General features: G+C 60.6%; 32 protein-coding genes (2 of these 32 running past the window's edge). 15 read left to right on the top strand and 17 right to left on the bottom strand.

Going from position 1 to position 57671, the window contains the following annotated elements; genetic code table 11:
• The 12 genes in view from N434_RS20535 to N434_RS20590 are tightly spaced (at most 39 nt apart) and all read right to left on the bottom strand, a layout consistent with a single transcriptional unit that may run on beyond the window.
• Window positions 1-106: the 5' portion of a ferric iron reductase gene (locus N434_RS20535; RefSeq protein WP_286172360.1), read on the bottom strand. It extends 779 nt beyond the left edge of the window; only the first 106 of its 885 coding nucleotides appear in the window; its start codon is at window positions 104-106; the stop codon falls past the left edge of the window.
• A gap of 39 nt (window positions 107-145) precedes the next feature.
• Window positions 146-889, bottom strand: coding sequence for a thioesterase II family protein (locus tag N434_RS20540; protein WP_110760094.1), 744 nt, complete (start codon window positions 887-889; stop codon window positions 146-148).
• Between the two features lie 14 nt (window positions 890-903).
• The gene (locus N434_RS20545) at window positions 904-2568 is read right to left on the bottom strand and encodes a condensation domain-containing protein (RefSeq protein ID WP_110760095.1); all 1665 of its coding nucleotides are present in this window, start codon (window positions 2566-2568) and stop codon (window positions 904-906) included.
• A 4-nt stretch (window positions 2569-2572) separates the two neighbouring features.
• Window positions 2573-10276: a non-ribosomal peptide synthetase gene (locus tag N434_RS20550; RefSeq protein ID WP_110760096.1), complete on the bottom strand. Its 7704-nt coding sequence runs from the start codon at window positions 10274-10276 to the stop codon at window positions 2573-2575.
• Between the two features lie 11 nt (window positions 10277-10287).
• Window positions 10288-17502 (bottom strand): non-ribosomal peptide synthetase, encoded by a 7215-nt coding sequence (locus tag N434_RS20555; protein ID WP_110760097.1) that lies wholly within the window; start codon window positions 17500-17502, stop codon window positions 10288-10290.
• Window positions 17499-21932 (bottom strand): type I polyketide synthase, encoded by a 4434-nt coding sequence (locus tag N434_RS20560; protein WP_110760098.1) that lies wholly within the window; start codon window positions 21930-21932, stop codon window positions 17499-17501. The genes N434_RS20555 and N434_RS20560 overlap by 4 nt, the downstream gene beginning before the upstream one ends.
• Before the next feature lie 37 nt (window positions 21933-21969).
• Window positions 21970-22533 (bottom strand): 3-methyl-L-tyrosine peroxygenase-related protein, encoded by a 564-nt coding sequence (locus N434_RS20565; RefSeq protein WP_110760099.1) that lies wholly within the window; start codon window positions 22531-22533, stop codon window positions 21970-21972.
• Complete coding sequence (locus N434_RS20570; RefSeq protein ID WP_110760100.1) at window positions 22530-23048, bottom strand: siderophore biosynthesis protein; 519 nt, start codon at window positions 23046-23048, stop codon at window positions 22530-22532. The genes N434_RS20565 and N434_RS20570 overlap by 4 nt, the downstream gene beginning before the upstream one ends.
• A gap of 11 nt (window positions 23049-23059) precedes the next feature.
• Entirely contained in the window at window positions 23060-23299 is a 240-nt protein-coding gene (locus tag N434_RS20575) for an MbtH family protein (RefSeq protein WP_110760101.1), read from the bottom strand.
• A gap of 14 nt (window positions 23300-23313) precedes the next feature.
• Complete coding sequence (locus tag N434_RS20580; protein ID WP_110760102.1) at window positions 23314-24789, bottom strand: aminotransferase class III-fold pyridoxal phosphate-dependent enzyme; 1476 nt, start codon at window positions 24787-24789, stop codon at window positions 23314-23316.
• Window positions 24786-25682 carry a class I SAM-dependent DNA methyltransferase gene (locus tag N434_RS20585; protein WP_110760103.1) on the bottom strand — a complete coding sequence of 299 codons (897 nt, stop codon included), beginning with the start codon at window positions 25680-25682 and terminating at the stop codon, window positions 24786-24788. Before N434_RS20585 ends, N434_RS20580 begins: the two co-directional genes overlap by 4 nt.
• Window positions 25679-30247 carry a non-ribosomal peptide synthetase gene (locus N434_RS20590; protein ID WP_110760104.1) on the bottom strand — a complete coding sequence of 1523 codons (4569 nt, stop codon included), beginning with the start codon at window positions 30245-30247 and terminating at the stop codon, window positions 25679-25681. The genes N434_RS20585 and N434_RS20590 overlap by 4 nt, the downstream gene beginning before the upstream one ends.
• A 337-nt stretch (window positions 30248-30584) precedes the next feature.
• On the opposite strand from N434_RS20590, the gene N434_RS20600 reads away from it, so the two are divergent.
• The 6 genes from N434_RS20600 (at window position 30585) to N434_RS20625 (ending at window position 43961) form a co-directional block, all read left to right on the top strand.
• Window positions 30585-32822: an AMP-binding protein gene (locus tag N434_RS20600; protein ID WP_286172367.1), complete on the top strand. Its 2238-nt coding sequence runs from the start codon at window positions 30585-30587 to the stop codon at window positions 32820-32822.
• A 41-nt stretch (window positions 32823-32863) separates the two neighbouring features.
• A complete protein-coding gene (locus N434_RS20605; protein WP_110760105.1) occupies window positions 32864-37423 on the top strand; it encodes a type I polyketide synthase in 4560 nt (1519 codons plus the stop codon).
• Window positions 37424-37462: 39 nt separating this feature from the next.
• Entirely contained in the window at window positions 37463-38530 is a 1068-nt protein-coding gene (locus N434_RS20610) for an LLM class flavin-dependent oxidoreductase (RefSeq protein ID WP_110760106.1), read from the top strand.
• A 13-nt stretch (window positions 38531-38543) separates the two neighbouring features.
• The gene (locus N434_RS20615; protein ID WP_286172361.1) at window positions 38544-41924 is read left to right on the top strand and encodes a non-ribosomal peptide synthetase; all 3381 of its coding nucleotides are present in this window, start codon (window positions 38544-38546) and stop codon (window positions 41922-41924) included.
• A gap of 31 nt (window positions 41925-41955) precedes the next feature.
• On the top strand, window positions 41956-43308 hold the full coding sequence (locus tag N434_RS20620) for an MATE family efflux transporter (RefSeq protein ID WP_110760142.1): 1353 nt from the start codon (window positions 41956-41958) through the stop codon (window positions 43306-43308).
• Window positions 43309-43439: 131 nt separating this feature from the next.
• Window positions 43440-43961, top strand: a complete 522-nt coding sequence (locus N434_RS20625) for an Rrf2 family transcriptional regulator (RefSeq protein WP_110760108.1) — start codon at window positions 43440-43442, stop codon at window positions 43959-43961.
• Between the two features lie 31 nt (window positions 43962-43992).
• Here the strand turns inward: N434_RS20625 and panD are convergent, their stop codons facing one another.
• The 3 genes from panD to N434_RS20640 form a co-directional block, all read right to left on the bottom strand.
• Window positions 43993-44460: an aspartate 1-decarboxylase gene (panD, locus tag N434_RS20630; RefSeq protein ID WP_110760109.1), complete on the bottom strand. Its 468-nt coding sequence runs from the start codon at window positions 44458-44460 to the stop codon at window positions 43993-43995.
• Window positions 44461-44483: 23 nt separating this feature from the next.
• Complete coding sequence (locus tag N434_RS20635; protein WP_286172362.1) at window positions 44484-44972, bottom strand: RrF2 family transcriptional regulator; 489 nt, start codon at window positions 44970-44972, stop codon at window positions 44484-44486.
• Window positions 44973-45379: 407 nt separating this feature from the next.
• Window positions 45380-46291 (bottom strand): 2-dehydro-3-deoxygalactonokinase, encoded by a 912-nt coding sequence (locus tag N434_RS20640; RefSeq protein WP_110760143.1) that lies wholly within the window; start codon window positions 46289-46291, stop codon window positions 45380-45382.
• A 115-nt stretch (window positions 46292-46406) separates the two neighbouring features.
• Between N434_RS20640 and N434_RS20645 the strand changes: the two genes are divergently transcribed.
• From N434_RS20645 to N434_RS20685, 9 genes are all read left to right on the top strand, one after another.
• A complete protein-coding gene (locus tag N434_RS20645) occupies window positions 46407-47315 on the top strand; it encodes a dihydrodipicolinate synthase family protein (protein WP_110760110.1) in 909 nt (302 codons plus the stop codon).
• Window positions 47312-48478, top strand: a complete 1167-nt coding sequence (locus N434_RS20650; protein ID WP_110760111.1) for a mandelate racemase/muconate lactonizing enzyme family protein — start codon at window positions 47312-47314, stop codon at window positions 48476-48478. Before N434_RS20645 ends, N434_RS20650 begins: the two co-directional genes overlap by 4 nt.
• 24 nt (window positions 48479-48502) lie before the next feature.
• A complete protein-coding gene (locus N434_RS20655) occupies window positions 48503-49774 on the top strand; it encodes an ABC transporter substrate-binding protein (RefSeq protein WP_110760144.1) in 1272 nt (423 codons plus the stop codon).
• Window positions 49775-49856: 82 nt separating this feature from the next.
• The gene (locus N434_RS20660) at window positions 49857-50783 is read left to right on the top strand and encodes a carbohydrate ABC transporter permease (protein ID WP_046800464.1); all 927 of its coding nucleotides are present in this window, start codon (window positions 49857-49859) and stop codon (window positions 50781-50783) included.
• Window positions 50784-50793: 10 nt separating this feature from the next.
• A complete protein-coding gene (locus N434_RS20665; protein WP_046800465.1) occupies window positions 50794-51624 on the top strand; it encodes a carbohydrate ABC transporter permease in 831 nt (276 codons plus the stop codon).
• 2 nt (window positions 51625-51626) lie between these two features.
• Complete coding sequence (locus tag N434_RS20670; protein WP_110760112.1) at window positions 51627-52709, top strand: ABC transporter ATP-binding protein; 1083 nt, start codon at window positions 51627-51629, stop codon at window positions 52707-52709.
• A complete protein-coding gene (locus N434_RS20675) occupies window positions 52706-53689 on the top strand; it encodes an NAD-dependent epimerase/dehydratase family protein (protein ID WP_110760113.1) in 984 nt (327 codons plus the stop codon). The genes N434_RS20670 and N434_RS20675 overlap by 4 nt, the downstream gene beginning before the upstream one ends.
• Complete coding sequence (locus tag N434_RS20680) at window positions 53686-55368, top strand: SMP-30/gluconolactonase/LRE family protein (RefSeq protein ID WP_065116464.1); 1683 nt, start codon at window positions 53686-53688, stop codon at window positions 55366-55368. Before N434_RS20675 ends, N434_RS20680 begins: the two co-directional genes overlap by 4 nt.
• Before the next feature lie 3 nt (window positions 55369-55371).
• A complete protein-coding gene (locus N434_RS20685; RefSeq protein ID WP_065116463.1) occupies window positions 55372-56133 on the top strand; it encodes an SDR family NAD(P)-dependent oxidoreductase in 762 nt (253 codons plus the stop codon).
• A gap of 75 nt (window positions 56134-56208) precedes the next feature.
• On the opposite strand, the gene N434_RS20690 is transcribed toward N434_RS20685, so the two are convergent.
• Together N434_RS20690 and N434_RS20695 are read right to left on the bottom strand one after the other, a co-directional pair.
• Complete coding sequence (locus N434_RS20690; RefSeq protein ID WP_065116462.1) at window positions 56209-57015, bottom strand: inositol monophosphatase family protein; 807 nt, start codon at window positions 57013-57015, stop codon at window positions 56209-56211.
• Window positions 57012-57671: the 3' portion of a glycerophosphodiester phosphodiesterase gene (locus N434_RS20695; protein WP_110760114.1), read on the bottom strand. 177 nt of this gene lie beyond the right edge of the window; 660 of the gene's 837 nt are visible here — the last part of the coding sequence; its start codon lies off the right edge, out of view — the gene reads right to left on this strand; it ends in the stop codon at window positions 57012-57014. The genes N434_RS20690 and N434_RS20695 overlap by 4 nt, the downstream gene beginning before the upstream one ends.

Below are 57671 nucleotides of genomic sequence, written 5' to 3' on the forward strand. Positions count from 1 at the left end.
CGCCGGTGCTGCACGGCACTTCGGGCCACATGGACTGCTGGAGAACGGTCGCTTCCGTCAGAATATCGCTGGCTTCGGGGACGCCGGCAGTTTCATGATGTCTCATTGTCTGCCGCATCCGTCAGATTCGCATCTCAAATCAGGCTCATGCCTCTCTCGCTGAAACAGCCCCTGCCTGCATCGCATCGTTTTGCCACAGCTGGCCCAGTTTGCCGATGAGGTGCGCAAACGCTTGCGGAGCAAGCATATGCGCCCCTTCGATCCGATGCATGGTGACATCCTGACCGATACAGCTTTCCCACGCACGCGCCGCATTCCAGCTGACCAGATGGTCGGCATCGGCCACGAATACATGTACCCGAAGCGTAACAGGGACATGCGGGGGCGTAAATTCATAAGTCTCGCAAATACGAAAATCGTTGCGCAGAACGGGTTCGAACAGGGCCATCGCCTCGGTGTCGCGTAATATCTCGTCCGGCGTACCGCCGATTTCGACCAGCGACTGGTGAAAATCCTCGCGCGTCATGACGTGAATGGGCTCACGCCCTTCGAGAACACGGTCGGGCGCGTTCGAGCCCAGAATGTAGAGTGCTTCCGGGAGCGGCAGGCCCCGGATGGAGAGGTGCCGAAGCAGCTCATAGGCCACCACAGCGCCCATGGAGTAACCGAACAGGGCATAGGGAGCCTGAAGCAGCCCGGAGATTTCGTGTCCCACATGTTCCGCAAGGCTCTGGATATCGCGCGGCAGCGGCTTGGTGAAATGCGCTTCGCGACCCGGCAGGGCGACTGGGGTGACGTCAAAGACGCTCTCAGAATGAACCCATGACCGGAACAGGCTCGGGCCGGCGCCGGCTGGCGGAAGGCAGATCAACCTGGGACGAACTGTCATTGTGTGTCCTTGTATCATATTTCAATCGCATTGTGTTCGCCCACGGGCGCGGCGGTTGCTTTCAGCGCGTCGATGAATGCTGCAAATGCCGCAAGGACCGGACGGTCGAACAGGACTTTTACGGGAAAATTGATCGCAAATTCTCGCCGCACCCGGTTGACGACCCGGGCAGCCAGAAGCGAGTGGCCACCGAGGTCGAAGAAATTATCGCTATTGCGCTCGGCCTCGACTTTGAGAACCTCTGCCCATATCCGGGCAATCCTTTCTTCCGTGTCCGTCCAGGCGGTAGCGGAAGGGGGGTGATCATTGCGTGTTTCCGCCGAAGGCTGCGCAGGCCTGTCGATATGCACCGGCCTTGCATCCGTATCGGATACGTGCGGAACCGTTGGAGTGCCGCTGGCCATCTCGCCGATTGTCGCCCCCAGCTCATTCAGGAAAGCCCCTACCTCCTGCACGGCAATGCGGCGTCTGTCGTATCGGGCGGAAATCGCGATCTTCGTGGCGTCGGCAGCGGCAAACAGGGTAAGGGGATAGTGGGTCCATTCATCGACGTCGACGCCGGTCACGGCGAACGTCGCTTCCGCCGATATGTCTCGGGGCACGGGATAGTTTTCAAAGACCAGCAGGCAGTCGAAAAGATCGCCCCGCCCGGCCTGTATCTCGCGCAACGGCAGATAGTCATGCTCCGCACAGGCGGACTGGCGTTTCTGCAATGTCTGCAGCCATGGGGCAAGGTTGCCCTTTTCAACGTCGATGCACACCGGCAGCGTGTTGATGAACAGGCCGACCATGTGTTCCACACCCTGTAGCTCGGGCGGACGCCCGGCCGTTGTCGCACCGAAGACGACATGTCTGTTGCCGGTTTTTCGGGCCATGACGATGGCAAGTGCGGCCTGCAGCAGGGTATTGGGGGTAATCCCCATGTCCCTGCACAGTTTTGCCGCCTGCGTGGAAACTGCGGGATCGCAGGTGAGGTTATGACTGGAGAAATCCGCCTCGCCGCCGGTAGCGTCGCGGGTAATCCTGCACGGTCCGTCGATGCTGGCAGTGTAGTCCGTCCAGAACGCACGCGTCGCCTCACGTTTCCTGCTTTTCAACCAGGCAATATAATTCACATAGGGCCGTGGTGCGGGTAGCGGCGGACGTGATGAGCCGCACCGTCTCTGATAGGTCCTGAAAGCGTCTTCGACGATGCGGCCCGCCGACCATCCGTCGAGAATAATATGATGATACTGAAGTACCAGACGCGAATTTCCCCCGCCATAGTCGATCCATTGCAGGCGGACCAGCGGAGCATTTTTCAGATCGAAAGCCTGCCGCCGGTTGGTGGACAGAAGCGCGCCGAGGCGGCTTTGCTGCTCCTCTACATCAAGACCGGACCAATCCAGTTGCGACCAGGCAAGGCTGGCATCGCTGTGGACCACCTGAAAGGGTTCGTCTCTTTCTTCCCAGTGAAATGTCGTGCGCAAAACGGCATGGCGCGACACCATCTCGCTCCAGCAGTCATGCATGATTTGCGGATCGACGGCGCCTTTCAGTTGCAGGACGATCTGCGGCACGTAGACGCCTTCGTCAGGCGTGGCGATGGAGTGGAACAGCAATCCTTCCTGCATCGGTGACAGCGGATAGATGTTTTCGATAGCCGGGCGACGGCGGCTTTCAAGCGGGCGATTGTCCATTGTGTCACAAGCTCTTTAGCAGATTGTCGAGTTCGTCCTGGCCGAGATCCATCAGCGGGAAATCAGAAATGCTGTAACCAGCACCTGAACCATCAAGGCAATGCTGGATCAGCGTTTCAAGATTGTCCCGGAAATGGCCAGCCAGCATCTTGATGGTGTCCCCGGAATGCAGCCGCGCGCCATAGACCCATTGCAATTGCAATTCGCCGCGCACCACCATGGCATTGATCTCGAGGATCGTATCGCGCGGGTTGCCGGGGCCGTACATCGGACCGGAGGTGATGCCGGAGGGAGCAAACAGGCTGTCGGCCCCGAACATGGCATCCATCTGGCCGAGATAGTTGAAGCGGACCTGCGGTTGGCCGTAGTCCAAATGCTCACCCCTGTTGCGAAGATATTTCAGAACACCGAAACCCACGCCATTATTGGGAATTCGCCGCAGAGTGTCCTTGACGTCGAGAAGCAGGCGGTCTGGCGTAGCGTCATCGGGCGTATCGAACAATACGGGATAAAGCGCGGTCAGCCATCCCACCGTTTCGGAAACGTCGATATCCTCGAACAGATGCGGTCTGCCGTGGCTTTCCATTTCGAGGCGCAGGCGTGGCTTTCCACTCCATTGCCGCAGCGCCAGATAAAGGGCTGCGACCAGAACTTCGTTCGAGGCGATGCTGAAGCATTCCGGCACATCCCGGAGCAGTTGCCTTGTTGTTTCGGCATCGATCGTCTGCCGGTACGTCACCGCATCCGATTGAGTATTGCTGCCACTCTGGTTGTCGAGCGGCAGCGCCTGCACGTCTTCTTCGCAGATGCCGCGCCAATATGCCTCCTCTCCATCGAAAAGCACCGACCGCGAAAGCCGGCTGTTCCAGCCGCCCGCCGCGACCGCGCCGGAGCGGATGGTGCCAGTTTCCAGATAATGCCGCTCGATATCCGCGACGATCATTCGCCAGGACACGCCATCGACGATGAGGTGGTGGGCCGCGAGGATGAGGCGCCCGGAACCATCGGGCAATGTCGCGAAAATCGCGCCGAAAAGAGGCCCGGCACCAAGGTCGAAGCCGGCGTGGAGCTTTTTGGCAAAATCCGTGACGTCGTTCTCATCCGTGGCGGCCAGTCGCTGCATAAGGGGCATCGCCGAAATTGGGGTGAATTTCTGTTGCCATTGCCCGTTTTCACGCAAAAATCTGGCGCGAAGCGACTGATGTTCATCGAGAACTCTGGCGATCGCCTTTTCGAGCCGGTCGAGATCGAGAGATCGGGTGGGTTTCAGGATCAGTCCCTGGTTCCAGTGGGAGAGATCGGGCAGGTCCTGATCCAGCAGCCAGCGCTGAATCGCACCGAGCGTAGCTTCGCCATCGGCATTACCGTTTTCGGCCGTCGCAGTGCTTTCCGTGCATGTCGCTTCTGCGAGCGATGCGAGCGTGGGGTAGAGGAATACGTCGCGCGGGGTCATCCTCAACCCCTTCTGGCGGGCCTGTGAAACCAGCTGGATGGCAAGGATGGAATCGCCGCCGAGCGAGAAGAAATTGTCGTTTCGCCGGATGTCTCCGCAGCCGAGCAAGCCTTGCCATATCTGCGCCAGCACGTCTTCCTGGTCATTGAGCGGACTTGCAATTTCAGCGGAGCGGTCACCGTGGGCTGCCGGGTCCGGCAGCGCGGATCTATCCAGCTTGCCGTTCGGCAGGCGTGGAAGCGCGTCGAGCCTGGTCGCAAGCACGGGAATGAAATGCTCGGGCAGGCGTTGCCGGAGAATTGCGACAAGTTTGGCGATTTCGAGGGCAGGATCGCCGGCAATCCACATTGCCAGGCGCGGATGATTGGAGGCGTCGCGCCAGAGCCCGGCAACGGCCTCGTGCACCCCTTCCTGCTGAAGCAATACGGCCTCAATTTCACCCGGTTCGATACGAAAGCCGTTGAGCTTCAACTGCCGGTCGCCGCGCCCCATGTAATCGAGGCCACCATCATCACGTCTGCGCACGATATCGCCGGTCTGATACATGACGCGGTGTTCGCTGCAATCGGCAAAAGGATTGGGCAGAAAACGCTCGGCGGTCTGGCCGGGCCGGTTCCAGTAGCCACGCGCCAGCCCGCTGCCGGACAGGAACAATTCGCCGGGAACTCCAACCGGCACCTCGTTTAACTCGCCGTCGAGCACATAGGCGCGGGTATTGGCAATCGGCACGCCGATGCCGAACCATTCTCCCGATTTGGGCACCGGCGCCACCGTCGAATACGTCGTGTCTTCCGAGGGGCCGTACAGGTTATAGAGTCCTTCGACATGGTCGTTGGCGTAAATCCGCGCGACAAGTTCACGCGGTAGCGGCTCTCCCGCCAGGCAAACCGTTTTCACGCTCTCCGGCAGGGGCCCGAGTTTAAGCAATTCGGACATCGGCGTCGGAACGGTGTTCACCAGCGTTACTTCACCTGAAAACGGTAAGCTCGGGAACGCGAAGAGATCGTCCACCATGAAGATGCGTCCACCCGCTGCAAGTGTCGCAAATATTTCGAAGATCGAAAGATCAAAGCAGATCGAGGTGGAGGCGAGCACGCCGGACAGCTGGTCGCCGGTGAAGCTGTGCAGGCACCATTGCACGAAAGCAACGGCGTTGCGATGTTCGATGGCCACGCCCTTCGGCCTGCCGGTCGAGCCTGATGTGTAGATGATATAGGCAAGATCGGAGCCTGACGTCGCCGGCGCCGGCACGACTCCGCCTGCCAGACTTTCCACCATATCCGGTGTCATGCATCGGAAATTCTGTCCGGAAGTCGAAATATCATCCTCTGTCGTGACCAGAATGAGCGCCAGATCGGCGTCCGCGGCGATGAATTCTATGCGGTCGGCAGGATAACGCGGGTCGAGCGGCACATAGGCCGCGCCGGTGCGAAGAACGGCCAATATGGCGACCACCAGCCCCACGCTTCTTTCCAGGCGAATGCCGACGCGTTTCCCACTGCTTATGCCGGCTGCGGTCAGCCCGCTGGCGAGCCGGTCGGCTCTTCGGTCAAGTTCGGCATAGGACAGGCTCCGGTCCTGATCAGTGACTGCTATTGCCTGCGGATTGGCGTCGGCACTCGCTTTCACGAAGTCGTGCAGGCAGCGCTGCTGCGGCTGAAATGCCGCCTCCGTCTCGTTCCATTGTCGCAGCCTTTTCTGCTGGCTGCCCGATAGCAGGGAGAGCCTGTCGAGTGGCACATCAGGATGTTCGACAATCTTTTCAAGCAGGGCGACCAGCGCATCACCGAGGGATTCCATGGTTGAGCGGCGGAAAAGATCGCTGCGATATTCCAGACGGCATGAAAGTTCGTCCGCCGTTTCATGGATGAACAATGTCAGGTCCACACGCGACGACGTGTCGGGAAGCACCAGTCTTTCCCAATCCATGCCGGCAAGCGAAATGGCTTCGCGCCGGGTTTCGACGGTCGAGACGAGCATGGCCTGGAACAGCGGGTTGTGGCTCCATGTCCGGGGAAGTGAGAGCGCATCAACCACTTTCTCAAACGGCGCGGCCTGGTTGGCGAAAGCGCTTAATGCCGTGTCGCGGGTTGCCTTCAGTGCTTCGTTGAAGCTCTCGCCGCCCTGGGTCTGCAATCGGATCGCCAGCGTATTGGCAAACATCCCGATGATGTTTTCCAGATCGGGGTGGAACCGCTCGGATATCGGTGTCCCGATGACGATATCGCGCATGCCGCTGGCGCGCTGGAGCAGCGTCGAGAATGCTGTCAGCATTCCCATGAAAAGGGTAGCGCCTTCGCGGTCGCAGAGTTTTCGCAATCCTGCGAGCAAAACTGCATTGAGCGAAAAGCGAATGCTGTCACCCGAGAAGCCCTGTATGGCGGGCCGCACAAAATCCGTCGGCAACTCCAGCAGCGGCGGAGCGCCGGCAAGCGTTTTATGCCAGTAATCGACCTCGCCCTTCGTATCCTGTTCCCGCTGCCAGATTGCAAAATCCGCATATTGCAGCGACAGCGCCCCGTTTGGCGGTGCGGTTTTCTTTAAGAGGGACCCGTAAAACTCGGCAACGTCGTTGAGCAGAATTTCCGCTGAAAGGGCGTCACCGATGATGTGGTGCAATATGAAAAGCAGAACATGGTCCTGCGGGCCGGTGCAGAAGGCGTGAATGCGCAGCAGCGGCGCAACGGCAAGATCGAATGGCCGGCGCGCGCAATCGAGCAGGGCAGCCTCGAGTTCCCTATCGCCGATCTCTTCCGGCACGATCCGGAATATCATCTCGGGGTCAGTCTCGACGAATGGCTTGCCATCGACGGAGACGAACCGGCTGCGCAGGATATCCTGTCTCTGCGCCGTCAGTTCCAGCGCATGCGAGAGGATTGCAAAATCGAGCGGTCCCCTGATCTTCAGGGCAAACGGAATATTATAAAGCGGGCTGTCCGGTTCAAGCTGCGCCAGCGCCCATTGTCTGTTCTGTGCATGCGACAGCGGTGTTCGACCGGTATGGTTCCGCTTTACCAGTCCGGATGAACCCGGTTCCGATCCGCGTCCGGTGATGGCCACCAGCGCATCGACAGCACCGGCAAATTCCGCAAGTCTGGGTTTCTCAAAAATGGTGCGCAGCGGCAGGTCAACGGTAAATGACGTCCGCAAACGCGCCAGCATTCGCGTCGCCAGCAGGGAATGGCCGCCAACCGTGAAAAAATTGTCTTCGCGGCCGATCTTTTCGGCGCCGAGCAATTCACGCCATATGGCCGCAACCATCTGCTCGGTGCCGTCGCGCGGAGCGGCATAGGCGGCTGACGAGATTATCTGTTTCGGTCGTTCAAGCCGCTTGCGATCGATCTTGCCATTGGCGTTTAATGGAAAACTGTCCATCCAGACATAGGCTGAGGGAAGCATGTAGGAGGGAAGCTGTGACGCGAGCGCTGTGCGGATCGCTTCCTCGTCGACGACGCCAGTCCCGCGGCGGCAATAGGCGACGAGGGTACCCGAGCCTTCCTCATCCTGCCAAAGGGTAACGACGGCTTGCTCGATGGATGGCTGCGAGGCAAGGATCGCCTCGATCTCGCTGAGTTCGATGCGGAAACCGCGAAGCTTGACCTGAAAATCGGCGCGGCCAACATAAAGAAGGTGCCCGGCGGCGGAACGCCGCATCAGGTCACCGGTTCGGTATAGCCTTGACGTTTCAGGCCGACCGTTCGGGCCTGCGGCTGGGCCTTGAACGAATGCGCGCGACGTCAGATCGTCCCGGTTGAAATAGCCGGGACTCAGACCTTCGCCACCGATATACAGTTCTCCGACAACGCCTGCGGGTACTGGCATCAGCGCGTCATCGAGCAAATGCAGCTGCGTGTTGGCGATCGGTCCGCCGATCGGCAGGGCAGGAAGCTCCAGATGTTCGGGGGTTATGCGAGTGCAGGTGGACCAGATCGTCGTTTCGGTCGGGCCGTAGAGATTCCACAATTCGCCGCCGGTCTCCAGCAGGCGGCGGGCAAGGCCCGGTTCGAGCGCTTCGCCGCCGCAAAACATCCTGAAACCCGCCGGAGCCTTCCAGTCGGAATCGGCCATCAGTCGCCATGTCGCGGGTGTCGCCTGCATCATCGTCGCGCCATGGTTCCGGATAAGCTCCGAAAGGGCCATATCGTCATAGACATCATCGGCTTCGGCGATGATCAGCAGGCCGCCGACCATGAGCGGCATCAAAAGCTCGAGGGTAGCAATGTCAAAGGCCGGCGTGGTGACGGCGAGGAGCCGGTCTTCAGCGGTCATGCCCGGCCGTCTCGCCATGCTGGTCAGAAGATTGACCAGGCTTTTCTGCCGGATCGGCACGCCTTTCGGCCTGCCCGTCGAACCCGATGTGTAGATGATATAGGCCAGATCGTCAGGCAACATCTCGCGGCGCGGATTGCTGAAGGAGCCGGTTGCGCGCAGCAGAGGTTCAATCGCCATGCAATTGCATGGATATGCCGCTTTCGCAGCGTCATCGTCAGCCTCGCTGACGAGAATGATGTCAGGTCTGCAGTCATCGAGAATGAGTGAGCGCCGTTCCGCCGGGTGCCCGGGGTCGAGAGGCACATAATGGCCGCCGAGTTTCAGCACCGCGAGGATGGCGATGACGAGGTTTTCGGAACGCGGCAGGCAGATGGCGATACGGGGATGGGATTTACCTTTGCCGATGCGATCAAGCAAACCGGACGCCACGCGGTTGGCGGCATCATTGATATCACTATGGGAGTATTGCCGGGCACTGCAGCGCACGGCCGCAAACGAGCCGCGTGCCTTCGCCGTCTCTTCCAGCAGCGCTGCGACATCTCTCAATGGAAAGGCAATGGTCGTCCGGTTGGCAGCCGCTATGGCCGCATGCTCTGTCTCGTCCAGCAGGTCGATTTCGGCGATGCGACCGCCGAGATTTGACACGAGGTCGCCAAGCAGTCTCATGAAATAGTCTGAGAAGCGCGCCACCGTCTCAGGCAGGAAAAGTTCGGTATTGAACTCGAAAATGCCGCTGAAACCTTCGTTGCCTCGTCCCTCATGCATGTCGAGGCTGAGATCGAAACGCGACGCGCCTGAATCGAGCGCGATCGGCGTGACCTTGACATCGCCGAGGTCGAAAGCCGCATTCGACGCGTTGTGAAGCACGAAAGTCGACTGGAACAGGGCGTTATGGCCGATGTCACGCTCGACATTCAGCGCATCCACCACCTGCTCAAAGGGGACATCCTGGTTGGACAGGGCTTGAAGCGTCGTATCCCGAACCCGTTCGAGCAGCGCATCGAAAGTGTCATTCGGTTGCAGGCGGGTCCGCATGACGAGATTGTTGACGAACAGCCCGATGAGATTGCGGGTCTGCGCCCTGTTGCGGTTCGATGCCGTCGTGCCGATGCAGATGTCGTCGGATCTCGAAAGGCGGGCGAGCAGAATTTGATAGGCCGCCAGCAGCACCATGAATGTCGTCAGTTTCCGGCTTTTCGCCAGATCCTTGATGGCGGCGGAGAGCTTTGGCCCAAGGTGGAATTTGTGCCGGGCACCGCGAAACGCCTGCGTCACCGGCCGGGCGAAATCGAACGGAAGTTGAAGCAGCAGCGGTGCATCACGAAGCTGTTCGCGCCAGTAATCGACCTGGCCGGAAAGCGCCGCAGTGCCGTTGCGCTGCCATTCGGCATAGTCGCGATACTGTATATCGAGTGCCGGAAGCTGGCCGGTGGAAGGAGATCCGGACGCGCTATAGAGCCTGTGGACCTCGTCGATGAGGATCTGCAACGAGGCGTAGTCGGAAATGATGTGATGGATGACCATGACGAGGATATGCTCGTCAGGTGCGACGGAAAACAGGCCAACGCGAAACAGCGGACCTTGCGAGAGCTCGAACGGCTCCCGCGCGAAGCGGCCTATGGCGGCATCGCGTGCGGTCTCGTCATCGCCCGGTTGGTGAAAGCTGAAGTCTGCCGTTGACCGGGAGGAAATGACCTGGAACGGCTCGCCGTCAATAACCTTAAAAACCGTCCGCAGGCTTTCATGGCGCTCTACGACGATATCGAAGCAGGTCTTCAGCCTGTCGCGGTCGAGCGGACCTTTCAGCCTGATGGCCAGAGGTATCGAATATGCGCCTGAGCCGGGCTGCATCTGCTCGACGAACCAGATACGTTCCTGAGCATGGCTCAGGCGGAAATTCTTTTTTTCGGATGCCTGCTGTCCGGCCATCATGCGCTGCAGAAGCTGGCGCTTTTCATCTGCGGTCAGTCGGGAAATATCCATTGTGTTCACGTCTACTGGTCCTTTTGGCCGGAGAGCAGCTGCTCCAGCATTTTATCCACGTCATCATCGGAAAGGTCGCTTACGGATGTCTGCGCGGCGATCGGGGAAATTCCCGCATCCACGCCGCCCGGCAGGGACGGTGAAAGAGAGCCGAGCAATTCCGACTGGGCTTTGACGGTGGTGGCCCCGAAGAGCTGAGCGAGCGTCAGGTGCACCGAAAACTCCTGCCTTATGCGCGACAGCAGCTGCATGATCGTCAGGGAATCGCCGCCCGCTTCGAAGAAGTTGTCCTCTACGCCGGCGCTGTTACCGGACAGGAGCTCATGCCAGATCGCCAGCAATGCGGCCTCGTTTTCGGTTGCCGGAGCAACGCTGTGGCGTGCCCTCGCGCCCGGTGCGGGCAGGGCCTTTCGGTCAACCTTGCCGTTGGCGCTGAGAGGCAGCCGCTCCATGATCACGAATTCGCGCGGGACCATATAGGCGGGAAGTTTTGCGGCAAGAAAGGCGCGCAGCCGCTCAGAGAGGGTTTCACCCCGCATTTGCGCGGATGCCTGCCACTGTGTGCTCCATGCGGGATCGATGGACCCTCCGGCGAGCACGTAAAGCGGCTCCTCGTCTTCTTCGGTTGCCAGTGCCGATGCGATGGCGGTCAGATCGACGCCGCCGGCCGCGCACAGGCCGATATCGAGACGCGGTGCATGCAGCATCATCACCTGCGCCATATGGCCGGCTTCCAGCAGGCAGAAGTCTCTGGCCTTTTGCCCGTAGCTGCGCGCCATGGCCGCCTTGAGGCCGGTGAAAACCACGAGGAAAGCGCTTTGCCTGACGATATCGTCGCTTTTACCGGCGATTGCCGCGATCTGTTCCTGCGAAACGGCTGCCAGAAATTCCAGCCGGTGTTCGGCGGAATGATGACGATACCAGCCGGCGGACAGCCCGTCGATCCGGCCGTCCTGGACCAGAATATGGGTCTGAACCGGATAAAGTCCTCCCGCTGACGGGTAAAGCGCCTTTTTTAGCGGTGTGCCGGGGACATCGAAGGCCCTTATGCTGGCGAGCAGATGGCCGATGCTCTGAAGCTCGGCGGGAGCGCTCAAAAACCGGCGATGACTTTGCCGGGCGATCGCTTCATGGAACAGGCCGTCCGGCGTGGCTAAATCGATGGTTCTTCCGGCATCGCCTAATCTGCCGTCGGCCAAGCCGCCATCGCCTGACCGGCCGGCCTTCGCTTCCAGTTTGCCGATGAGGCTGCCTTGGGTATCCGGAACGATATAGGCAACGAGGGCAGGTGGCTGGCCTGTCGTCGTTACCACGGCTTCGGCGACATTTTCATTTTGCAGCAGCGCGGTCTCGATTTCCCCGAGCTCGATCCTGAAGCCGTTGACCTTCACCTGGAAATCTTCGCGCCCGAGAAACTCCAGCAGTCCCTCCGGCCGCAGCCGTCCGAGATCGCCGGTTTCGTAAAGCAGCAGCGCGCCGTTTCCAGCCTCTTCTTCGTCCGCGAAATTGTCGGGAATGAAGCGTTCGGCGGTCAGCTGCGGCCGCCCCCAGTAACCACGCGCAACACCGATGCCGCCGATAAACAGCCGGCCCGTGACCCATGGCGGGCAGGGCCGCCCCTGATCGTCGAGGACATACCAGCGCTGGTTCGCCAGCGGCTGGCCATAGGGGATACTCGTCCAGTCCCGCAGTGCTTCCCCGATCGGGTGGAAAATCGACCAGATGGAAGCTTCGGTTGCCCCGCCGAGGCTGATGAGATCGGCATCTGGCAATTGTGCTTTCAGGGAAGGAGGCAGGCTGACGGGAATCCAGTCTCCGCTCATCATGATCAGGCGCAGGGGTGGTTTTTCCCTGAGCGCTGGCAGCTCGGCCAGCAGCAATTGCGCAAGGGCTGGCACCGAGTTCCATACCGTCACCCGATGTTGCAGCAGAAGCTTCATCCAGCGGGCATTATCCGACACTTCCTCGCGCACGGGAACGACGATGGCGCCGCCAACCGCAAGCGGACCGAATATATCATAGACCGAAAGATCGAAGCTCAGAGACGAGAGCGCGAAAACCCGGTCCTCAGTGGAAACGCCAAAGCGGCGATTGATGTCGAGGATCGTATTCAGCGCTCCGCGATGATCGATCATCACGCCCTTCGGTTTGCCGGTCGAACCCGAGGTGAAGATGATATAGGCAAGATCCGATGGTTTGGTCACTGAGGGTGAAGGTCTGGCTCCGCCATCTTCGGGAACCGCGATCACGGTTACCCGCTGCGGCCAGTCACCTCCTTCGGCGATGACGAGATCGGCCGCCGTGTCCTCCACAAGCTCGAAACGCCGCCCCGCAGGCAGGTCGGGGTCAACAGGCACATAGGCCGCGCCGCTTGCCAGAATGCCGAGGCAGGCGATCACCTGACCTGCGCCCTTCGGCAGAGAAACGGCAACCCGGTCGTTCGGACCTGCTCCGGCCTTCTGCAGATCAGCCGCCAGCGCCAGCGCCCGTTGGGCCACCTGTCCGTAGGTCAGTTCGATGCCGCCTGCGCAGACGGCGATCTTGTCAGGGCTTTCCGCAGCTCTCTCGAAAAATGCCTCATGCAGGAGCTGCGTGTCGTCGGGAAGCGCGATTTTCGCCCTGTCGTTCAGCGTTTTGAACGCCTGGCAATCAACGATGTCAGGCTCGGTCTGCCATGCCGCGTCGTCGCTGGCCAGCGCCCGCAGCAGGGTCTCATAGGCGGCAAACATCATGTCCAGCATCGCAGGCGGAAAAAGTTCCTCGACCGCATCCCAGTTATAGACGAGCTCGCCCTGATCTTCGGAAACCTGATGGTCGAGATATACCTGCGGCGTCTGGCTGACGCTGTCCACCAGTCGTGTATCGAGACGCGGAGCATTGTCGTCTCTCGATGACTGGCCCAGAACGCTGGTGAAAACCACGGGCATCAGGGCGCCGCCGGAGCGCCCGTTCTGTTTCGCAAGTTCGCGAAGCACGGAAACGCCGCTGAAAAGCCGGTGTTCCAGATCTTCCATCAGGCGCAGCTGAACCTGACGGGCACGCGTGGTGAAGTCGGCGCGGGCCGAAAAATCGAGCCCCAGCAGGAGTGACGCCGTGAAGTCGCCGACGATCTTTTCCACGTCCTGATGAACCGGCTCACGATTGAAGACGGTGAGATTGAGGGTGAAATCCTGACGCCTGCTCCAGCGCGCCAGAACCTCCGCAAAGATTGTCATGATCGCGGCTGTCGGGGTGAGGCCGGCGCTCTGGGCCAGTTCCTTGAAGCGTGACCAGTCTTTCGCGGCAAGCCGGCCCCGGCGACGCGTGAAGCGCGGATGCTCGATCTGCGATGGGTTGCATGCCAGCGGCAAATCCGGTGAGGCTGGCAGGGCGGCTATCCGGGCAGACCAGTGCTCCCGCGCCCGCTCATAGGCTGCACTGTTATGGGCGGATTTCTCAAACAGAACATAATCCCGGAATGTCAGTCCGATTTCGGGAAGCGCGCGTTTCTGCATGAGCGCCGCGAGCTCGGTGCCCATCAATTTCAGCGACCAGGCGTCACCGATGAGAACATCGAAACTGACGAATAGCCTCGTTGTTTTTTCATCGAGCCGGGCAGCTTCGATGTGAAACAGCGGCCAGCGGTCCGCCTTGAAAATATTGTGAGACAGCCTGTTTCTGATGTCCATCAGGCACGTGGCGCGATCGGCCGCATCACGCAGGTCCACCACCGGCAACGCGTAATGGGGAACGTCTGCCAGCACGCGCTGCCGCCCGTCGGCATCAACGATCGCGCGCAGCATGTCGTGGCGCGCGACAAGACCGTTTATGGCGTTTTCCAGCGCACCCGTATCGAGATTGTCGATATCGAATTCCCGATAGCCGTGGGAACCGACGCTGCCGAGCTCAAAACCCTGGTTGCGGCCGATCCAGTATGCATGCTGGATATCCGTCAGCGGAAACGGCTCATGGCGGTCTTCAGGATTATGGACCACTGCAAAGCCGTCGACGTTGAGGGCGTCTGCGGCCTCATTATCAAGCCGGTTTGCCAGCCCAGCGATTGTTGGTGTCTCGAAAATTGCTTTCAGCGGCAGTGAAACCCCGAAATCGGCCTTGATACGGGCAATGATCCTGATGGCGAGCAGCGAATGTCCGCCCATCTCGAAGAAGCTGCGCTCGACATCGATCATGCTGGTCTGAAGGACGTCCTGCCATATGGCTACAAGCCGTTCCTCGATTTGGTTTCGCGGTGCGGTACCGCAGCCCTCTGGCGTCTTTATTTCAAGTGCGCGCAGGGCACTCCGGTCGATCTTTCCGTTCGGCAGATGCGGCATGGCCGGCAGGATGGTCCATAAGGCCGGGACGAGGTGGGAGGGCAGCTGCCTTGCCAGTGCAGAGCGGATGTCGTCCACCGTCAGCTGTCGTCCAGCATCGAGTGAAATATAGGCGGCCAGCTGGCGTTCCGGGCTTGCTTCATCGCCGATGACTGCAATGACGGCCTCGTTGACGCCGTCGATATCCTCGAGCCGGTGCTCGATCTCGCCGGTCTCGATCCGCAGGCCCCTGATCTTGACCTGATTATCGAGACGTCCGTGGAATTCCAGCGTGCCATCCGCGCGGCGCCTGACCCGGTCGCCGGTGCGGTAGAGATAGGCGCACGACCTGCCGGAAAAAGCGTCCGGAACGAAACGCTCGGCCGTCTGGCCCGGGCGTCGCAGATATCCGCGGGTGACGCCGGCTCCGCCTAGATAAAGTTCGCCCGCAAGACCGTCAGGCCGGAGACGTCCGGCCCGGTCGAGGACATAGGCTTCCGTTCCGGGCAGGGGTGCGCCGATGGAAACCGTTTTTTCCCCGTTGACGGCGCAAACCATCGCACCTGTCGAATAGGTCGTATCTTCCGAAGGCCCGTAGAGATTGTGTATGCGCGCCTGCGGTGCCTTCTTCGCCAGTTCTTCAAGCAGGACCGGAGGCAGCGGTTCCCCGGCGAGATTGATGGTGCGAACGGATGTCGGAAGCGTGTCGTGGCGCAGATATTCGCGCAGCAAACTCGGAACGGTGTTGATCAGGCTGACCTCGGCGACATGCTGCAAACGCGGCAGATCGAAGAGCGTGTTGGCCAGAACCAACTGACCGCCGCAGGAAAGCGTGCCGAAAATCTCGAATATCGAGAGATCGAAGCACACTGAGGTCGATGCCAGGACACCTGCCAGCTCGTCACCGGTGAAATTGCTGCCGGTCCACTGCATGCGGGCGGCGGCATTGCCATGCGTGATCGCCACGCCCTTCGGTCGTCCCGTCGAGCCTGATGTATAGATGATATAGGCGAGATCGGCTGGATCGCAGGCGTGAGCTGCGGAAAAGACCGCATCGGGAAGTTTACCGACCTCAAGGAGGGTCAGTTCATCCGTGGCGTCGAATGCCAGCCGATCGCTATCCGTCAGGACGACCCTGATGGCCGCATCCCGTGCAATGAAGGCAAGCCTCTCGGACGGATAGTCCGGGTCGAGCGGCACATAGGCCGCGCCGGCTTTCAACACACCGAACAGGGCCGCGATGAGATCCGGCGTGCGCTGCATGCAGACGCCGACGATGGAGCCACGGCCAAACCCGCGGGCGGCGAGCGCAGCGGCGATCGCATCACTTCGTTGATCTAGCTCCCGGTAGGTGAGGCTGCCATGTTCGCTGGCCACTGCGGATTTTTCCGGTGTGCGCGCCGCCTGCGCCGTCAGCATCTCGTGCAGGCAAAGTCCGTTGGGTGTCAGAGCTTGACCGGCAGACCGGCGGATCTGCTCCTGCTGCTCCTCGTCGCAAAGAAGGGAGAATTCCGATATCCGGCGGGCGGGGTCTTCGGCGATCGTGCGCAATACATGTTCGAAACGCCGCCAGATCGTGGCGACCGTCTCCTCATTGAAGAGATCGGTTGCATATTCGATCTTGCCGCCGATGTCGGGGTCATTGTCCTCGAGGTTGAAGCGGATTTCGTTTTTTGCAGCACCATCGGGCAGGCGCAGTGTCTCGATGGCAAGACCGTCGAGTTCCGGCAATCTTGCCAGATTGTGCTGAAGATCGAATTTTGCCTGAAACAGCGGCGTCATCTCGGACAGGGAGCGTTTTGGATTGAGAGCCTCGACGATCCGCTCATAAGGCACGTCCTGGTTCGCCAGGCCGGTGCGGACGGTCTCGCCGACGCGCTGCAGCAGGCCGGAGAAATCCGGATTGCCCGCAAGATCGGTACGCAGCACCAGCGTGTTGACCAGAGGGCCGATCATCGCCTGGGTTTCCGGCCGGTCGCGGTTTGCGACTTCGCTGCCCACGACGATGTCGTCGCTGTCGCAATAGAGATGCAGCACCAGTTTGAAAGCGGAGAGAAGCAGAACGTAGAGGCTGACATTATGTGCCCGTGCCAGCGCCCTCAGCTGTCCTGAAAGTGCAGGGTCGACGGAAACCGCAAATTGTGCGCCGAGGAAAGTGGCGATGGGCGGTCGCGGACGGTCGAATGGCAGGTCCAGCACCGGCAGATCCGTTCCGAGCGCCTTTTTCCAGTATGCGAGCTGGTTTTCAAGCACCGGGCCGCGCAGCATCTTTCCCTGCCAGATCGCCCAGTCGGCATATTGAACGCGAATATCAGGCAGATGGTGTGACTGGCCGGTCGTCTCCTTGTAGAAGCCCGCGAGGTCACGGGCGAGCACGGTCATGGACCACCGGTCGCCGGCGATGTGATGCAGCCCGACCGCCAGCAGATGATCTTCGGCCGAAAGGCGCACCAGCATTGCGCGCAATTGCGGATTGCTCAGGTCATAGGGCTCGGAAAGCCGTTGCAGGATGTGCTGTTTGGCTGCGGCTTCCGCATCGGTGTCCTGCGCGAGGTCGAGGAATTCGATTGCCGCGTCGCCGGCCGCCAGAATATCCTGTTCCGGAAAGCCGTCGGCGCCGGGAATGAAGCGCGTTCGCAGCGGTTCATGCCGTTGTACGACCTTCGCCAGCGCCTCTTCCAGCGCCGTCCTGTCGAGTTTCCCGCGAAACCGCAGGATGCTGCGCATATTGTAAGCTGTGTTGTCAGGTTCAAGCTGCTGCATGAACCACAGGCGTTGCTGCGCAAAGGACAGGGGCCGATCACCATCGCCTTCCTCACGTCCAGGAATGACAGAGTCGAGAGCCGACTGATATCCCCGCTCGGCAAGACGCTGCTCTATGAGGCGACGGCGCTCGGGCGAAAGGTTCGCGAGTTTGGCGTAGAATTCGTTCATCGTGCTTCTGCTCCTCCAAGCGCGCTCTGGACTTCACTGTCGGAAAGGCTTTCGATTTCCATCAACAGCGCTGCCATCTCGTCCAGGTCGCCTTCATCAGGCATATGGGCGGTAATCATGCTCGCCACGCGGGCGACCGTCGGGTTTTCGAAGAGGAGTTCACGCATTTCGATCTTGACCGGGAATGTTTCCCTGAGCTTGGCGACAACGCGGATGGCCAGAAGCGAGTGGCCGCCCAGCTCATAAAACCCGTCATCGACGCCGATCCCGCTCACGCCGATCAGTTCTTCGAAAATGCCCGCGACTGTGGTTTCGATATGGGTGCGCGGGGCAATGAAGGGTGTGGACATCGCCGGCCTTGCACGGCCCGAAACAGCCGCCTTCGACAGCTGCGCCTTCTTGACCGCCGTCGGTGCAACGGTGATGTCGCTGCGCGAAAGCATCGTTGTGCCGGTAATGCCGTTCTCGATGATCTTTCTCGTCAGGTCCCAGGCATCATCAGAGGCAACCGCATAGGCGTTGGTATCGAGCGATGAACGTTTGCCGGCGGTCAGCACATCGATGAGCGGATAACCAATGGCGAACCAGGGCATTCTCGCGCTGCGCGACTGGGCAGCCACAACCAGCTCCACCGCCTGATATCCTGATGTATAGGCGGCCAAGCCCACACCGCCGATGACGGTTGCGAGCGATGACTGGATGCAGCAGAAACCTGCCCGCCGTTGCTCCATCGCCTTTATGAGCGCCTGCAGCGGCGCGATGCGAACCGCTTCATTGTAGCTGAGATGCGTGTCGTCCATCATTGAGAGCGGCGCTGCCGCCTGCCGGTTTGCCTGAGGCATGCTCAGAAAAATTCCGTCGATCCGGCCATGCCTCGAAACCACCTCATCGAGTGCCGCGCCGATGGCAGCCGGATCATTGCAGTCGATCCGGCGCGTATCGATAGCTGCATCCAACTGAATGGCGGTCTCCGCATCCTTGATGGATTGCAGCACGGACAGGCGTGTGCCGGATATTTTCGCCAGATGATCCAGCCAGACGGTGCCGACACCTTCGGCGATATTGCCGATCACGACATAAATGCCGTTTTTCTTCAGGCGGACGGATGCCTGCGGTTCAGGCAGGTCGAGCGGCGCAAATCCATGCGACCAGCGATGCGGGCCCCTTATGGCGATCGCTGGACCGCTTCCGTTGAATTCCGCCAGGAGGCGATCCGCAACCGCCTGATCCGCCATGTCCTGCGCCACCATGATATCGATGTGCCTGCAGGTCAGGTCTTCATATTCCTGGCCCGCAACCTTCAGGATGCCCGGCAACTGAGACTGCAGCTCGTCGAGATTTTCCAGGCCGGTAACATCCGTTGCGCCATTGGTCACCAGCGTCAGATTACTTTTGTGTCCCTGTGCGGTGAGCGCCCGCACGAGATTGAGCAGGGTCGTAACCTCGTCCCGCCGGCCGGGCTTCAGCGGCCAGAGATATAGGATGTCCTGTGGCAGAGCCCCGCGTTCGCCCAGGGTATCGAGCAGCCGGGCAAAATCTGCCGCGGAATGTCCGGCAAGGCTGAAGCAGCGGAAATCGCACTCGTCGAACCTGTCGCCTTCAATGGCGCGATAGGCCTGGGCGCCGGCGCCTTCCAGCCGTGCGGCGAGGGATTTGCCGATGCGTCCTTCATCAAGGATCAGGACACGGCGGTTTCTGCAATCTGCCGGGGTTGCGGGCGGCAGGCGCTGCCATGTCGGACGATAGATTCTGGCGCTGTCGACGGCGGTGGAGACAGGCGCCTGGTTTTCTGCCGTCTGGGCGGAAATCCAGTAACGCTGCCCCTGAAACGGATAGGTTGCGAGCGGCACGCGGCTGCCTTCAGACGATACGGCCTGCCAGTCGAAGTGCCCCCCGGTCCGCCAGTATTGTCCCAGTGCGGCAAGGTACTGGCTCGTCTCGTTTTCCGGTCTGGCACGGCCAAGGCACGGTATGATCCGGTCTTCCGCGATAGCCTGTTCGCTTATGAGACCCGACAGTGCCGAGCCGGGCCCGGCCTCGATGAAGACTGTATTGTCGATGCCGAGAAGGGTTCGCATTCCCTCGTCGAAACGCACGGTCTGTTCCAGATGTCTGGCCCAGTAATTCGGATCCGTCGCCTGCGAGGCGCTCAGCCAGGTTCCCGTCACATTGGAGATCATCGCAATGGATGGCGGGGAAAACCTGACATTTCGCAGTTCCTCCAGATAGCGCGCTGCGGCCTGCGCCATCATCGGCGAATGGAATGCATGTCCGGTCTTCAGCCGCCGCGTCACGTAACGCGCCTGTTTGAGTTCCGTTTCAAGCCTTGCGATAGCATCCGTGCTGCCTGAAACGACGCTGAGGCCCGGCGCATTGCTGGCCGCCAGGGCGGTGTCTGTGTTAAGCCAGCGGTCGATCGGCGCGTCGGGATGAACGACCGCAAGCATTGCACCGGGGGCGGCCTGTTGCATTAACCGGCCGCGCGCCACCACAAGCGAAAGTGCCGTATCCAGATCGAAGACGCCCGCCAGGCAGGCCGCCACATATTCGCCGATGCTGTGGCCATGGAGAGCCCGCGGTATCACACCCTGCGCCATCCATGCCTTTGCAAGGGCATATTCCACGGCAAACAGCGCCGGCTGGGCAAATTCCGTATTATGGATATCCTCATGTCCGGCAAAGAGATCAGCGCGGAAATCGCGTTGCATGACCTTGGAAAGACGATCCGCGCAGGCATCGAAAGGCGCACGGAAAAGCTCCACCCGCTCGTAGAGATCCTTGCCCATTCCGGCATATTGGCTTCCCTGTCCGGGAAACAGGAAAACCGGGGACGGCGCGCTGCCGGCAATGGATGGTTTTTGTGCAGCAAGACGGTGCAGTTCCGTTGCGGCTGACGCCAGATCATCCGCAACCAGCGATTGGCGATGGCTGAAAGCCTTCCGGCCATGACGCAGCGTGAAGGCAACGTCGTTGATCGCAAGTTCCGGGTTCGCCTCGAACGCTTTCGCCTGTGCCGAAAGCAGTGCCGAGAGGTCTGCATCATTGCGCGCTGAAAATACCAGAAGCTGCGGCGATGCCGGTTGCGTCTTGGCGCGCGCGCCGGCGTCGGTTGGTGCCTCTTCCAGCACCAGATGCGCATTCGTTCCGCCGATACCGAGAGAACTGATGCCGGCTCTCCGGGGGCTTTCCCCAGCATCCCAATCCCGCAGGGCCGTATTGACCGCAAAGGGGCTTGCCGGGAAGTCGATCTTCGCGTTTGCCTGTTTGAAATGAAGGCTTGCGGGGATCCTGCCGTACTTGAGGCAAAGCACGGTCTTGATGAAGCCTGCAATGCCTGCGGCGGTATCGAGGTGGCCGATATTGGTTTTCACGGAGCCAATGGCGCAATATCCGGTGCGCGTCGTCGTCTTGCGAAAGGCCTGCGTCAGCGCCGCGATCTCGATGGGGTCGCCCAGCGATGTTCCCGTGCCATGCGCTTCGATATAACCGATGGAATCGGCTGATATTCCTGCGGCGGCGTGGGCCTCGCTTATGACCATCGCCTGGCTGTCCACCTGCGGCGCGGTAAAGCTAGCCTTCAGCGCGCCGTCATTGTTGATGGCCGAACCGATGATGACAGCATCGATCGTGTCGCCGTCTGCAAGTGCATCTTCAAGACGCTTCAGCACGACAACGCCGACGCCGCTGCCGGGAACGGTCCCGGCGGCATCCGCATCGAATGCCCGGCAATGCCCGTCAGGAGACAATATTCCGCCTTCGCGCGCCACATATCCGTGCGAACGGGAAACCGTCACGCCGCCCGCGAGGGCAATATCGCATTCGCCCGCAATGAGGCTCTGGGCCGCGACATGGATGGAAACAAGCGATGAGGAGCAGGCCGTCTGCACCGTCATGGCCGGTCCGCGCAGATTGAGCTTGTAAGCCGTGCGCGTCGCCAGAAAATCCTTGTCGTTGGCGACGAACAGTTCAAAGGGGCTGATCGATTGGCGCACCGCGGCATTGGCGTGCAGGTTCAGAAGATAGGTATTGAAGCCGCTCGAGGCATAGACGCCGATGGAACCGTCGAAAGTGTCGCCCTGATATCCGGCGCGCTCCAGCGCTGCCCAGGCGCACTCGAGAAACAGCCGCTGCTGCGGATCGAGAATTTCCGCCTCGCTGGGGCTGTAGCCGAAGAATTCGGCATCAAACTGGTCAGCCCCCTTCAGCGGTGCCGAAGCCCGCACGAAATCGGGGTCCGCAAGCTGCTCGGGCGGAACACCCAGCGCGATGAGTTCCTCGTCGGTCCATTGCTTGACCGACTCCCGGCCGTGAACCAGATTATCCCAGAAGCTCTCGATGTCGGAGGCTCCCGGAAAGCGGCCTGCCATACCGATGACGGCGACCCGAAAGGCGTTCCGATCCTGGTTTGAAGCGCTGGTATAGTCGGACATATGCAGTTCTCGCTGGATTAGAAATTGAACACGCACGTTACTTGTGGAACGGGCAGCCTTTTTTGGGCGGATCGATCATGCCGAGGCGACCGCGTTCGAAACGCTGGAGCGTATCGATTGCCTTCCGGTCGCCGTATCGCAGGCTTCCTGCGTCGGAGCCGACGAAACGTGAGCAGACGCCGACATGCCCTTCCGCCAGATATTTGTAGGCTGCGACGAATTCCGCATGTGCGTCATGGAGTTCGACCGGCAGGGTGGCGAACACGTCCTTCATTTCACGCCAGACCTGAATGAGGACGGCATGATCAAACGACATCAGCCCGCTGAAATCATCGGATTCGACTGATGGCGGCGTCATGGAGACGCGGATGGTATTTTCGTAATCCGCCTTGCTGAAGCTGGCGGCGAGGTCCATGGAGCTGGCAGATGTGCGCAGAAGCACCGCGGCGGCCCGCAATTCCCTGTCCGCTTCGGCATGGTCGCCCTCATGCACCTGCATATTGAAACGACGAAGGCACAGAACCAGTCCCTGCACGTTCATGAAAAACGCCCAGTGGAATTCGCGCCAGATCCGGGAAGGCGAGGGGGAAGCAATGGTCATCTTGCGCACTCCACGCCAAAGCACCTTGCAAGAAGCCTTGCATGAACCTTAAAACCGTCAAACTGGGCTTTTGCGGCCTTTTCCGAGAGGTGCGGCGCCCGGCAGAAAAGATCGGTAACCGACAGCGCGACCTGCAGGAAGCTGCGCAGCAGAACATGGGCGGGCTGGGCAGTGGTAATGCGGTTCACGCGGAAATACCGGTCATAGTCATTGGCGTGAAAGGACGTGAGCGGCAGGCCGCTGATATCCACGACGCCGGGGTCTGACATCGGCTTTTCCATGCTGCCCAGAAGCGCGGCGATGCGCGCGCGGCATTCGGGATGATGCAGCGTGAACGCTTCGAGGGCCTCGCAGATGATGTGCTGCAGGCGGGCTCTTTCGTGTTCTTCCGGCACCATTACCGGTGCCAGTGCCTCCGGCAGGAGCAGATCAAGAATGGCATCCTGCGCAAGCCAGTCCCTGTCCGGTCCGGCGTCCTCGCGGGGCACCGGGCTTGGCCATGGTTGGTCGTCCATGGGGTCACGTCCTATTCTTGCACGCTGGTTGTGTTTACGGCCTCGCCGTCCATCAACCGCCGCAAACTCAAGGGGCGCATGTCGGTCCACTCAACCTCGATATGATCGAGGCACGCCTGCTTCGATCCGGAAAAGCCGCTCGGTCGCCACCCTGTCGGGACCGCCTTGTAGACCGGCCATATCGAATATCGCTCCTCGTCGCTGATCACGACGTTGTAGTGCAGGTCTTCAGCCGGGGTCTGGGAACTCATGGTGGTCACTCCGATCAATGTCTGTCGAGAAGACGGTGGTCCGCCAGAGCCGTCAGGCCTTGCAGAACAGCGTCGTGAACAAAGGTGATGTCGTCATCGCTGTGGGCGGTTGAGAGAAAACCGCCGCGGTCTCCGGCACGAAGGTGAACGCCGGAGGTCAGGAGAAGGAAGGAAAGCATGGTGACAGCCTGCGGCGAGATGCGGCTGCGGGCAGCGGATATGGCAAAGAACGAACCGAAGCTCATGAACGCAACGGGCAACCCCGCATCCCTGAGCGTGCCGTTCAGCCGTTCCACGAATGCCTTGGTCCTGGCGTTGAGGCTTTCTTGCAGGGCCGGTCCGTCTTCCAGCAACCGCGTCGCAACCGCCTTTGCGGCTGCGAGCGCCAGCGGATGGCGGCAATAGGTTCCGGCAAAAAATGTCGGGGCCACTTTCGGGAAGGAGCTGTCGCCGTAAGCCCATGCTCCGCCATCGACGAAATCCATGAACCGCCCCTTGCCGGCGATGAGCGACAGCGGCAATCCGCCGCCGGCGATTTTGCCATAGGTGGCAATATCAGCATCTATGCCGAAATGGGACTGCGCGCCGCCGGGTGCGACGCGGAAGCCGGTGATCATCTCGTCGAATATCAGCGCGCTTCCGGTCTTTTCGGTCACGCTTCGCAATTCATGCAGAAACTCGCGCGGCTGCAGTTCCGGGTTCCGGCTCTGAACGGGCTCGACAAGCACGCCGGCAAGGCTTTCGCCGTGACGCCTGATATAATCGATGGAACGGGGATTGCCGTATTCCAGCAGCACGATATCGCGGGCGGAGGAAGGGGCGACGCCTGAAAAGCCGGGAACTGCTTTCGTCAGCACCATGCGTTTCAGGAGCGGCTTCAGCGCCACCAGCCATGCCGGATGAGACCGCAGCAACGCGCCCCTGCGGATATATTCGAGTTTGGTCGCCTTATGCAGGGCAGGGTCGGAATGGCCGTGATACGAGCCTGTAAACAGCACGATCTTGTCGCGCCCCGTTGCGGCACGGGCGATGCGCATGGCCGTCTGCACGGCTTCGGTGCCGGTATTGCTGAACGTGACGCGGTCTTTTCCGGTGATGCGGCAAAACAGTTCCGCGGTCTCGCCGGCCAGATCCGATTGCGGCCCAAGTGCAAAGCCCTTGGCCAGCTGTGCTTCGATTGCCGTGCGGATAAAGGACGGATTATGGCCGAAGAGATTGGTGCCGAGGCCCATGAGAATATCGACATATCTGTTGTTGTCGATGTCCTGCAAATAGGCGCCTTCCGCGTGGGTGGCGACGATGGGATACAGGGCCTCTTTGGTTTGCATCGTGAAGGGAAGGCCGATCGAGCTTTTGTCCGAAAGGAAATCCCGGTTATAGGCGGCGGCGCGCTTCGAACCCGGCGTCTTGAGATTGAAGCTGGCTACGATTGTGGTGACAGGGTCGGTCGCGGGGGCAGTCGCTGGGCCGGGATTGTTGTGAATATTCATTCGACGGCCTCCTGTGTGACTTCCTGCCCCGCGCTGTCGCCGGCAATCTTCGTGCAGAGGAAGTAGACCGCCCTCTCATCTGTCACCGGACCGCCATCGGTGCTTCGCATTTTCACCGAAAAGCCCGATGCCCGGAGAAGTTCGGTCACGGTTTCCAGATTGTGCCCCCAAACAGGGTTGGTCACGGAGTGACGCTGCCAGTTCTTTCCGGGAATGCCGAAGCGGGCGATGAGAGCGAGCCGCCGGCGATTGGAAAGCAGCCGGGCCGCCAGCCTGTATGCCGCCTCCACCGGGGAGAAGCCCGCCCCTTTTGACCTCGTATGGATTTCAACCGTGAAGGACCCCTCGTTCGACCGTGAATTATAACGAGGCGTGATCAGCCAGGCATAATCGTCGGTGAGTTCACCCTCAGCCGGCACATCGCGCCAGTAGCGCACCATCTGGCCGGGATGGTTGATGTCGAAAGCAAAAATTCCGTCATCCTTCAGGCAACGGCGAACGCTTGAAAAAACCTTCTGCAGGTCTTCGGTATTCTGGATGTGGTTCAACGATGCGCTGGTACACACCACGCCGTCAAAGGCGTGTTCAAAGGTGAAATCCCTGGCGTCCCCCAGAACGAATTCAAGATCGGGCGCATTGCCGCGGGCATGGTTTATCATGTCCTGCGAACCATCCAGCCCGGTCACGGCATATCCGCGCGCAGCCATCAGCTTTGCAAGATGTCCCGTTCCGCAGCAGAGATCGAGAACCGAAGCGCCGTCGGGCAGTTGCGAAAGAACCGCCCGTGCCAGGGGCTCGATCTTCTGCTCGCTATAGCGCGGGCCAAGCGTGTGGTTGTAGAGCCAGGCCCAATGGTCGTAATTGCCGGCTTCGCTTGATATAACTGTGCTCATCGTTCACCCTGCTTTCGCGCGTCATCGGACGTCGCGTTCAGAAAGTTGGCCTTGGCAAATGCGCGCAGATATGTTCGCAAAAGCTCGAATGTCAGCGCCGGTTCGCGGAATGGTGCGTCGGACATTGCCGCCTGTGTGAGGTGGCAATCGAAGTTGCGTGTCTGTTTTTCATCGCTCTTGCCGGCGGCGGAAGGCGAGCGCAGCAGTCCCAGCAATGGATAAAGCGGGTGGTCCGGCGTTCCACGCGCCACATCGCCCAGCATGTCCTGCCATTCCCGCTGCGAAACCCGCTTAAGCTCGATCCCTTCCATTTCGCAGGCCTCGAAGAGCCGGGCGCTTGAAACGGGGAACGAATGAATGAGATGGAAAACCTGTCCCGCCGAAGCCGGTTTGCCGGAGAGATGGACAATCGCCCGGGCCACATGGTCGACCGGCAGCATATCGAGCAGCCTTTCGCCTTCCGGCGCTGTCCCGGTGTAAAGATAGGCCTGCACCAGACGGCACAATATGTCCGAGCCGTTGAAGGCGCCGGTAACGCTGTCGCCGGATATCGCTCCCGGCCGGTAGATCGTCACCGGCAATCCCCGCTTTCCGGCTTCGTTGACGAGATGCTCCGCCACCCATTTGCTCCGGTTATAACCACCGGCGGGTGGAGCAAAGCCTTCCACGCTCTCCAGTTCGCAGACAGGCCTGGCATCGCTGCCGGAACCGCGGCGCGGCGTCAGCGCACTGAGTGTCGAGATGTGATGAACATGCCGCCCCGCCCCGGCGCAGGCCAGTTTGAGAACTTCGCGGGTTCCAAGCACATTGGTCTCGCGCAACCGCTCATACCGATGCAGATGGTGCACTTCCGCGCCATTGTGGAAAACGCAGTCGGCATTTCGGAGAATATGGTCGTAGTCTGCCGCGGCTAGCCCGAGATTTGGTTTGGAAAGCTCGCCCGTCAAAGTCGTCACACGCTCCGTCAGCACGGATTGGGGCAGGTCATATTGCCGGAAGGCCTGCCGCAGGCGGTTCATTCCGTCATCGCCACGCACCAGGCAGGTGACTTTTCTCGCCGGGTCGCGAAGCAGCTCGTGGAGCAGATAGGTGCCGAGAAAGCCGGTCGCGCCCGTCAGGAAGACGTGGGCGGTGCCGCTTTCCGCTCTTGCCGTCGCACTCGGGCGGATTGCGTCATCCAGCTCTATATCGCGCTTCAGCAGCAGGGTTTCTTCGTCGCTGCCGCTATCGCCGGCGTCTCTGGTCCGCAGGCGGTTCGCCAGCGCTTCCACCGTGGAGGCGTTGAAAAGATCGAGAACGCCGATATTGAGGCCGAACTTCTCCTTTGCGACGGCGCAGAAACGGGTGGCCAGCAGCGAGTGGCCGCCAAGCGCGAAGAAGTCATCGGTTGCGGCAACCTGATCAATATTCAGAACATGCCCGAACGCGCTGGCTATCCGGGTTTCCATTTCGCCTTCAGGCTGCCGGCCACCGGGGTTTGTTTCGGCGCGCGGCGCGGGAAGCCTTGAGGGATCGATCTTGCCGTTCACGGTGAGCGGCAGCGCCTCAAGCCAGTCGAACGTGTCGGGCACAAGGAATTTCGGCAGGCGGTTTGCCAGCCATGCGCGGATTTCCGAGGGCGTGGGTCTGAATGCCACGTCCTGATCGGTTTGAGGAACCGCATAGGCAGCAAGCCTTTTGCCGCCGCGTCCGTCGTCACGCACCGCCACAGTCGCCGAAACGATGGACGGGTGGGCAAGCAGGCCGGCCTCTATTTCCCCGGGCTCAATGCGGTATCCACGGATCTTGACCTGGCTGTCCAGCCGCCCTGACACGTGTATCCGGCCATCGGCAAGCAGCACGGCGCGATCGCCGGTGCGGTAGAGCACGCCCGCTCTCCCGTTTGTGGCAAATGGATCGGGAACGAAACGTTCGGCCGTCAGGGTCGCCCGGTCGTGATAACCGCGGGCAATGCCGCAGCCACCGATATGAAGTTCTCCCGGCACGCCGAAGGGCAACAGCTCGAGATTATCATCCAGCACATAGAGCTGCTTGTTTGCCGCAGGCCTCAGCACCGGCAGGCCGGCGCGCCCGCCTCCCATGTCGACCATGCTGGCATTGACGGTGGTTTCGGTGGGGCCGTAGGCATTGATGAAACGACGGTTCTTTCCCCATCTTTCGATGAGTTCCGGCATAGGAACTTCTCCCCCGACCAGAACGGTGCGCAGCGACGGCAGGTCGTCGACCGGCAGGGAAAGCAGGGCGGATGGCGTCATCGTCAGGTGCGTTACCTGTCGCGTGTGCAGGATGTCGGCTAATTCGGCGCCGGGAAGCGTCGCATATCCGGGCAGGAGAAGAAGCCTGGCGCCGGCGCCAAGGCTCATCACGAGTTCGGGAATGGAGGCATCAAAACTGAAGCTGAAGAATTGCAGCACACAATCGCCGGGCCTGACGTCGCAGGCACCGATCTTGTCCCTCGTCAGATTGATCAGCCCGCTATGATCGACAAGGACGCCCTTTGCCTTGCCTGTCGAGCCCGACGTGTAGATCACATAAGCCAGCTGTGACGGATGCGTCACCGTTTCAAGATTGTCGGCGCGTTCGTCGTCGGGGAAATCCTCATCCAGATTGAGCCGGTCGGCTGTCGCTGGGAGATCGATCGAGCTGTGGCTGACGACAAGCCGGGCGCTTGCATCCGACAGCATCGCACCAATCCGCTCCGCGGGATAATCCGGATCGAGAGGCAGATAGGCACCGCCTGCTTTCCAGACCGCAAGCCAGGCGACGATCATGTCGAAACCGCGCGGCAACGAGATTGCGACAACGGTTTCCGGCGTCACGCCTTTACGCTGCAGCAGGCGCGCCAGCCTGTTTGCGCGCGCGTTGAGTTCGCCATATGTCATGGTATCATCAGTTTCCGCGCGCGGCATGATGAGTGCCACGGCGTCCGGCGCGCGCGCCACATGTGCTTCGAACAGCTCATGAAAGTAGTGCGGGCCAGCGTTTTCCTGCGCCGTGCTGTTGAAGTCGCAAACCCGCTGTTGCTGTTCTTCCCGTGTCAAAAGCGCAAGGGTTGCGATCGGCAGGGAGGGGTTGGCGACGATGGATTTCAGCAGTTGCTGGAAATGGCTGGCGAACCGGCCGATCGTCTCGGCGTGGAACAGTGCGGTCTTGTATTCGACCGTGCCGGAAAGCCCGGCCTCCGTCTCGCGTAGATCGAGGCACAGGTCGAGCCTCGAAACCTTGTCCTGGCGCGCCAGCCGGCGCATTTCCAGCCCGGGAAGCCGGATGCGCTCGCGTGGTGCTGCGTCGAGCTGAAATTTCATCTGAAAGAGCGGGTGGCTGTCGGGATCGCGTTGCACGCCGACCATATCGACAATGCGCTCGAACGGCATGTCCTGATGGCTGATGACCTGCTGCAGGGTCTCATGTGTTTGCCGCAGGGCCTTTTCAAAATTGCCGAAGGGATCGACACGCGATCTGACGGGGAGAGGATTGACGAACAGCCCGACCAGATCTTCCGTCTCCACATGCGGGCGGCTGGCGACGGGCGTGCCGATCACCAGATCGGTCTGCCCGGTATAGCGGTGGATCAGCAGGTTAAAGGCGGTGAAAAGCGCCGTGAACAGCGTTGTGCCATGCGCGGCGGCAATCTTGCGCAGGGAATCGGCCGTCGCTTTGTCGATCGAGAAGTCATGCAGTTCACCTGCATGGCCATGGCCTGCGGTGCGCGCCATGTCCGTTACCAGCTGCGTTGTCTGCAAAGGCTGCGAAAGGTGCTGCTTCCAGAATTCCTCGAGTGCTCCTGCCGTTTCCGCCGCCAGACGCTGGCGCTGCCATGCGGCAAAGTCGCCATATTGTATCGGCAACGCAGCTTCCGGCGTCGCGCTGCCGGACACCTGCGCGCTGTAAAACGCGCCGAGGTCTTTCAGCAGGATTTCAGTGGACCAGCCGTCGGCGCATATGTGGTGCAGCGTAAAAACGAGGACATGGCGGCCGTCGCCGCACTTGACGACGAGCAGGCGGATGGGCGGTTCGGCGGCAAGATCGAAGGGTCTGCTCGTTTCCGCATGAATGACATCTTCGATTGCCGCATCGGCAGGTGAAATACTGACGACGGAAAAAGGCGTGTCACAATCAGCGGATATGGTTTGTCCGGGCACGCCCTTGTCGCTGTATATGCGGGCGCGAAGCACCGCGTGGCGGTTCATGACAGCGGCAAGCGCCGCCCTCAGCGCATCGAGGTCGAGCGTGCCTTGAACGTCGAGCGCAATGCAGATGTGATGCAATGCAGAGCCCGGATAGATCTGGTCGATCAGCCACAGTCTTTCCTGGGCGAATGAAAGCGGCGGGCGGGTCTCGTGGCGGGCAGGAATATTGTTCTGATCGGGTGCACCGGCTTCCGCGTGCGCCATATTGAGGAATGCCAGAATGTCGTTTTTTCTGGTCCGGATTTCGCTCATCACGACGTCGTTCAGGCGATCATCAGGGTCCGAACATTTCAGGCTGCCGGCATCGATCCAGACACGGATATTGTTTTGATGAAGCCGGGTTATGAGGGTTTCGACTGGCTCGATGTAATTCATAAGCCGCCCCTTGGCTGTATCGGCGTCACGCGATCCGGAGAACCAGCGACAAGCCCTTTCAGGCCGGCGTCAAGCAGCAGTGTCCTCATCGGTAAAACAACTATCAATTGCATATTCAGCTGCCTGAAACCGGTCGTCAATTTCAATTTCTTATTCTTGACTAGGCGATTCAAGAATTATATGCAAGAGGTAATTGTTGTCATCGAGACGCAGCGAGCAGCAACGACTGCCGCTGGCGGATAAGTATGGGCAATTGGAACGGTGAGCAACCTATGGTTGCTCGTCGCGAATATTGATGTCCCGACGTCAGGAGCTTTTTCAGATGCAGATCATACCGATGTTCGCTCGAAAGCCATCTGGGGAAAGAGATTTTATAACGATAATACATAGGCTTGACGACATTGCTGCTGACCGTCCAGCAGATGAGGCCTTCCGTTTTTATCCTGATGATCCAGGCGCTATCGATGAAAGCCGCAGTGATGGCTGGACATGGGGAGAATTGAACGCTCGCGTTAAAATTGTTTCTGACGAGGTTTCCAGAACGGGTCTTGTCGGGCAGGGCGGCCGGGTCCTCATCGTTTACCCGCCCGGTCTCGCCTTCATCGCAGCCTTTCTCGGATGCCTGCATGCCGGTGCCGTTCCGGTGCCTGTCCCGGCGCCGCGGCGGAATGAAGGAATACACCGTTGGTTGCATATTGCGAAAGACGCCGGCATCTCGGGAATAGTGTGCGCCGCCGAATTGAAGGAGCTGCTGGAACCGCTTCAGAGGGCCGTCGGCCATGGATTTTGCCTTGCGCCTTCAGGCGCCGATCCCAATATTCCGCTGCAGGATCTTACGCCTTCCTCGAGCCTTCCAGCGGTTCTCGACGGAAGCCGGATTGCATTTCTGCAATATACATCCGGTTCGACCAGTGATCCGAAAGGCGTCATGGTCACGCATGCCAATCTGATGGCCAATTTGCGGCAGATCAGCCTTGCGTTTCATTATGGCCCGGAGGATCGGTCCGCGACATGGTTGCCCCATTATCACGACATGGGGCTGATCGACGGCATCCTGTCACCGATCTTCAACGGATTTCCGGTGTCGATCATGGCGCCTGCGAGCTTTCTGCGACGGCCGCTGCGGTTCCTTGAACTGGCGACGCAAAACCGGGCGACCATCATAGGCGGACCGAATTTCGCCTATGAGCATTGTGCCGACCGCTACAGTGAAGAAGCCGCCGCGCAGCTTGATCTCTCCACGGTCCGGATCGCCTATAATGGTGCGGAGCCGGTGCGCCCGCACACGCTGAGGCGCTTCAGCGCGCTGTTTGCCGACCATGGCTTTCGGCATGAAGCCTTTTATTGCTGCTATGGCCAGGCCGAAGCCACGCTTTTCCTGACCGGAAATGCACCGTCCGATCCGCCGCAATTGCGGAGTTTCGAGCGTGAAACGCTGGCAAAGCAGGGAACGGCGCTGCCGCTCCCCGCTGGTGCGGATGAGCATGATGCAATCGAACTTGCGGCCTGCGGCCGTCCCGGAGCGGATATCGAGATCGTTGTCATGGAGCCCGAGGAAAACCGGCTGCTCGACGATGGGCAGGTCGGCGAATTGTGGATACGTGGTCCGAATGTCACGCCCGGTTATTGGGCGAGGGCAAAAGCAAGCGCGGAAAGCTTTGACCAGAAAATTGCCGGTGAGGGTGGCTGGCGCCGCACGGGCGATCTTGGCTTTCGCCATGACGGGCAATATTTCATTACCGGCCGCCTGAAGGATCTCATCATCATCAGGGGGCAGAACCATCACCCCGAGGACATAGAGCAGACCGCCTTCTCGTCGCATGCCGCGCTCGCACAGGGGCGGGCGGGTGCTTTTGCGCTTGATGTGGATGGTGAGGAACAGGTCGGTCTCGTCTGCGAGCTTACCCGTGATGGTCTGCGCAATCTGGATGCCGAAGCCGTTCTGCACGCCATTCGCGGGGCCATCTCCCGTGTTCACAAGCTCAAGCTTGCCACCATCGTCCTCATCCGCCCGAGCAGCCTGCCGCGCACGCCGAGCGGCAAGGTCCGGCGTTTTGCCTGCCGCCAGGATCTGCTGAACGACAATCTCAAGGTGGTCGAGCGTTGGGAGGCCACCCCGCAGGCGAATTTCACGCCGGTTGCCGACCCGGGTGCGGTTGTCGACTGGGCGCAACAATTGTCTCGGGTTGACCGATCCCGGCATCCGGCTTTGCTTCGGCAGTGGATCAGGGAGGAAGTTTCATGGCTTTCCCGTCTTCCTGCCGGAACCCTGCCCGCTGCAAATGTCGGTTTTTTTGATCTCGGACTGGATTCCGTTGCACTTGTCGGCCTTGCCGGAACGCTGGAGCGTGAATTGGGTATCAGAACACAACCGACGCTGTTTTTCGAGCATGCGACGATCGATGCGCTGGTGGATCATCTGTGCAGCGATCTCCTCGCCCCCGAGGTAACGACGCAAGTGCAGGAGAGGTCGGTGCAGAACTCCCGGTCGGACGAAGAGGGGGAAGAAAGCGACCTGTCGTCCGAACTGGCTGCCCTGTCATCACTTCTGCAGGCTGGAACAGGCCGAAAATAATCTCACGCTTTTCATGCAATCGATGATCGGAGCCATCGCCGATGAACGTAAAACAACAGGCCGGGGCCGGCAGTCAGCCCGATCAGGCGACATTGCTCGGAATATTGCGCGACGCGCGGGAGCGTCTGGAGATTTTCCAGAAACGCCATGATGAGCGCGTCGCGATCATCGGCCTCGCAGGCCGTTTTCCCGGTGCCGATGATATTGACGGTTTCTGGCAGCTGCTTGCCGGTGGCGGCTCCGGATTGACGGCGGTCACGGATGCGGATCTCGAAAGCGCCGGTATCGATCCGCAATTGTCGGGGCAGTCCGACTATGTCAGGGTCTGGGGTGGGTTCAGCGATCCGACCGCTTTTGATGCCGGGTTTTTCGGTTATGCGCCAAGGGAAGCCCAGCTGCTTGATCCGCAGCAACGGGTATTTCTGGAATGCGCCTGGAACGCGCTGGAACATGCCGGTTACGGAAGCGGGAAAAGCCGGGGCCGCACGGGTGTTTATGCCGGCGGTTCGCTGAATTATCACTTCACCCATATTCATTCCGACCCGTCCCTGCGCGACAGCGTGGCACCGCTGCAGGCGGGGCTCGGCAATGTTTCCGGCATGATCGCATCGCGCGTGGCTTACCACCTCGATCTTGAGGGGCCGAGTGTGGGTGTTCAGGCAACCTGCGCCACCGGTCTGGTGTCGGTGCATCTCGCCGTTCAGGCATTGCTTTCGGGCGAATGCGAGATGGCGGTGGCAGGTGCTGTCTCCGTTGGCCAGCCAAAGCCTGCCGGTTATCTCTATGAGGCAGGGGGCATCGGTGCTCCCGATGGCCAATGCCGGCCATTCGACGCGGCTGCCAGCGGCACCATATTCACCAACGGTGTTGGCGCCGTGATCCTGAAGCGCCTTGGCGATGCGAAGGCGGCCGGCGATACGGTCTATGCCGTTATTGCCGGGTCGGCGATCGGTAACGACGGCAGCTCCAAGGTCGGATTGACGGCTCCGAGCGTCAAAGGCCAGGCCTCTGTTCTCAAGAAGGCGCTGAGCAATGCGGGCATAGCTCCCTCGGCAGTGGATTATGTGGAGGCCCACGCGACCGCGACCGCGATCGGCGATCCGATCGAACTGACCGCGCTGAACCGTGTCTACGGGCCGTCGCTTCGCGCCGAAGGCCGGACTTGCCTCATAGGTTCGCTCAAGGGAAATGTCGGGCATATGGATGCCGCGGCCGGCATTGGCGGGCTCATCAAAACTGTCCTTGCCCTGCGGCATGACTGCCTGCCGCCAAGCGGCAACTTCACGACGCCCAGCAGTGCCTGCGATTTTGAAAGCGGCCCCTTCCGGGTGGCGGCAGGCAAATCCGACTGGAAAGCCGATGCCGACAGGCCGCGCCGTGCCGCCGTCAGCGCATTTGGCATGGGGGGCAGCAATGCCCATGTGATCATAGAGGAAGCGCCCGCACGACAGGAATCGACGGAAGGTGAGACGGGTACGCTGCTGCTGCCGCTCTCGGCACGTTCGGCAGCGTCGCTCGCCGCAATGCAATCTTCCCTTTCGGATGCGCTTTCGAAAACCGGAAAACATCAGGGGGTGTCCCTTGCCGATGTTGCCCATACGCTGCAGACGGGACGAGAGACCTTCAACCACCGTTCCATCACGCTTGCGACGACATTATCCGACGCCGCCGAGAGACTGAAATCCGCCTCCGGGCCCGGTTTCGCCACAGGCCAGATCCCGCAGCATGACCCAAGCCTGGTATTCATGTTCCCGGGTCAGGGCAGCCAGCATGTGGGAATGGCCCGGTCACTCTATGAGCGCGAAGAGCACTTCCGGGCAGCACTCGATGAATGCCTGTCATTGATACCGGACGATCTTGAAATCCGGGCGTTGCTTCTTGCAGGGCAGGATGCCTCCGATGCCGGGCTGGACCGCACGGACCGTGCCCAGCCTGCGCTATTTGCCATCGAATATGCGTTGGCCAGAATGTGGATGCACAAGGGTTTGCAACCGCGGGCCATGATTGGCCACAGCGTTGGCGAATATGTCGCCGCCTGCCTCGCCGGCGTGTTCTCCCTCAAGGATGCCATGTTCCTCGTGCTGGCACGGGGGCGGTTGATGCAGGGTTGCGCCGCCGGCGGAATGTTGTCGGTCATGTTGCCCGAGGCTGATCTGCGCGCCCGGCTGGATGAGGGGCTGGAAATAGCTGCCGTGAATGGCCCGGGTAGCTGCGTTGTTGCTGGCGACACGGAGGTTCTGCATCGTTTTGCGGAACGGCTGGAGAAGGACGGGGCCGGCTGCCGGCTGCTCAGGACATCGCATGCGTTTCACAGTGCGGCGATGGAGCCGATTCTCGAGGAGTTTGCGGGCCTGTTCGACGGCATCGCTCTCTCTGCACCGGCAATCGATGTGATGTCCAATCTTTCCGGAAACTGGCTGCGACCCGAAGAGGCCCGCAGCCCGGCATACTGGACCGAACATCTTCGCAGGGCGGTAAATTTCAGCGACGGGATGAAACATCTTCTCGAACTTTCCGCTCCCGTTCTGCTGGAGGTCGGGCCCGGCTCGACGCTGTCAAGGCTGGCGCGCCAGCAGGCGAATGAAGATTGCCGCATTGTCACGTCCCTGCCGGATGCGGCCGGAACGGCCGACGCTGCCGACCATGCGTTGCTGGCGTTCGGACAGCTATGGCTGGCGGGTATCGATATCAGCTGGGAGGCGCTCGACAATGGATCGCCGCGCCGCCGCGTGGGTTTGCCGGGTTATCATTTCGAGCGGCAATCATACTGGATTGCGCCACCCACGGTTGGGCGAGAAACGGCTGTTGCCGCAACCCATAGACCGATGGCCGAATGGTTTCATCAGCCGGTGTGGAAGACGCGACCGTTGAAAATCGGCGTATCGGCAGCCGTCAAAGGTCGCTGGCTTGTTTTCGGTGCGGCTCTTCCGGAAATTCCGCAAGGGATCGATGCGGTTCTTGTGGGTGAGGGAGCGACATTCAGCGCTTCGGAGAAAGCCTATACGATCGATCCGGCGAGCGCCGAGCATCTCCTTGCCCTGTTCGACGATCTCGCCAAAAAGAACTGGACGCCGGATCAGATCATCAGCGGTTTCGGCTTGGCGGTTACGGACCTGCCGGACGCCGCGTGGAGTTTTGCGCTTGCTCTTGCCAGAACGCTTGCCGGTGGCGCCCTGCGTCCGGATGTGACATTCATCGGCAGGTCCATGCACGGTATTTTTGCCGCCGATGAGGTTCAGCCCGCCAAAGCCCGGATTAACGGGCTGGCGCGGATGCTGAGCCAGGAACTGCCGGGACTATCGTGCCGCAGTATCGATGTTCAGGGCCTGCCGGACGCAAATGCCACAAAATACCTTCGGGATGTCGTCTCCTCGCCTCTGGTCGAAGGGGAGCAGATTTATGCCCTTCGCGATGGTATTTTGTTCGCGCTCTCCCATGAGCGGGTCGAACTCAGCGATGTTGAAGCCGGTTCCCTTGCAAAGCCCGGTGAAACCTATCTTGTCATAGGCGAACTTCTGGGAGGGCTGGGGCTGGTCTATGCCCGCGCGCTCATCAAAGCTGGAGCAAAAGTCATTCTGGCGGGTCGTGCGGGAATTCCGCTGGTGCCGGACTGGGAGCGCTGGCTTGCATCTCACAGCCCCCGTCATCCGGTCAGCCTTTTCATCCAGACGCTCAGATCGCTCGGAACCCCTGGCAAGGACTATCTTCTCTTTTCCGGGGATGTCAGTGAGGCGAAATGGCTTCGCTCCGTACTGGAAGAGGGACAAAAAAGCCTCGGTACCGTGAAGGGTGTTTTCCACACGGCCGCGATGGGTGATCAATATTTCGGGCTGCTCGGCAATGAAAGTTTCGACACCAAAAGCCTTCAGGCCGTAAAATCCGGCACCATTGACGCCCTTGATCGCGTTCTTGGACAGCGCAATGACATTTTCGTGCTTGTCCAGTCGTCGCTCTCATCGATCGTTGGTGGCAAAGGCCTTGGCCGATACGCTGCGGAAAATGCCTATCTGGATGCTTTCGTCTCCGCAAAAGGGCACGCGTCCGGTCCGGTCTGGAAATCCGTCAACTGGGATGCCTGCGCATCGGTTCACGCGACGGAGGCCGGCCATGCGGCCCATCGGGAAATAACCCCGGAGGAGGTCTGGCAGATCACGGCGCTGGTGCTTTCGCAGGCTTCGCCGGCGTCAGTCGTCGTCACGCCCTATGATCTCGAAAACCGTCCGGCAGCGGACGTCCAAGGTTCCGACGGCGCTACAGCGAACGGCCAGAAATCCGCCCGGAGCGGGGCGTCGGCCGCCTATGCCGCGCCGCAGGGGCCGCTTGAGGAAGAAGTCATCGCCATCATGGCGGAGCTTCTCGGGATAAATGGTATCGGCGTTGCCGACAATTTCTTCGAACTCGGCGGGCATTCGCTGCTCGCCATCCAGGTCGTCGCCCGGCTTCGAAAGCGCTTCGACGTCGAAATCCCAATGCGGGCCCTGCTTTTCGACGCACCGACGGCCGCCGGCCTCGCCAGGGTCATTCAGGAGGGTCTCGACGCCCGCAACCATGAGGCGGATATGCTTGCCTCGATGCTTGATGACGTCGAGGCCGGTCGTTGAAGACGCCGATAACGCTCACACACAATCGGGATCATTCTGATGAAATTCAGCCTTTTTTATTTTGACGGTGACGGGTCGCGTCCGGGTCAGGAAAACTACCGCCTGTTGATGGACAGCGCACAGTTTGCGGATGCGAATGACCTGGAGGCCCTGTGGGTGCCGGAACGGCATTTCCATGCATTTGGGGGCCTCTACCCCAATCCCTCGATCGTCAGTGCCGCATTGGCGATGGTCACGCGCAAGGTACAGCTGAGGGCCGGCAGCGTCGTTGCCGCCCTGCATCATCCTGCCCGCGTGGCGGAGGAATGGGCGGTCGTCGATAATCTGTCCGGCGGCAGGGCAGGCATCGCGATAGCGGCCGGCTGGACCAAAGATGAATTCGTCTTCTCGAAGGAACCGCACGGGAACCGCCGCAGCACCATGTGGCGCTCTTATGAACAGATCAGCCGTCTTCTCGCCGGCGAGGCGGTCGCATTCGAGGATGCGGACGGTAACATTGTTGACGCAAAAACCCTGCCGCGGCCCGTGCAGTCGCGCATCCCCTTCTGGGTTGCATGCCAGTCCACGGAGACTTTCATCGAAGCAGGCCGCCGCGGCCTCAATGTTCTGACGGCCCTGCTTGGTGAGACGACGGAGTCGCTTGCGCCGAAGATCGAGGCCTACCGCAAGTCACGGGAAAAACACGGGCATGATCCGGCGGCGGGAACCGTCAGCATGATGGTCCACACGTTTCTGGGCGATGATACCGGTAAGGTAAAATCAAATGTTTCCAAACCTTTCGGAGATTATCTTCGCACCCATTATCATCTTCTCGAAGGCCTTGGGCGGAGCATGGGTGTCGACATTACGCTCGATAATTTCAGCGATGACGACCTCGACAGCCTGATCGAGTTCGGCATCGAGGGTTTCATGAAAGGCAGGTCGCTGATCGGCACGCCGGAAAGCTGCCAGTCGACGGTGGACACATTGGCGGAAACGGGCGTCGATGAAATCGCCTGCCTGATCGATTTCGTACAGGATTACGACCTCGTCATGGGCAGCCTGCCATTTCTGCTGAAACTCGTGGAAGCGAACCGCCCGCCGGTTCGTGTTGCCCGAGCGGTCTGAAGGATTTGCGATGATGTCGAATGCCGAGACGATTGCTCTATTGCGTAACCGCATCGCAAATCTTGACCCGGAGCAGCGGGCACGGCTGCGCTCGCAGCTTGAAGCACGTGGCATGTCCTGGCAGGATGTTGCGCCTGACGACGGCGATGCCGGTGCTGCCGGGCGATTGCCGCTGACGTCATCGCAGATGCATTTCTGGCTGCAGCAGAAGATCTACCCTGATAGTTCGGCCTATGTCATTCCGTTCAGGTGGCATATTGATGGCCCGCTGGACCATGACGCCATCATCCGCACGCTTCAAATTCTCGTCGCGCGGCACGAGCCGTTGCGCACGGCGTTTCCGCTCGAAGAAGGAAGGCCGTGGCAGCAGGTTCACGGCAGTATGGTGCCCGAACTGGTCGTTTCCGATTGCCGGAACATGTCTGCTTCCGATTGTGACGATGCGATAGGCCGGATCGCCCGCACCCCTTTCGATCTGTCCAAGGCGCCGCTGATGCGCACGCATCTGCTGCAGCTTGGAGAAAACGAGCATATTCTTGTGTTCGTCTTTCATCACACGGTTGCCGACGGATGGTCGCGCGGCATTCTCATGCGCGAATTTTCTTTGTGTTACGCTGCTGTGGCGAACGGTCAGGAACCGGTCCTCGATCCCTTGCCGCAATCCTATGGCGACTTTGTCCGCGCCAGGCAAAAATGGTCCGGCACGAAGGATTACGAGCGGCAAAAACAATACTGGGTCAACCGGCTGCAAAATCTTGAGCCGCAGGAGTTCCCAGCCGACTATCCTCGCCATGAAACGGCTGACATGGCCAGCGAAACGCTGGTGAAGGAGATTTCGCAGGATCTGATGGCGGAAGTGTCAGGTCTGGCCGCCAGGCTCGGCACGACGACCTTTGTGGTGTTCGCCGCCGTTTTCCAGCTTTTGCACCACCGTTATACCGGTCGCCGTGACCTTGCTGTGTGTGTCCCCGTTGCCGGTCGGAGCGATCCCGATTTGGCGGGATTGATTGGCCTGTTCACCAATACGATCGTGTTGCGCAATGATCTCAGCCCGGCCATGTCATTCCGGGACTGGGCGAGACGCATACAGGAAGATTTCGCCAACGCGCTCGAACATCAGGACTATCCCTTTGCGGAGTTGATGGATGTCCTGGGCAGCAACCGCGAAGGGGTGGAAAATTCGCCATTCCAGATTTCCTTTCAGGTCCAGACCCAGGGCTACAGGCAGCAGAATGCGCAGGGCTTCGATCTGGGCAATGCCAGCCTGTGGGTGAGGCAGGAAGCGATACCGGTCGCGGAAGCAAAGCTCGACATGAGCTGGATGATCATGGAGCGCGCATCGGGCGCGCTCGTCACCGTCGAGTACCGGTCCGGCCGGTTCGAGGCGGTGCGAATGGAGCGGCAGCTGGAGCATTTTGAAAACCTGCTGCGGTCGGTCGTCGCTTCCCCCGACGCGCTTTTACCGACCTTCGAATATATCTCCGCCGGCGAGCGTGAAGGTCTTCTGTCGGCGGGTGCGCTTGTGGCGCGGCCTCTCCCGGTCAAGGGGGTGCACGACCTGATAAGCGGTGCGGCACGTCTCCATCCCGAAAAGATTGCCATTGAATGCCTGGACAGGAGCTGGACGTATAGTCAGCTCGAAGAGGCGTCGAATAATCTCGCAAGAGCGCTTCTGACACTGGACCGGCCAGTGAAACCGGGAATGCGCGTGGCGGTTTCGCTGCCGGGGCAGGCGAGCTGCATCATATCTTTCCTCGCGATCATTAAGGCCGGTGCGGTCTATGTTCCGATCGATCCGCGCCACCCGGCAGACAGGATCGGTTACGTGCTGGAGGATGCCGCAGCGGTTCTGGTGCTGACTGACAATGCGGGGCTTTTCCCCGGCATTGCCTGCATCGATCCCGTTCATCATCTTGAAGATCAGCCGGATGCCCGGCTTCCGGCAATGCCTGATAACAGTGACATCTATATTCTCTATACAAGCGGCAGCACGGGGCGACCCAAGGGAGTGCCGATTACGCATACGGGCCTGCTCAATCAGTTCCAGTCCATGGCGCGCCACCCCGGTATAGGGGCTGGAGACCGGATGCTCTCGGTGACGACGCCGGCATTTGACATCTCCGTTCTGGAAATGCTCTGGCCATTGAGCGTCGGCGCCACGGCCGTCATGCGCGAACCGGACCTTTTGCTTCAACCCGAGAAGCTGGGAAGGACAATCGGCGAATATGATATTTCGCATTTTCAGGCGACCCCCGCCACATGGAGAATGCTGCTGGACAGCGGCTGGGAAGGAAAAAAATCCCTCACCGGACTATGCGGTGGCGAAGCTCTCGATGCCCAGCTTGCCGGCCGGCTCCTTCAAAAGATCGGTTCTCTCTGGAATGTCTATGGCCCGACCGAGACGACGATCTGGGCTGGTGCATTGCTGGTGGAGGAGGCGCATTCCAGAAGCGGCAAGGTGCCGATCGGCGGCCGCCTGGATAACACCTCGTTCCTCGTCCTCGATGCCTATATGGATCCCGTTCCCGAAGGCGTGCCGGGAGAGCTGCACATTGGTGGCATAAGCCTCAGCCGTGGCTACTGGGACCGGCCGGCGCTTGCGGCCGAAAAATTCGTTCCCGATCCCTATGACCGGACATTGACGCCGGGCTCCCGCCTTTACAAAACAGGTGACCTTGTCGTGCGCAGGCCGGACGGCAATCTGGATTTCGTCGGACGAACCGACTTCCAGATCAAATTGCGCGGCTATCGCATCGAGGTTGGAGAAATCGAGAGCCTGCTTCAGGAAGAAGAGGGCGTCGATCAGGTTCTGGTTCTGCTCGATGCGAACAGGGAGCAGCTTCTGGCCTATGTTCTCCTTGAGGATCGCTCCGGCAAGGTCGACAAGGGTGTCATGGGTATCCGGCTCAGCAGGGCGCTTTCGGCTCGGTTGCCGCGTTACATGGTGCCGTCGCATTTCATTCTTCTGGAAGAGTTTCCGATGAATGCGAATGGCAAAGTGGATCGCAAGCGGCTGCCGCTGCCGGATCGCTCGGAAAGGGCGGTTTCCGAAATCAGCTCTCCGGGAAACCGGGTCGAACAGGCATTGCACGCCGTCTGGCAGCAGATGCTGAAGCGCGAGGATATTGGCGTCAGCGACAATTTTTTCGAGCTGGGAGGGGATTCCCTGCTGATCGTCGCCATGCCCGCGAGGGTTCGCGATGCGCTTGGCATCGAGCTGGAAGTCACGGATTTCTTCCGTTTCCCGACCCTGCAAACTCTGGCTGGCCACATAATCGATCTTCAGCACGGCAAAGCCGAGCCATCGGAGAGTGGACGGGGGCGAAGCGACACCAGGGTACAGGGGCGTGAACGGCAATTGCAGCGGCGCATCAGGTCAGGCAATTTCGCCTGACCTGACCATGAAGCCGATCAGGATCACAGCCATGGAACAGGGCGCCGCAACCGCCGGGACAGAAGACATCAACACGCATGGAAAGCCCACCTTATTCCAGCTGAGCTTTCCGCTCCTGCTTCATTCGCTGCTGAGCTTCTTCGTCAATCTGGCCGATACGGCGATCATAAGTGCCTATTCGGCAGAAGCCGCGGCCGCTGTTGCTGTCGCCAAACAGGTTCTGCTGATAGCGTTTGAATTATCCGGACTTATCGGCATCGGCGCCGTCATCGTCATTTCCCGGCACCTTGGCCGGGGTGAGGTGGAGGCGGCGCGGCAGGTGGTTGCGGTCGCGCTTTTGACCAACACGATCGTTGGTCTTGCGCTTGGGCTGTCACTGATCGTTGCGGGTCCCCTTGTGCTTGAGCAACTGGCGGGTTCGACGTCGCTGAGTGCTGAAGCTGGCCTTTATCTGAACATCGTCGCGGTTGCCATGATCTTTAACGGCTTCATTGCTGCCGGTCTGGCCTGCCTGCGCGCATTCGGTCACAGCCGGCTGATCCTGGCATTCGGGGTGGGGGTATCGGCCTTTTATCTCCTTGCTGAATGGGTTCTCATTCTGGGAGCCGGGCCTCTGCCGGGCATGGGCGTGACGGGTGCGGCAATCGGCACCCTGAGCGTTCGCCTGCTGACCGCTGCCGTTCTGACGCCGGTTCTGGTGCGCAAGCTCGGGCTGCGTTTTTCGCTTGCCGATACGATTGCGCGTCTGGCGACGGCCCGGCGGATGATCGCAATCGCTTTGCCGAGCGTGACCGATTACATCGCCTACAGTTTTTACCAGATCATTCTTCTGGGGCTGGTCGCCAGATTCGGCGTCGACGCCGTGCTGGGGCGCACTTACACGATGCTTGCCATGGCTTTTCTGATCGTTGTCGTCATGGCAATCAGTCAGGGGAACGAGGTTCTGATCGGTTACCGGTTCGGCGAACGCAAGCTTGACGCGGCGACCCGTCAGGCTCTCCGGTCCGCAAGCGTCGCGGCAGCTACGACAACCGGGCTTGCCACGCTGATCTGGCTCGCCTCGGTTCCCTATACCCGGTTGTTTACCGACAACACGGCGATCATCGAATTGTGCGGCAGACTGCTGTTCCTGACGATATTCATTCAGCCGGGATTTGCATTCAACACGATCCTGTTTCAATCGCTGCGGGCTGTCGGAGATGTCCGCTGGCCGGTCTTGGTCAGCCTGACCGTGACATGGGGGCTCGGCCTTCCCATGGCCTGGTTTTTCTGCTCGTTCCTCGATCTTGGAGTGACGGGCGTATGGTGGGCGCTGATTATCGAGGAAACCATAAAGGGCGGCCTGTTCCTGCAGCGCTGGCTCGCGCGCGAGGTTAGGCAATAAGGGCAGGATCATCCATGCGGCATGCCGGAGGCCGGCTTATATCCCTGGAACAATTGAACGGAGCGATATAACACGGTAGTGTAAGAACCGGATCGACGATCCCCCACTCGTCATGAGGACGTTCATAAACGATGCATCTGAAACGGCAGACTGAAATCGCCTTTGGCATACTCGCAGTATGCGCGCGACAGGGGAACGAAATCGTATCGGTTCAAAAGGTCTCGCAGGAAATCGGTTCTACGAAAGACCACACCTATCAGGTTGTCGCCCTGCTGGCGCGAAACGGTCTGCTGCTGAGCGAGCGAGGCCCCGGTGGCGGCCTTAAACTGGCAAGGGAGCCGGAGGCAGTGAAGCTGACCGAGGTGCTGCGGCTGATACAGCCCGAATTGCTCGGGGAAGGCGCAGATAACCTCCCGTCGCCCCAGTCGGACGCCGAAGCATTGCTTGGCCGCATCGTCTCCACGACATCGTCTTTTTTTGCCCGCCTTCTCGATCGCTTCACGGTTGCCGACCTGATTGCTCCTGACAGTAATCTCCGTGTCAGTTGTCTGGATTGCGGCCTGATGGCGTCCCGCCACCAGGCAACGATCTCCATGGCAGATGATGACCAGCCTCAGCCTCTGGTCGCCAGACAGTCCGGCTATCGCAGCTAGATGCGCCAGCCGGTTAAGGCCGGCGCATTTTTCAGGCTATGGCTCGATCTGCCACGTCCTCGTCTTCCATATCGGTGTTTTGCCCATTGGGCAGGGTTTCGATAAAGAAGTCGAAGGGACGACGTGCCGTTTCCTTGACGCGATAGCGCAGAACATCCTTCACGTCGTTTTTCGGTGTGAACGTGAGGACCATGGGCGCGGTGTCATAAAGCGCGCTCTCCTGAACGTAAGACGACGAGCATATGATGACCTGATCGCCACGCTGGCAGGTGCGTGCCGCCGCACCATTGAGGATGCAGCATTTTGATCCTGCCTCGCCGAAAATCACATATGTCGAAATTCTGGCGCCGCTTTGCTTGTTCCAGATATCGACGAATTCAAGAGGCCTGATACCTGCGAGGTCGCAATGCTCGGGATCCAGAGTGATCGACCCGTGGTAATCAAGATCGGCTCCCGTTACGGTGATGCCGTGTAACTTGGCTCTGACGATGCGTATCAAATGCAACTCTCCTCAACATGATTTCAGATTGTCGCATTCAACCGGCTTACAGCTTCGGTTTCTCCCGCAGATGGCGCTGGCAGCGTCATTCGTCGGCTGCGACACTTTGAACTGCTGATCTTCGTCGGGGTGACATCGGTTATCTTGCAGGTGTCCGCCAGTTCGATGAAATAGTCGGAGGTTGCCTCCGCCAGCATGTGGAAAATGCCTGCCGTGCCGGAAGGATTGGCATTGCGTGTGCGCGGCCGCCTGACAATCGTCGGCTGTGTTGCCCGCAGGATCATGCCCACGGAAAGACTTTCCGGATCCACATTAAGAACGACGCCGCCGGTCCGTCCGCGCCTGCTTTGCAGCAGTCCGTTTCTGACCAGAATTGCGACCACCCTTGCGGCGTGATCTTTTGTGACTCCAAGCCGATGAGCAAGCTTTCGCGTCGTATGGGCTTCCTCTGTTTCGTGTACGAAGTTCGTCAGAATGCCGATGGCGATTTCAGATTCCCTGGTCAGATACATCACATGGTTCTCCTCACACCGAGAGACGGGACGTTCAAATTCTCTCTCGTTGTTTAGACGAGCAGGATTTGCTCTTTAGGACCCTGTCATAAAAAAATATTGCGTCGGAGGGCGGTATCGGGGAATGGTGGATGGAACTCCGAGCAGCCGGATCGTCCGCGTTGCGGGCGGTTTGCGGCGAAAACTTTGGTGGCCCGCATTCCCGCCGTCTTCGTTCTCATCATCGACCTTATTCTCGATATTGCCGAGAAGAGACTGATCACCTAGCGGCCGAATGCGGGTGAAGAACGACCTGCCTGAGGTCTGGCTTGTGCTGATACCAAAACGAGGCGGCCTGTGGGCCGCCTCGTTTCATGAAAGGAACAGGTTTTGTCCTGTCGGGATTGCGCCCCGGCCACCGTCGGCGCTCAGGAAAGCGTCTGTTTGAGGACGGCGAGCGCCCCTTTCGTCAGGATGTCGTCCGCGCCAATCGATGTCGTGAGCCCGAACACATCTGCGGCAATCAGATAGAGATCGTTCAGCCCATCATTGCCGACGATATCTGCTTCGTCTCCCTCCGCATACCATCCGGCATCGCGGGCCTGCCGAAACTCCTGGCCGATGACCAGTCCCCGCACATAGGAGCGCAGCTGATCCGGCGAAAGCCGGCCGGCGAGCCCGCCGGTTCGCGCCGAAAACATGAGCGACAGCATGGCGGCGGATCGTTTTGCCTCTTTCAGACCCCAGCGATAGGCCTCGGGATCATCGACCGGCGGCTGCGTTGAACCGCGCGCGATGAAGGAATGATTGATGAGCAGGTTGAAGATTTCACCGGTCACGAATGTCTGGAAACCGTCGATCCGCCCCGCCTTCACCCGCGCCCATTTGCTGTGGGTTCCGGGGATGATGAGGGTGGCGTCTTCGCCAAGGCCATGGCCGACGATCTGGGTTTCTTCGCCGCGCATCACATCCGGAAAGGGCTGGCGGGCGGGGTCGTTGAGACCCGGCAGGAAAACAAGATCGGACCCGTTCGGCAGCGTCCTGCGCACCGTGCCGGCGGCAAGTTCCGCCGGGCCTGCCGGGCACGGCACATAAGCGACCTCGACCCAGCCGTTGCGGCTGGTGATCATGCCGAGTGCGGCGACGGGCAGGGGCCCGTGGCGCGAGAACCAGGGTGCGAGGGCAGCCATCAGCGCCGCCTCATGCTCACCCTTGCCAAGGCTCGAAATACCGTCGGCGGTTTCCAGATGATCGAGTTCTTCGCCGCCTTCACCAACGAGCGCCGCCCTCAGTGATGTCGTTCCCCAATCGACGATGATCGATGTCGCCGCTGCTGCCATGTCTTGAACCTCCTCGTTCATTTCATCTTGGGGCTTGTCATAGGGTGCGAGTCTATGTAGTGTCAATTAGTGAATTCAAGGTATCAAAATATGATACTTAATTGGGAGGAGAAAGATGGTGGCTGGCCTCAAGGGGATTTTGCCTGTTCTGCCCACGCCGTTTCTGGCTGATGGCGGCATTGACGAAGCGGGTATGAAGCGGCTGGTGGTCTTTGCGCTCGACAAGGGCGTGGATGGTGTCGTGTTTCCCGGTTTCGCCAGCGAGGTGGAGGCTTTGAATGCCGCCGAGCGTGCAACGCTGCTGAAGATCGTCGTGGATGCGGTGGCCGGCCGGGTGCCTGTTGTGGCCGGCGCCAGTGCGGCCGACTGGCGCGAGGTGGTCGAGCATGGGCGGGCGGCATCGGCGCTTGGCATTCGCCACCTGATGGTGCAGCCGCCCAAATCGGTCGGCACGGATGCGCCGGCGCTGATCGAATTCCTCGGCCGGATCGTCGAGGCGCTGCCCGAGGTTGAAATCATCCTGCAGAACGCGCCTGCGCCGCGCGGCTCCGACCTTTCGCCGCAGGCAATCGTGGAGATCGTGCACGCCTTGCCGCAGGTGACCTATGTCAAGGAAGAAACGCTTCCCGCCGGCCCGGCCATCAGCCACATCATCGCCCATGCGCCTTCGACACTGAAGGGCGTCATCGGTGGCGGCGGCGCGCGTTACATTCTCGACGAATATGCCCGGGGTGCTACGGCGGCCATGCCGGCGCTGGAGATCGCCGAGGAACATGTGGCCATCGACCGGGCGCTTGTTGCCGGGCGGCAGGAAGAGGCTCGCCGGATCTATGTCCGCACCCTGCCGCTTCTGGTGTTGCAGGCGGTCTATCGCATGCGGCTGACCAAATATGTGCTTGCTCGTCGCGGCGTGATCGAAGGTGTCGGCGTGCGTGCGCCGACACCCGAGCTTGATGCGGCGGCCATTGCCGATATTGACGCCAATCTGGTCGAACTCGGCCTTGTTGCCGCGGAGGCCGCATGAACAGCCCCATCGCAACAGTCGAAGTCTTCACGCTGACCCAGCCGCGCAAGGTGCCCTATCTTGGCGCGCTCAGGGAAGGCGAGGTGGTCAATCCCAACGGCTACATCGTGCGCAAGGGCAATCGCACGGTCTACCCCACCTTTGACCGCAGCGTGCTGGTGCGCATGACCACCAAGGCCGGCACCGTCGGCTGGGGCGAGACCTATGGCATCGTCGCCCCCGGCGCGGTCGCCGCCCTTATCAATGATCTTCTCGCCGGTTTCGTGATCGGCCGTGACGCGTCCGATCCTTCGGCTGTTTATGACGACCTCTACGACATGATGCGGGTGCGTGGTTATACCGGCGGCTTTTACGTCGATGCGCTCGCCGCGCTCGATATTGCCCTCTGGGATATTGCCGGGCAGGAAGCCGGCAAATCGGTTCGCGACCTTCTCGGCGGTGGGGTAGATACGTTTCCAGCCTATGTTTCCGGCCTGCCTGAAAAAACGCTGAAGGCGCGCGGGGAACTGGCGAAATACTGGCAGGATCGCGGTTTCAACGCCTTCAAATTCGCAACGCCGGTGGCTGATGATGGCCCGGCGGCCGAAATTGCCAATCTCCGGCAGGTGCTTGGGCCGCAGGCCAAGATCGCCGCCGACATGCACTGGAACCAGACACCGGAACGGGCGCTGGAACTGATTGCCGAAATGCAGCCCTTCGACCCGTGGTTCGCCGAAGCGCCCGTCTGGACGGAGGACATTGCCGGTCTGGAGAAGGTTTCGAAGAATACCGACGTGCCGATTGCCGTCGGTGAGGAATGGCGCACCCATTGGGATATGCGTGCCCGCATCGAACGCTGCCGCATCGCGATCGTACAGCCGGAAATGGGCCATAAGGGCATCACCAATTTCATCCGCATCGGCGCCCTTGCCGCCGAACACGGCATTGACGTGATCCCGCACGCCACCGTTGGCGCCGGCATCTTCCTTGCCGCCAGCCTGCAGGCGTCGTCGACATTGTCGATGCTGAAGGGACACGAATTCCAGCACTCGATCTTCGAGCCGAACCGCCGCCTGCTGGACGGCGACATGGATTGCCGCGAAGGCAGGTATCACCTGCCGTCCGGACCGGGACTTGGGGTAAGACCGTCGGAGGCGGCGCTCGGTCTGATTGAACGTATCTGATTTGGTTTTTTGGAGGAGGAAACCATGACCAAAAGAATGAAAAAGCTGGCGCTCAGCACCGCGACCGCCGTTTTGATGACCATGGGCGCTGTTGCGCCCGCCATGGCCGATACCGTGCTGAAGTTCATTTCCTGGCAGACCGACGATGCCGGAACGGGTGAATGGTGGCATTCCGCCATTGCCGCCTTCGAGAAACAGCATCCGGGGGTGAAGATCGAATTCACCAAGGCGGAGCGCAGTTCCTACGCGGATACGATGACCACGCTTTTCGCCGCCAACCAGCCGCCGCAGATCGTGCATCTGGCGTCCTTCGAATTCCAGATGTTTGCCGATAGCGGCTGGCTGGAACCGCTCGACCCGTGGCTGAAGAAGGATGGCATCGACATGACCGGCTGGGCCGGCCAGCAGAAATGCGAATGGAACGGCGAAACCGTCTGCATCATGACCAACTATTTCGGTTTCGTCATGGCCTATAACAAGACGCTGCTGGAAGAAGCGGGCGTTGCGGTTCCGAAAACCTATGACGAGTTCCTGGCCGCTGCAAAAGCCACGACCAGGGATCTGAACGGCGACGGCATCATCGACCAGTTCGGCACCGGCCACGAAACCAAGGGTGGTCCGGGGCAATATCTGACGGAAATGCTGAACTACATCATCGATGCCGGCGCCTACTGGACGGACAAGGACGGCAACATCACCATCGACACGCCCCAGATGGTCGAGGGCCTCTCACGCTGGAAAACCGTGATGAAGAGCGGCATCAGCCCGGTGGACATGAGCGCCAGCGACGTGCGCAAGCTGTTTGCCGATGGCAAGATGGCCATGCGGCTCGATGGACCGTGGCTTTATGGTACGACTGAAAAGGGTTCGGCCAAGAGCGACATCGTTTATGTCGCGCCGCCGCTTCATCCACCGCTTGGCGGCTCGTCCAACGTGCTGGCCATGCCGGCCGATATTCCCGACGACCAGAAGGCATTGGTCTGGGATTTCATCAAGCTGACGATGACGCCGGAATTCCAGCGCAGTTACGCCACCCTTGGCGGCAACACCCCGCCAAGCCCGAAGGCGGATGTCTCGGGTGTTGAAAAGACCATCCCGCATTTCCCGGTGCTGATCGAAACAATGAAGGCCGCGTCTGAAGCCGGTATCGACCGCATTCCGACCGGGCTTGAGCTTTTCTACAACGAGTTCAGCAAGATGGTGATGGAAGAAAGCCAGCGGATGATCATTCAGGATCTCGATCCGGCGGAGGTCGCGAAAACCATGCAGGCAAAGGCCGAAGCCATCAAGGGTTGATCCCCATTGTCCTGATCTTGTTGTCCTGCCATGGCCCGTAAAGGGCCATGGCCATCATTCGCATCCGGCAGGAGGACCATCCATGACCGAACCCGTTCGGGCTGGGCGTCGCAAGTTCTTCGATCTTGCGCGTCCCAGCCGGCAACATCTCCTCGGCTATATTCTGATCGCGCCCGCGGTCCTGATGGTTGCCGCCATCATCGTCTGGCCGCTCGTGCTGGCCATCGACCTGTCGTTCCAGCAGGTCAAGATACCACGGCTTGGCGGCGCCAGTCGGCCGTTTTCGCTGAGCAATTACACCTGGCTGTTCTCGTCGCCGGAATTCTGGCTGGCCTGCTGGGTAACGCTGAAACTGGTCATCGTCGTTACCGCCGGCAGCGTCGCGGTCGGTCTCAGCACGGCGCTTCTCGCCAATAACCGTTTCAAGGGCCGCACCGTCGCGCGGCTGGGAATGGCGCTGCCCTGGGCGGTGCCGGAAATCATCGCGGTCGTCATCTTTGCGTGGATGTTCGACACTTCCTTCGGCCTGTTCGGCTGGCTGGCGATCAAGCTCGGTTTCACCGATCAGATGATCCCGTGGGTCAGCAGTTCCACGGCCGCCTTCTGGGCCGTGGCGATCACCATGGTGTGGAAGGGTTTTCCTTTCGTCTCGATCATGTGTCTGGCTGGTCTGCAGTCCATCCCCGCCGATTATTATGCGGCGGCCAAGGTCGATGGCGCGAGTGTGTGGCAGCGTTTCCGCTGGATCACCATGCCGCTTTTGATGCCGGTGCTGGGCGTGACGCTGGTGCTGACGCTGCTTTGGGTATTCCGCGACTTCTCCATCATCAAGGTTCTGACCGGCGGCGGGCCGCTGCGTTCAACCCAGACGCTGTCGATCATGACCTATGACCAGGCCTTCCAGTATCACAATTTCGGTCGTGCCGCCGCCGTCGGCGTGCTGACGCTGGTGATCTGCATCGTCGCGAGCCTCCTGATGCTCGGCCGGCGTTCGAAATCGATCTATTGAGGAGGCTTTGATGAAACGGACATTTTTACAGAGCCTTGCCCTTTACGCGACTGTGATCTTCACGCTGGTGATGATCCTGTTTCCGGTCTACTGGCTGCTGGTCACGGCACTTTCCACCACCGATGAGCTTTACCGCCTGCCGCCGACCTTCTGGCCGGACGATCCGCAGTGGGACATCTTCGCCCGCGTCTGGGCGGCAAAACCGATCCTGCTGTGGCTTTGGAATTCGATGCTGGCGGCCATCGGCTCGGTGGCACTGTCGATGCTGGTCTCGGTCAGCGCCGGTTATGCGCTGTCGCGTTATTCCATGCGGGGCGGCGCGACCATGGGCCTCTTCGTCCTGACGGCGAAGATGCTGCCCGCGACGCTGCTGGTCATTCCGCTGTTTTCGATCTTTTCCAGCTTCGGCCTGATCGGCAGCCTGTGGACACTGGTTCTGGCGCATTCGACAATGATCATTCCTTTCGCCACATGGATGCTGAAAGGCTATTTCGACACCATTCCGAAGGAACTGGAACAGGCTGCCATGGTCGACGGCTGCTCGCCGATCGGCGCGATGGTGCGCGTCGTGCTTCCCATCGCCACGCCGGGGCTTGCCGCCACCGCACTTTATGCCTTCGTGCTCAGCTGGGCAGACTATGCCTATGCGCGCACCTTCCTCGTCAACTCGCCGGACAACTGGACGGCCAATCTCGGCATCACCACGATGCAGGGCGAATATGTCACCTACTGGAACGACATTTCCGCCGCATCCGTGTTCATCGCGCTGCCGATCATCGCAATCTACCTGTTCCTGGAACGTTATTTGGTCGGCGGCCTCACCGCTGGCGCGGAGAAATAAGCATGGCCAATATTTCCATTCGCAACGTCAGCAAGTCCTATGGCGCGCTCAACGTGCTCAGGCCGTTTTCGCTTGAGATCGAGAACGGCGAGTTCGTGGTGCTGGTCGGGCCTTCCGGCTGCGGCAAGTCGACGATGCTGAAAATCCTCGCCGGCCTCGAACCGGCAAGCGAAGGCCAGATATTCATCGGCGACAACGAAGTGACGGATCTGGCGCCGGGTGACCGCGACATCGCCATGGTGTTCCAAAACTATGCGCTTTATCCGCACCTCACCGTTCGCCAGAATATCGGCTTCGGCTTGAAAATGCGCGGCACCGACAAGACCGAGATCGACCGCCGGGTTGATGATGCGGCGCGCATTCTGGAAGTGACACCCTATCTCGATCGCAAGCCCAAGGATCTCTCGGGCGGCCAGCGCCAGCGCGTGGCGCTTGGCCGTGCCATCGTGCGCCAGCCGCAGGCCTTCCTGATGGATGAGCCGCTGTCCAATCTCGATGCAAAGCTGCGCGTCCACATGCGTGCCGAAATCGGTGCATTGCACAAGCGCATCGGTGTCACCACCGTTTATGTGACGCATGATCAGGTGGAGGCGATGACGATGGCGGACCGCGTCGTCATCATGCAGGGCGGCATCATACAGCAGATCGCTGCACCCGACGAGCTTTTCAACAATCCGGCCAATCTTTTCGTTGCCGGTTTCATCGGCTCGCCGGGCATGAATTTCCTCAATGCGGAACTGCGTGACGGCACTGTTACCCTGTTTGGGCAACAGGTCTCCCTGCCGGGTGCCGTCGGCCGCCAGGGCAGCGTGATTGTCGGCCTGCGGCCGGAACATCTCGTTCTGGGCGATGCGCCTGTTACCTTCGATGTCCGTCCGACGCTGGTGGAAAGCCTGGGGTCGGAAAAATACGTCTATTTCGATGCGGAAGGTGCAAGGGTCGCGGATGGCGAGGAGGGCAAGTCCAAGGGGCTGATCGCGCGCGTCTCGCATACCGGCAGCCTTCCCGGCAATGAGGCGCTCCGGCTCGGTTTCGATCCGGCCCAGCTTTATCTCTTCGATGCAAAGACCGGAGCACGGCTATGATCCTCGTCACCGGATCGGCAGGCCGTGTCGGCCGTGCCGTTGTCGCCGCCTTGCGCGCACAGGGCCGCGCCGTTCGCGGTTTTGATTTGAGGCCATCGGTAACCGGCGGCGAGGAAGTCGTCGGGTCGCTGGAGGATGCGCAGGCACTGTCCGAAGCCATCAGGGGCGTGAGTGCCGTCCTGCATCTGGGCGCCTTCATGTCATGGGCTCCGGCGGATCGTGACCGCATGTTCGCCGTCAATGTCGAGGGCACGCGCCGGCTTCTGGACGCGGCGTCAGCAGCTGGCGTGCGGCGGTTCGTTTTCGCTTCGTCGGGTGAGGTCTATCCGGAAAACCGGCCGGAGTTCCTGCCGGTCACCGAGGACCATCCGCTTTGCCCCAATTCGCCCTATGGTCTGACGAAGCTTCTGGGTGAAGAGCTGGTGCGCTTTCACCAGCGAAGCGGCGCCATGGAAACGGTGATCCTGCGGTTTTCGCATACGCAGGATGCGGCGGAACTGCTGGATGAGGAGAGTTTCTTTTCCGGTCCCCGGTTTTTCCTGCGGCCGCGCATTCGCCAGCAGCAGAATTTCGGAAACACTGCCATCGCCGAACTGCTCCAGTCCCGCGATATCGGTGAGCCGTCGCACATTCTGGCGCGCAATGAAAACGGCCGGCCGTTCCGTATGCATATAACCGACACGCGCGACATGGTGGCGGGCATTCTGCTTGCTCTCGATCACCCCGGGGCGGCGGGCGGCACCTTCAATCTCGGTGCCGATGAACCGGCCGATTTCGCCGCGCTTCTGCCGAAAATTGCAGCGCTGACCGGCCTGCCCATCGTGACAGTCGATTTTCCCGGCGACGGCGTTTATTACCATACGTCCAACGAGCGGATCAGAAACACTTTGGGGTTTGAAGCGGAATGGACGATGGACCGGATGCTGGACGACGCGGCGGCCGCAAGGCGGCAGCGACTCGCGAAGGAGCAGAGGCAATGAAACCGGAGACGCCGGGCGGCACGGCCGCACTGGCCAAGGGCCTGACCCTGCTCGATATGGTTGCCGATGCGCCGGAACCGTTGCGTTTTGCCGAGCTGCTGCGCGCCTCCGGTCTGCCGAAGCCGACATTCGCGCGCATCCTGCGCACCCTCATCGCTTATGGCCTCGTCCGTCAGGATGAGGCCCGTGGCACCTATGTTCTCGGCCAGCGTTTTCTGGAAATGTCCCACAAGGTCTGGGAGAGCTTCGATCTCGTCTCGGCGGCGACCCCGGAACTGGAGCGGCTGGCCGCCGAGCTGGGGGAGACGGTTGCGCTGTGCCGGCTTGACGGCACCATGACGCAATATCTGGCCGAACGCTCGCCGAACGGTCTTTCGGTGCGCGTCGAGGTGGGACGCCGCGTACCCCTGCATTGTACCGCGCCGGGCAAGGCGCTGCTCGCCTTTCAGGACCCCGCCGTTGGTCGCGCGCTGCTGGATCGCCTGACGCTCGATCTGCAGACAGCCAAAACCATTACCAGCCTCGATGCGCTGCAGGCCGATCTGACGCTGACGCGGGCGCGGGGTTATTCGATTTCCTACGAGGAGCATCTGCCGGGCGTGAATTCGGTCGCCGCCCCTGTCATGGGCCGGGACAATACGCCGATGGGCGTGCTCGTTGCGCTCGGGCCGTCGTCGCGGCTGGATTCCTCCAATATCCATCCCGCCGGGCGTGAATTGATTGCCGCCGCCCGCCGCATTACCGGTGCAGCCGGGGCCGTGGCGATCAGTTCGCGGCCACGCCCGCGTTCGGCAACGGGCCGCCCCAGCGCCGAACTCAGCTGTATTCTGCCGTGGGGTGCGCAGCTGGGGGAAAGCCCGGTCTGGCACGAGGGGGAAAACGCGCTCTACTGGGTGGATATCCTGCATCCGGCGGTGCACCGCTTCGATCCTGCCACCGGCCGCAACGAAACCTGCGAGACCGGCAAGCTGGTCAGCGCCGTCATTCCGGTCACCGGCGGGCGGTTGCTGGTGGCGTCGCAGGATGGCGTCGAATGGCTGGATTTCGCCTCCGGCCGGCTGACCCCCTTCGTCAGCCCGGAGGCGGGCATTGCCGATAACCGCCTGAACGATGCCAAATGCGGGCCGGATGGCGCGATCTGGGTCGGCTCGATGCGCATCGATGCCTCCAAGCCCACGGGTGCGCTTTATCGCATCAATGCCAATGGCGCATCCGAGCGCAAGGAAGGCGGCATCATCGTCTCCAACGGTCTCGGCTGGAGCCCCGATGGCAGGACGTTCTATTTCGTCGATACCGTGCCTGGCCTCATCCACGCCTATGATTGTGATCCGGCGACGGGCGCGCTGTCGCAGCGCCGCGAATTCGCCCGCATTCCGGTGGCCGATGGCCGGCCGGATGGTCTGGCGGTGGATGCCGAAGGCGGTGTCTGGTGCGCCATCTGGGATGGCTGGTGCGTGCGCCGTTATCTTCCGAACGGCAAGCTGGACCAGGTGATCGACATGCCGGTGCCGCGCCCTTCCAGCATCGCCTTTGGCGGGCCGGACCTGTCGACGCTGTTCATCACCAGCGCCCGCACGCGCCTGCCTGCCTCGACACTCGCCGATGCGCCGCTCTCCGGCGGCCTGTTTTCCTGCCGCCCGGGAATTGCCGGCGCGCGCATCTCGCTGTTTGAAGGATAAAGGATGCGTCTCGAAAGCGTCTTTGGATTGAAGGGCCGCACGGCGCTCGTCACCGGTTCCAGCCGTGGCATAGGCGCCGCCATTGCCGAGGGGCTGGCGGGCGCGGGCGCCCATGTCATCCTGCATGGCATAAAGCCGGGCGCCGCCGCGCCCGTGCAGCACCGGATCGTCGCAAGCGGCGGCACGGCGCAGGAACTGGCGGGCGATCTTTCCGAACCCGGTGCCGGTCGTGACCTCATCGAACGGGCCGAGGCGATTGCACCGGTTGATATTCTTGTCATCAATGCCAGCGCCCAGATCAACGCCGCGCTTTCGGAACTGACACCGGACGATCTGGCGTTTCAGCTGGCGGTCAATCTGGGCTCGACGGTGGATATGCTGCAGGCGGCCCTGCCGCGCATGGCGGCCCGCAAATGGGGCAGGGTGGTTTCCATCGGCTCGGTCAATCAGCTGCGGCCGAAGGGCATCGTCACCGCCTATGCCGCCACCAAGGCAGCGCAGCACAATCTGATCCAGAGTCAGGCGCGGGATTATGCGCGCGACAATGTCTTGCTCAACACGCTCGCGCCCGGCCTCATCGACACCGACCGCAATGCCCACCGTCGTGATGAGGACCCCGAAGGCTGGGCGGAATACGTCCGGACGCTGAACTGGATGGGCCGTGCCGGGCAGCCGGAAGAAATGGTGGGTGCCGCCATCTTCCTGTCGTCGCAGGCCTGCAGCTTCATGACCGGTGAAACCGTGCTGATGACAGGCGGTTACTGATCACGCATCCTTCGCAGGACCCGCATATTGGCGGATACGTGCCGACGGATGTACTGACCACGCGCGCTGTGCCGCTCACGGGTCCTTGGGCGGAACGCCGCGAAGCCGCTCGAGAAGATAGGCGTGGGTTGCGGCATTGGCGACGATCAGCGTGCCGGTTCGCTCATAGATTTCAGGCCCGCGCCCCCACCAGTCCGTCACGATGCCGCCGGCTTCCTCAACGAGCAGGATACCGGCTGCGGTATCGACAAACCCTGTCTCCTCGTAATAACCGGTAAGCCGGCCGCAGGCCACGTAAGCGCAGGAATTGGCGGCGCTGCCGACGACCCGCACCGCCCCGATCGGGGCACGAATATCGTCGAGACGCTGATAGGCGCCGGGATAAAGCGAAAGATTGGGTGTTGGCAGGCCGGTGCCGACGCACATGAGCGCGATATCGCTGCTGGCATTGACGCGCAGGCGTTCGCCGTTGAGATATGCGCCTTCGCCCTTGATCGTCGTGAACATCTCGTCGGCGACGGGATTATAGACGAGCCCGCAGATCGTCTCGTTGCCGCGGCGCAGCGCAATGGTGATGGTGTAGTGCTGGCCATAGATGAAATTTGTAGTGCCATCGATGGGATCGACCAGCCAGCGATGTTCGGCATCCGAACCGTCAACCGGAGCGAATTCCTCGCCGGTCAGCCCCCAGGGATACCTGCCGAGCAGGCGTTCGCGGATCAGCGTTTCGGACTGCCTGTCCGCATCGGACACGAAGTCGCCCGGTCCCTTGACGCCGATCTCGATGTCGCGGAAGCGTCGGAAGTGCTCGAGCGTCAATGCGCCGGCCTCGCGGGTGGTGGCGATCATGTCTTCCAGAATGGCGGTGTAGTTGACGGTCATCGGCTGAATGCCTCGGTTAGCCCTTCCGGGTCATCGGTGGTGATCTGGTCGACCTTGAGCCGCAACAGCCGCCCGACATCGGTGATCGATTGCGGCGTGATGCTGTTGATGGTCCATGCATCGACGCGGCGGCCGGCGGCGTGGACGGGGGCGATGATATCGATGCCGGCATCTTCGGCAGCAAGGACGATCCGGTAATCGAGATAGATCATTCCGGCCGCCGGTGCCGTGGCGAGCGCCTGTTCGATGAAGTTGGAAAAGTCTTCACCCGTCTGCAGCCTGGCGAGTGTGTCGTCCTCACACGGGTCATATCCCGTCTTGAGGTCGGGGACCGATGCGGCAAGCGCGGCGATGGCGTTGAAATCCCCGCCGGACAGGATCATGGAGCCCGCCAATGGCGCGATGCTCGCGCTGAAACCGGCGATGACCTGCGGGGTGAGGGCGTGCCGGTCTTCCTTGAAATCGAGCTGCAGCAGGGCATCGGGATGGATGATCTCGCGGGCGAGCAGGGTGCAGAGGTCTTCGAGCAGCATCACCCTTGAGGATACGGGCTGGCCCTGATTGTCGCGCAGATGCAGCTGGCGCAGGCTGGCGGCGGAGGCGTCTCGCACCCTTCCGGCGCCGGTGGTTTCCCGCTCCAGCGTCAGATCATGCAG

This window comes from Rhizobium sp. UGM030330-04 (assembly GCF_003208455.1).
In the GTDB taxonomy this organism is placed as follows: domain Bacteria; phylum Pseudomonadota; class Alphaproteobacteria; order Rhizobiales; family Rhizobiaceae; genus Agrobacterium; species Agrobacterium rhizogenes_A.

Coding starts and splice junctions, on each gene's coding strand:
- N434_RS20540 (WP_110760094.1), bottom strand. CDS start 889: ATGACAGTTCGTCCCAGGTTGATCTGCCTTCCGCCAGCCGGCGCCGGC.
- N434_RS20545 (WP_110760095.1), bottom strand. CDS start 2,568: ATGGACAATCGCCCGCTTGAAAGCCGCCGTCGCCCGGCTATCGAAAAC.
- N434_RS20550 (WP_110760096.1), bottom strand. CDS start 10,276: ATGGATATTTCCCGACTGACCGCAGATGAAAAGCGCCAGCTTCTGCAG.
- N434_RS20555 (WP_110760097.1), bottom strand. CDS start 17,502: ATGAACGAATTCTACGCCAAACTCGCGAACCTTTCGCCCGAGCGCCGT.
- N434_RS20560 (WP_110760098.1), bottom strand. CDS start 21,932: ATGTCCGACTATACCAGCGCTTCAAACCAGGATCGGAACGCCTTTCGG.
- N434_RS20565 (WP_110760099.1), bottom strand. CDS start 22,533: ATGACCATTGCTTCCCCCTCGCCTTCCCGGATCTGGCGCGAATTCCAC.
- N434_RS20570 (WP_110760100.1), bottom strand. CDS start 23,048: ATGGACGACCAACCATGGCCAAGCCCGGTGCCCCGCGAGGACGCCGGA.
- N434_RS20575 (WP_110760101.1), bottom strand. CDS start 23,299: ATGAGTTCCCAGACCCCGGCTGAAGACCTGCACTACAACGTCGTGATC.
- N434_RS20580 (WP_110760102.1), bottom strand. CDS start 24,789: ATGAATATTCACAACAATCCCGGCCCAGCGACTGCCCCCGCGACCGAC.
- N434_RS20585 (WP_110760103.1), bottom strand. CDS start 25,682: ATGAGCACAGTTATATCAAGCGAAGCCGGCAATTACGACCATTGGGCC.
- N434_RS20590 (WP_110760104.1), bottom strand. CDS start 30,247: ATGAATTACATCGAGCCAGTCGAAACCCTCATAACCCGGCTTCATCAA.
- N434_RS20600 (WP_286172367.1), top strand. CDS start 30,585: ATGTTCGCTCGAAAGCCATCTGGGGAAAGAGATTTTATAACGATAATA.
- N434_RS20605 (WP_110760105.1), top strand. CDS start 32,864: ATGAACGTAAAACAACAGGCCGGGGCCGGCAGTCAGCCCGATCAGGCG.
- N434_RS20610 (WP_110760106.1), top strand. CDS start 37,463: ATGAAATTCAGCCTTTTTTATTTTGACGGTGACGGGTCGCGTCCGGGT.
- N434_RS20615 (WP_286172361.1), top strand. CDS start 38,544: ATGTCGAATGCCGAGACGATTGCTCTATTGCGTAACCGCATCGCAAAT.
- N434_RS20620 (WP_110760142.1), top strand. CDS start 41,956: ATGGAACAGGGCGCCGCAACCGCCGGGACAGAAGACATCAACACGCAT.
- N434_RS20625 (WP_110760108.1), top strand. CDS start 43,440: ATGCATCTGAAACGGCAGACTGAAATCGCCTTTGGCATACTCGCAGTA.
- N434_RS20635 (WP_286172362.1), bottom strand. CDS start 44,972: ATGTATCTGACCAGGGAATCTGAAATCGCCATCGGCATTCTGACGAAC.
- N434_RS20640 (WP_110760143.1), bottom strand. CDS start 46,291: ATGGCAGCAGCGGCGACATCGATCATCGTCGATTGGGGAACGACATCA.
- N434_RS20645 (WP_110760110.1), top strand. CDS start 46,407: ATGGTGGCTGGCCTCAAGGGGATTTTGCCTGTTCTGCCCACGCCGTTT.
- N434_RS20650 (WP_110760111.1), top strand. CDS start 47,312: ATGAACAGCCCCATCGCAACAGTCGAAGTCTTCACGCTGACCCAGCCG.
- N434_RS20655 (WP_110760144.1), top strand. CDS start 48,503: ATGACCAAAAGAATGAAAAAGCTGGCGCTCAGCACCGCGACCGCCGTT.
- N434_RS20660 (WP_046800464.1), top strand. CDS start 49,857: ATGACCGAACCCGTTCGGGCTGGGCGTCGCAAGTTCTTCGATCTTGCG.
- N434_RS20665 (WP_046800465.1), top strand. CDS start 50,794: ATGAAACGGACATTTTTACAGAGCCTTGCCCTTTACGCGACTGTGATC.
- N434_RS20670 (WP_110760112.1), top strand. CDS start 51,627: ATGGCCAATATTTCCATTCGCAACGTCAGCAAGTCCTATGGCGCGCTC.
- N434_RS20675 (WP_110760113.1), top strand. CDS start 52,706: ATGATCCTCGTCACCGGATCGGCAGGCCGTGTCGGCCGTGCCGTTGTC.
- N434_RS20680 (WP_065116464.1), top strand. CDS start 53,686: ATGAAACCGGAGACGCCGGGCGGCACGGCCGCACTGGCCAAGGGCCTG.
- N434_RS20685 (WP_065116463.1), top strand. CDS start 55,372: ATGCGTCTCGAAAGCGTCTTTGGATTGAAGGGCCGCACGGCGCTCGTC.
- N434_RS20690 (WP_065116462.1), bottom strand. CDS start 57,015: ATGACCGTCAACTACACCGCCATTCTGGAAGACATGATCGCCACCACC.